This window comes from Catellatospora coxensis (assembly GCF_016862635.1).
Taxonomy (GTDB): domain Bacteria; phylum Actinomycetota; class Actinomycetes; order Mycobacteriales; family Micromonosporaceae; genus Catellatospora; species Catellatospora coxensis.
The window spans coordinates 1-53,780 of record NZ_BONI01000067.1 but is presented as its reverse complement, the minus strand read 5'-3'; the positions used below and the strand labels follow the sequence as shown (position 1 = coordinate 53,780).

Annotated in this window: 47 protein-coding genes; 19 read left to right on the top strand and 28 right to left on the bottom strand. The window is 72.4% G+C overall.

What is annotated here, in order from left to right; genetic code table 11:
* Nucleotides 1-187: 187 nt before the first annotated feature.
* From Cco03nite_RS31220 to Cco03nite_RS31210, 3 genes are all read right to left on the bottom strand, one after another.
* On the bottom strand, nt 188-1,093 hold the full coding sequence (locus tag Cco03nite_RS31220; RefSeq protein ID WP_203696745.1) for an ATP-grasp domain-containing protein: 906 nt from the start codon (nt 1,091-1,093) through the stop codon (nt 188-190).
* Nucleotides 1,094-1,175: 82 nt separating this feature from the next.
* On the bottom strand, nt 1,176-1,496 hold the full coding sequence (locus Cco03nite_RS31215; RefSeq protein ID WP_203696723.1) for a hypothetical protein: 321 nt from the start codon (nt 1,494-1,496) through the stop codon (nt 1,176-1,178).
* Between the two features lie 217 nt (nt 1,497-1,713).
* Entirely contained in the window at nt 1,714-2,637 is a 924-nt protein-coding gene (locus Cco03nite_RS31210) for a heme o synthase (RefSeq protein WP_203696743.1), read from the bottom strand.
* A gap of 296 nt (nt 2,638-2,933) precedes the next feature.
* On the opposite strand from Cco03nite_RS31210, the gene tkt reads away from it, so the two are divergent.
* Genes tkt through pgl form a run of 6 tightly spaced genes read left to right on the top strand, consistent with a single transcriptional unit; the run spans nt 2,934 to nt 11,170 of the window.
* The gene (tkt, locus tag Cco03nite_RS31205; RefSeq protein WP_203696721.1) at nt 2,934-5,012 is read left to right on the top strand and encodes a transketolase; all 2,079 of its coding nucleotides are present in this window, start codon (nt 2,934-2,936) and stop codon (nt 5,010-5,012) included.
* A 3-nt stretch (nt 5,013-5,015) separates the two neighbouring features.
* Nucleotides 5,016-6,131 carry a transaldolase gene (gene tal / locus Cco03nite_RS31200; RefSeq protein WP_203696719.1) on the top strand — a complete coding sequence of 372 codons (1,116 nt, stop codon included), beginning with the start codon at nt 5,016-5,018 and terminating at the stop codon, nt 6,129-6,131.
* Nucleotides 6,128-7,780 (top strand): phosphoglucose isomerase-related protein, encoded by a 1,653-nt coding sequence (locus tag Cco03nite_RS31195; protein WP_373314370.1) that lies wholly within the window; start codon nt 6,128-6,130, stop codon nt 7,778-7,780. The genes tal and Cco03nite_RS31195 overlap by 4 nt, the downstream gene beginning before the upstream one ends.
* Nucleotides 7,781-7,792: 12 nt before the next feature.
* Nucleotides 7,793-9,328, top strand: coding sequence for a glucose-6-phosphate dehydrogenase (gene zwf / locus Cco03nite_RS31190; RefSeq protein WP_203696733.1), 1,536 nt, complete (start codon nt 7,793-7,795; stop codon nt 9,326-9,328).
* Between the two features lie 34 nt (nt 9,329-9,362).
* On the top strand, nt 9,363-10,358 hold the full coding sequence (locus Cco03nite_RS31185; RefSeq protein WP_203696717.1) for a glucose-6-phosphate dehydrogenase assembly protein OpcA: 996 nt from the start codon (nt 9,363-9,365) through the stop codon (nt 10,356-10,358).
* Nucleotides 10,355-11,170: a 6-phosphogluconolactonase gene (pgl, locus tag Cco03nite_RS31180; RefSeq protein WP_373314368.1), complete on the top strand. Its 816-nt coding sequence runs from the start codon at nt 10,355-10,357 to the stop codon at nt 11,168-11,170. Before Cco03nite_RS31185 ends, pgl begins: the two co-directional genes overlap by 4 nt.
* A 68-nt stretch (nt 11,171-11,238) precedes the next feature.
* Here pgl and secG read toward each other — a convergent pair whose 3' ends face one another.
* From secG to Cco03nite_RS31120, 12 genes are all read right to left on the bottom strand, one after another.
* Entirely contained in the window at nt 11,239-11,505 is a 267-nt protein-coding gene (secG, locus tag Cco03nite_RS31175; protein WP_203696709.1) for a preprotein translocase subunit SecG, read from the bottom strand.
* 76 nt (nt 11,506-11,581) lie between these two features.
* Nucleotides 11,582-13,324 carry an ABC transporter substrate-binding protein gene (locus tag Cco03nite_RS31170; RefSeq protein ID WP_203696707.1) on the bottom strand — a complete coding sequence of 581 codons (1,743 nt, stop codon included), beginning with the start codon at nt 13,322-13,324 and terminating at the stop codon, nt 11,582-11,584.
* A gap of 274 nt (nt 13,325-13,598) precedes the next feature.
* On the bottom strand, nt 13,599-14,378 hold the full coding sequence (gene tpiA / locus Cco03nite_RS31165) for a triose-phosphate isomerase (protein ID WP_203696705.1): 780 nt from the start codon (nt 14,376-14,378) through the stop codon (nt 13,599-13,601).
* Between the two features lie 54 nt (nt 14,379-14,432).
* Nucleotides 14,433-15,632 carry a phosphoglycerate kinase gene (locus Cco03nite_RS31160; RefSeq protein WP_203696703.1) on the bottom strand — a complete coding sequence of 400 codons (1,200 nt, stop codon included), beginning with the start codon at nt 15,630-15,632 and terminating at the stop codon, nt 14,433-14,435.
* Nucleotides 15,632-16,636 (bottom strand): type I glyceraldehyde-3-phosphate dehydrogenase, encoded by a 1,005-nt coding sequence (gene gap, locus Cco03nite_RS31155; protein WP_120315988.1) that lies wholly within the window; start codon nt 16,634-16,636, stop codon nt 15,632-15,634. The genes Cco03nite_RS31160 and gap overlap by 1 nt, the downstream gene beginning before the upstream one ends.
* 390 nt (nt 16,637-17,026) lie before the next feature.
* Nucleotides 17,027-18,007 carry a DNA-binding protein WhiA gene (gene whiA, locus Cco03nite_RS31150; protein ID WP_120315989.1) on the bottom strand — a complete coding sequence of 327 codons (981 nt, stop codon included), beginning with the start codon at nt 18,005-18,007 and terminating at the stop codon, nt 17,027-17,029.
* Nucleotides 18,008-18,075: 68 nt separating this feature from the next.
* Nucleotides 18,076-19,044, bottom strand: a complete 969-nt coding sequence (locus Cco03nite_RS31145) for a gluconeogenesis factor YvcK family protein (protein ID WP_203696701.1) — start codon at nt 19,042-19,044, stop codon at nt 18,076-18,078.
* A complete protein-coding gene (gene rapZ, locus Cco03nite_RS31140; protein ID WP_203696728.1) occupies nt 19,041-19,928 on the bottom strand; it encodes an RNase adapter RapZ in 888 nt (295 codons plus the stop codon). Before rapZ ends, Cco03nite_RS31145 begins: the two co-directional genes overlap by 4 nt.
* Before the next feature lie 210 nt (nt 19,929-20,138).
* Complete coding sequence (uvrC, locus tag Cco03nite_RS31135; protein ID WP_203696693.1) at nt 20,139-22,199, bottom strand: excinuclease ABC subunit UvrC; 2,061 nt, start codon at nt 22,197-22,199, stop codon at nt 20,139-20,141.
* Between the two features lie 188 nt (nt 22,200-22,387).
* Nucleotides 22,388-22,852, bottom strand: a complete 465-nt coding sequence (locus tag Cco03nite_RS31130; protein WP_203696691.1) for a Rieske (2Fe-2S) protein — start codon at nt 22,850-22,852, stop codon at nt 22,388-22,390.
* Between the two features lie 301 nt (nt 22,853-23,153).
* On the bottom strand, nt 23,154-26,060 hold the full coding sequence (gene uvrA / locus Cco03nite_RS31125) for an excinuclease ABC subunit UvrA (RefSeq protein ID WP_203696689.1): 2,907 nt from the start codon (nt 26,058-26,060) through the stop codon (nt 23,154-23,156).
* A gap of 362 nt (nt 26,061-26,422) precedes the next feature.
* Nucleotides 26,423-27,007 (bottom strand): TetR/AcrR family transcriptional regulator, encoded by a 585-nt coding sequence (locus Cco03nite_RS31120; protein WP_203696682.1) that lies wholly within the window; start codon nt 27,005-27,007, stop codon nt 26,423-26,425.
* Nucleotides 27,008-27,125: 118 nt separating this feature from the next.
* On the opposite strand from Cco03nite_RS31120, the gene Cco03nite_RS31115 reads away from it, so the two are divergent.
* Nucleotides 27,126-27,869 carry a 3-oxoacyl-ACP reductase family protein gene (locus Cco03nite_RS31115; protein WP_203696680.1) on the top strand — a complete coding sequence of 248 codons (744 nt, stop codon included), beginning with the start codon at nt 27,126-27,128 and terminating at the stop codon, nt 27,867-27,869.
* 207 nt (nt 27,870-28,076) lie between these two features.
* A complete protein-coding gene (locus Cco03nite_RS31110) occupies nt 28,077-28,748 on the top strand; it encodes a hypothetical protein (protein WP_203696678.1) in 672 nt (223 codons plus the stop codon).
* Between the two features lie 88 nt (nt 28,749-28,836).
* Here the strand turns inward: Cco03nite_RS31110 and rsgA are convergent, their stop codons facing one another.
* Nucleotides 28,837-29,895: a ribosome small subunit-dependent GTPase A gene (gene rsgA / locus Cco03nite_RS31105; protein WP_203696675.1), complete on the bottom strand. Its 1,059-nt coding sequence runs from the start codon at nt 29,893-29,895 to the stop codon at nt 28,837-28,839.
* Between the two features lie 191 nt (nt 29,896-30,086).
* Nucleotides 30,087-30,308: a hypothetical protein gene (locus Cco03nite_RS31100; protein ID WP_203696668.1), complete on the bottom strand. Its 222-nt coding sequence runs from the start codon at nt 30,306-30,308 to the stop codon at nt 30,087-30,089.
* 164 nt (nt 30,309-30,472) lie between these two features.
* On the opposite strand from Cco03nite_RS31100, the gene Cco03nite_RS31095 reads away from it, so the two are divergent.
* The 3 genes from Cco03nite_RS31095 (at nt 30,473) to Cco03nite_RS31085 (ending at nt 32,301) form a co-directional block, all read left to right on the top strand.
* Nucleotides 30,473-31,336 (top strand): helix-turn-helix domain-containing protein, encoded by an 864-nt coding sequence (locus tag Cco03nite_RS31095; RefSeq protein ID WP_203696666.1) that lies wholly within the window; start codon nt 30,473-30,475, stop codon nt 31,334-31,336.
* Between the two features lie 11 nt (nt 31,337-31,347).
* Entirely contained in the window at nt 31,348-31,554 is a 207-nt protein-coding gene (locus tag Cco03nite_RS31090) for a DUF397 domain-containing protein (protein ID WP_203696664.1), read from the top strand.
* 72 nt (nt 31,555-31,626) lie between these two features.
* Nucleotides 31,627-32,301, top strand: a complete 675-nt coding sequence (locus tag Cco03nite_RS31085; protein WP_203696662.1) for a DUF6082 family protein — start codon at nt 31,627-31,629, stop codon at nt 32,299-32,301.
* 6 nt (nt 32,302-32,307) lie between these two features.
* Here the strand turns inward: Cco03nite_RS31085 and Cco03nite_RS31080 are convergent, their stop codons facing one another.
* The 5 genes from Cco03nite_RS31080 to Cco03nite_RS31060 form a co-directional block, all read right to left on the bottom strand.
* Entirely contained in the window at nt 32,308-32,700 is a 393-nt protein-coding gene (locus tag Cco03nite_RS31080) for a VOC family protein (RefSeq protein WP_203696660.1), read from the bottom strand.
* A gap of 215 nt (nt 32,701-32,915) precedes the next feature.
* A complete protein-coding gene (locus Cco03nite_RS31075; RefSeq protein WP_203696652.1) occupies nt 32,916-33,740 on the bottom strand; it encodes an ABC transporter ATP-binding protein in 825 nt (274 codons plus the stop codon).
* Entirely contained in the window at nt 33,737-36,667 is a 2,931-nt protein-coding gene (locus tag Cco03nite_RS31070) for an FtsX-like permease family protein (protein WP_203696645.1), read from the bottom strand. The genes Cco03nite_RS31075 and Cco03nite_RS31070 overlap by 4 nt, the downstream gene beginning before the upstream one ends.
* The gene (locus tag Cco03nite_RS31065; protein WP_203696643.1) at nt 36,664-39,636 is read right to left on the bottom strand and encodes a hypothetical protein; all 2,973 of its coding nucleotides are present in this window, start codon (nt 39,634-39,636) and stop codon (nt 36,664-36,666) included. Before Cco03nite_RS31065 ends, Cco03nite_RS31070 begins: the two co-directional genes overlap by 4 nt.
* Nucleotides 39,637-39,762: 126 nt before the next feature.
* Entirely contained in the window at nt 39,763-41,076 is a 1,314-nt protein-coding gene (locus Cco03nite_RS31060; RefSeq protein ID WP_203696641.1) for a glucosaminidase domain-containing protein, read from the bottom strand.
* 111 nt (nt 41,077-41,187) lie between these two features.
* On the opposite strand from Cco03nite_RS31060, the gene typA reads away from it, so the two are divergent.
* A complete protein-coding gene (gene typA, locus Cco03nite_RS31055) occupies nt 41,188-43,050 on the top strand; it encodes a translational GTPase TypA (protein WP_203696639.1) in 1,863 nt (620 codons plus the stop codon).
* Nucleotides 43,051-43,254: 204 nt separating this feature from the next.
* On the top strand, nt 43,255-43,911 hold the full coding sequence (locus tag Cco03nite_RS31050) for a lysoplasmalogenase (RefSeq protein WP_203696632.1): 657 nt from the start codon (nt 43,255-43,257) through the stop codon (nt 43,909-43,911).
* Between the two features lie 175 nt (nt 43,912-44,086).
* On the opposite strand, the gene Cco03nite_RS31045 is transcribed toward Cco03nite_RS31050, so the two are convergent.
* Complete coding sequence (locus tag Cco03nite_RS31045; protein ID WP_203696630.1) at nt 44,087-44,752, bottom strand: hypothetical protein; 666 nt, start codon at nt 44,750-44,752, stop codon at nt 44,087-44,089.
* Between the two features lie 67 nt (nt 44,753-44,819).
* Here Cco03nite_RS31045 and Cco03nite_RS31040 point away from each other — a divergent pair, with 67 nt between their 5' ends.
* From Cco03nite_RS31040 to Cco03nite_RS31030, 3 genes are all read left to right on the top strand, one after another.
* The gene (locus tag Cco03nite_RS31040; RefSeq protein ID WP_373314371.1) at nt 44,820-45,653 is read left to right on the top strand and encodes a serine hydrolase; all 834 of its coding nucleotides are present in this window, start codon (nt 44,820-44,822) and stop codon (nt 45,651-45,653) included.
* 66 nt (nt 45,654-45,719) lie between these two features.
* Nucleotides 45,720-46,808 carry a mandelate racemase/muconate lactonizing enzyme family protein gene (locus Cco03nite_RS31035; RefSeq protein ID WP_203696626.1) on the top strand — a complete coding sequence of 363 codons (1,089 nt, stop codon included), beginning with the start codon at nt 45,720-45,722 and terminating at the stop codon, nt 46,806-46,808.
* 14 nt (nt 46,809-46,822) lie between these two features.
* Nucleotides 46,823-47,539, top strand: a complete 717-nt coding sequence (locus Cco03nite_RS31030) for a C40 family peptidase (RefSeq protein WP_203696624.1) — start codon at nt 46,823-46,825, stop codon at nt 47,537-47,539.
* 154 nt (nt 47,540-47,693) lie between these two features.
* Here the strand turns inward: Cco03nite_RS31030 and Cco03nite_RS31025 are convergent, their stop codons facing one another.
* The 3 genes from Cco03nite_RS31025 to pnuC form a co-directional block, all read right to left on the bottom strand.
* Nucleotides 47,694-48,704, bottom strand: a complete 1,011-nt coding sequence (locus tag Cco03nite_RS31025; RefSeq protein ID WP_203696622.1) for a TerC family protein — start codon at nt 48,702-48,704, stop codon at nt 47,694-47,696.
* Between the two features lie 247 nt (nt 48,705-48,951).
* A complete protein-coding gene (locus Cco03nite_RS31020) occupies nt 48,952-50,031 on the bottom strand; it encodes an AAA family ATPase (protein WP_239167801.1) in 1,080 nt (359 codons plus the stop codon).
* Nucleotides 50,028-50,657 (bottom strand): nicotinamide riboside transporter PnuC, encoded by a 630-nt coding sequence (pnuC, locus tag Cco03nite_RS31015; protein ID WP_203696620.1) that lies wholly within the window; start codon nt 50,655-50,657, stop codon nt 50,028-50,030. The genes Cco03nite_RS31020 and pnuC overlap by 4 nt, the downstream gene beginning before the upstream one ends.
* Nucleotides 50,658-50,714: 57 nt before the next feature.
* Here pnuC and Cco03nite_RS31010 point away from each other — a divergent pair, with 57 nt between their 5' ends.
* From Cco03nite_RS31010 to Cco03nite_RS31000, 3 genes are read left to right on the top strand one after another with little or no spacing between them, the layout of a single operon-like run.
* Nucleotides 50,715-51,011, top strand: coding sequence for an antibiotic biosynthesis monooxygenase family protein (locus Cco03nite_RS31010; protein WP_203696618.1), 297 nt, complete (start codon nt 50,715-50,717; stop codon nt 51,009-51,011).
* Nucleotides 51,012-51,040: 29 nt separating this feature from the next.
* Nucleotides 51,041-51,793, top strand: a complete 753-nt coding sequence (locus tag Cco03nite_RS31005; RefSeq protein WP_239167800.1) for an alpha/beta hydrolase — start codon at nt 51,041-51,043, stop codon at nt 51,791-51,793.
* Nucleotides 51,794-51,850: 57 nt separating this feature from the next.
* Nucleotides 51,851-52,492: a hypothetical protein gene (locus Cco03nite_RS31000; protein ID WP_203696616.1), complete on the top strand. Its 642-nt coding sequence runs from the start codon at nt 51,851-51,853 to the stop codon at nt 52,490-52,492.
* Between the two features lie 121 nt (nt 52,493-52,613).
* Here the strand turns inward: Cco03nite_RS31000 and Cco03nite_RS30995 are convergent, their stop codons facing one another.
* Both Cco03nite_RS30995 and Cco03nite_RS30990 read right to left on the bottom strand, forming a co-directional pair.
* Complete coding sequence (locus tag Cco03nite_RS30995; protein ID WP_203696614.1) at nt 52,614-52,784, bottom strand: hypothetical protein; 171 nt, start codon at nt 52,782-52,784, stop codon at nt 52,614-52,616.
* 228 nt (nt 52,785-53,012) lie between these two features.
* Nucleotides 53,013-53,780: GNAT family N-acetyltransferase (locus Cco03nite_RS30990; protein WP_203696612.1), on the bottom strand; the 768-nt coding region annotated here is incomplete at its 5' end.

Below are 53,780 nucleotides of genomic sequence, written 5' to 3'. Positions count from 1 at the left end.
CGAATGCGGGGTCAAGATATGCGCAGGTGCCAGGCAAGTCGAACGATCTTGGGCGGAGTGCGGTGCGCCGGCGCGCCCGCGCAGCGGTTCGGGGGTCGCCACGGCGGCGGGCCGGGTGTCACCGCGGAGGCGGGTCGGGGCGTCGCCAGGGCGGCGGGTCTGGCGTCGCCAGGGCCGCGGGTCAAGGTCAAATGGCCCAGGTGATGGCGGCGGCCAGGCGGGCGGCCGCGCCCTCGTCGTGGAGCATGAAGACCGAGGGCTCGGTCAGTTCGAGTTCGACGAGGAGCGGGTTGCCGCGCTCGTCGGGGATGAGGTCGACGCGGGCGTAGACCAGGCCGGTGGGCAGGGTGGCCACGACGGCCTCGCCGACGGCGCGCTCGGCGGCGGTGGGCACCCGGGGCGTGATCTCCTCGGGCTTGTACAGGGTCTCCAGACCCTCGTCGGGGCCGGTGAGCATGGGGCCCTTGCGGATGGCGTGGCTGTACGCCAGCCGGCCCGTCTCCGGGTCGGCGAAGAAGAGCAGGGCGGTCTCGCCGTACGAGTCCACGGCGGGCAGGTACGGCTGGACCATGGTGATCCGGCCGGCCGCTTGGAGGCGCTGGACGTGAGCGATGGCCTGCGCGGCGTCGGACGGGCCGTAGCGGCCGGTGTCGCGGCTGCCCGCGCTGACCGCGGGCTTGATGACGTACTCGCCGGCCGGGGGCGTCCAGGAGTCGCCGGGGGCCAGGAAGGTGGTCGGGGTGACCGGCAGGCCGGCGGCCGCCAGCTCGGCGAGGTAGCGCTTGTCGGTGTTCCAGGCCACCGTCTCGACCGGGTTCACCAGGCTGGGCACGCCCGAGGCCCAGGCCAGGAACTCGTCGTGGCGCTGGGCGTAGTCCCACGGGGAGCGCAGCACCACCAGGTCGTACGCGGCCCAGTCAGCCGCGGGGTCGTCCCACACCACCGGCTCGGCGTCGACGCCCAGGTCCGCCAGCGCGGGCAGCACCAGCTGGTCGTCCGCCTCCAGCAGCGGGATCTCGGCGCAGGTCACGATCGCGACCCGGGGGCGGTCACCGGGGCGGGGCGAGGTGGCGGAACCTGCTTCAGAAACCAGGGCGACCCGGGCCTGGGCCCGGGTCGCGTGGTCAAGGGATGTGCTCACAAGATCCGAATATAACGCGGGATCTGAAAGAACCTCAGCGCGCCAGGACTCGCTTGGACATGGAACGCCAGAGGTCGTTCGTGGGGCGCATGAGCTCGATCAGCTCGCGCTCCCACTCGTTCTCCACGGTGATGCCGGCCTTCTCGCAGGCGGCCCGGGCGATGTCGGTGCTGGCGGCCATCCGGTCGCCCCATGCCCCGTCATTGCCCACCAGCACGATGCGCGCACCGCGCCGTCCGACGTACTCGACGACTCCCTTCGCTCCCCCGTGCTCGCTCGCGAAAGCGCGCAGGCCCGCCACGAGGGTGGCGGTGGGGTGCTCGATGGTCGTCGTCGTATCTGAACCTTCTGCCATGCCAAGCACGATAAGCAGAACGGGTGTCTTGTGGAGGGATGGTGAGGAGCTTTTGTGATTCCTGTTACGTGATCGCAACCCGATGTACAGAGATCGACTGTCCGGGTTCGCCCGGAAATAGCATCGTCAATGCGTCACAGAACGGACAGAAATCAGTCAGCTGGCCGACAGCCCTTACCGAAAAAGGGCGTGTCCGGCCGAAACAGGTAAGAACCGCTCAGATGAACACGTCGACCGCGGTGGCCACGAACACGATCGTGAGGTAGGCCGTGGACCAGTGGAACAGCCGCATGGGCTTGACGTCCTCGCCCTTCATCGTGCGGCTGTACAGGCCGTGGGCCTCCAGGATGAAGAAGCCGCCGCAGATCAGCGCGGGTACGCCGTACACCGACGACATGCCCAGCGGCCACACCGCCAGCGAGGTGGCCACCGTGAGCCAGGAGTAGACCACGGACTCGATCGCGACGCGACGCGGGGTCGCCACCACGGTCAGCATGGGGATGCCGGCCTTGGCGTAGTCGTCCTTGAACCGGATCGCCAGCGCGTAGAAGTGCGGCATCTGCCAGAAGAAGACGACGCCGAACAGCAGCCAGGCCGCCGGGGCCAGCGAGTTCGTGACCGCGGCCCAGCCGATGAGCACCGGCATCGCCCCGCACACGCCGCCCCAGAAGGTGTTGTGCGGCGTGGTCCGCTTGAGCCACGCGGTGTAGATCACGTCGTAGTAGACGATCGCGGCCACGGTCAGCGCGGTGGCCAGCCAGTTGGTGAACGCGGCCATCAGCAGCGTCGAGGCGACCGCGAGGGTGAGCCCGAACACGAGCGCGTTCTTGGGCGAGATCTTGTGCGTGACCAGCGGGCGGCGCGAGGTGCGGCCCATCAGCGGGTCGATGTCGCGGTCGATGTAGCAGTTGATCGCGTTGGCCGCGCCGGCCGCGAACGAGCCGCCGACCAGCACGACCAGCATCAGCCAGAGCGACGGCAGCCCCTCGGCGGCCAGCATCATCGCCGGGATCGTCGTGATGAGCAGCAGCTCGACGATCCGTGGCTTGGTGAGCGACACGTATGCCCCCACCACCGCCCATCGGGCCTTGCGCCGCTGCAGCTGGGCGGCACGGGCCACCGCGCCCGGCTGGACCGGGATCGTGGCGGTGCGGGGGGACGGGAGATCTACGGTGGCCGCCTCAGGCGACTCTGCGGCGAGCGTGCTCACCCGCAACAGGGTACGGCAACGCTGGTCAACCCCTGCGGGCGCGCCACCACGCGCGGAATGGACGGGTTCGCACATGCGTCGTGCGCGGTATGAGTAGGGTCAACACCGACGCCGGCGACACCGTGGCCGCCCGGACGACGATGCTTTGTACCTGCCGGAGCCCCTGGGCGTGGCGAACCTTCCACGGCCTGGCGTGACGGAAACGAGCCGCTAGGAGTAGCACAGCTGTGACCGAGCAGTTGATCTGGTCTGACATCGACCGCCGCGCGGTGGACACCGCCCGCGTCCTGGCCATGGACGCCGTCGAGAAGGCCGGCAACGGCCACCCGGGCACCGCGATGAGCCTCGCCCCCCTGGCTTATCTGTTGTTCCAGCGGGCCATGCGGCTCGACCCCAACGACCCCGACTGGACCGGCCGCGACCGCTTCGTGCTCTCCGCCGGCCACTCCTCCCTCACCCAGTACGTCCAGCTCTTCCTGGCCGGCTACGGCCTGGAGCTGTCGGACCTGCAGGCGCTGCGCCAGTGGGGCTCGCTGACCCCGGGCCACCCGGAGCACGGCCACACCCGCGGCGTCGAGACCACCACCGGCCCGCTGGGCCAGGGCCTGGGCAACGCGGTCGGCATGGCGATGGCGGCGCGCCGCGAGCGCGGCCTGTTCGACCCGGACGCCGCCCCCGGCACCAGCCCGTTCGACCACCACATCTACGTGATCTGCTCGGACGGCGACATCGAGGAGGGCGTGACCCACGAGGTCTCCTCGATCGCGGGCCACCAGAAGCTGGACAACCTCATCGTCTTCTACGACGACAACGAGATCTCGATCGAGGACAACACCCTGATCGCGAAGTCCGAGGACGTCTGCAAGCGCTACGAGGCGTACGGCTGGCACGTCGAGAAGGTGGACTGGACCGGTGGCAACACCGGTTACCACGAGGACATCCCGGCGCTGTGGGCGGCGATCCAGCGTGCCAAGGCGGTCACCGACCGGCCCAGCTTCATCGCGCTGCGCACCATCATCGGCTGGCCCGCGCCGACCAAGCAGAACACCGGCAAGATCCACGGCTCGGCGGTCGGCCCGAACGAGGCCGCCGCGGTCAAGGAGCTGCTCGGCTTCGACCCGGCCGTCGCGTTCCCGGTCGAGGACGAGGTCATCGCGCACACCCGCGCCGTGACCGAGCGCGGCCGCCTGCTGCACGAGCAGTGGGAGGAGGCCTTCCACGACTGGGCGAAGGCCAACCCGGAGCGGCTGGCGCTGTTCGACCGGATGAGCACCCGCACCCTGCCGGCGGGCTGGGAGAAGGCGCTGCCGTCCTTCCCGCACGACCCGAAGGGCCTGGCCACCCGCGCCGCGTCCGGCCAGGTGCTGAACGCGCTGGCGCCGGTGCTGCCGGAGCTGTGGGGCGGCTCGGCCGACCTGGCCGAGAGCAACAACACCACCATGAAGGGCGAGCCGTCGTTCGTCCCGGCCGAGTTCGCCACCAAGGAGTTCCCCGGCGACGAGTACGGCCGCACGCTGCACTTCGGCATCCGCGAGCACGGCATGGGCTCGATCATGAACGGCATCGCCCTGCACGGCGGCACCCGCGTGTACGGCGGCACGTTCCTGGTCTTCTCCGACTACATGCGCCCGCCGGTGCGCCTGGCCGCGCTGATGAAGCTGCCGGTGACGTACGTCTGGACGCACGACTCGATCGGCCTCGGCGAGGACGGCCCGACCCACCAGCCGGTGGAGCAGCTCACCGCGCTGCGCGCCATCCCGGGCCTGGACGTGGTGCGCCCGGCCGACGCCAACGAGACCGCGCACGCCTGGCGCATGGCGCTGGAGCACAGCGACCGGCCCACCGCGCTGGCGCTGACCCGGCAGAACGTGCCCACGCTCGACCCGGCGAAGATCACCGGTTTCGAGCGCGGCGGCTACATCCTGGAGGAGGCCTCCACCGGCGCCCCGCAGGTGATCCTCATCGGCACCGGCTCCGAGGTCTCGATCTGCCTCAAGGCACAGGAGCTGCTGGAGGACGAGGACGTGCCCACCCGGGTGGTGTCCATGCCGTGCCAGGAATGGTTCCGCGCCCAGGACGCGGGGTACCGGGAGTCCGTGCTCCCCGCGAACGTCAAGGCCCGGGTGAGCGTCGAGGCCGGTATCGCCATGTCGTGGCGTGACCTGGTCGGCGACGCCGGCGAGTCGGTGAGCCTGGAGCACTACGGCGCGTCGGCCCCGGCCGCCACCCTGTTCGAGAAGTTCGGTTTCACCCCGGAGGCGGTCGCGGCCGCGGCCCGCCGCTCCCTGAACAAGGCAGGCGAGTGACACATGACTGATCCACTGGGCGAGCTCTCCGCCGCGGGCGTCGCGGTATGGCTCGACGACATCTCCCGTGAGCGGCTGACCGAGGGCGGCTCGCACACCGCGCTGGCCAAGCTGCTCGACGAGTCGCACGTCGTCGGCGTGACCAGCAACCCGACCATCTTCGCGGGCGCGCTGGCGGGCAGCGACGACTACGACGCGCAGCTGCACGACCTGAAGGTGCGCGGCGTCACGGTCGACGAGGCCGTGCGCATGCTCACCACGTACGACATCCGCTGGGCCTGCGACGTGATGCGCCCGGCGTTCGACGCCTCCGGCGGGGTCGACGGGCGGGTGTCCATCGAGGTGGACCCGCGGCTGGCCGACCAGACCGAGCCGACCATCGCCGAGGCCAAGCAGCTGTGGTGGCTGGTCGACCGGCCCAACCTGTTCATCAAGATCCCGGCGACCCTGGCCGGGCTGCCCGCGATCACCGCGGCGCTGGCCGAGGGCATCAGCGTCAACGTGACGCTGATCTTCTCGCTGGAGCGCTACCGCGCGGTGATGGACGCCTGGCTGACCGGCCTGGAGCAGGCGCAGGCCAACGGGCACGACATCGCCAAGATCGAGTCTGTGGCGTCGTTCTTCGTGTCGCGCTTCGACACCGAGATCGACAAGCGGCTGGAGAAGATCGGCACTCCGGACGCGCTCGCCCTGCGCGGGCAGGCCGCGGTCGCCAACGCCCGGCTGGCGTACGGCGCGCACCTGGACGTCGTGAACGGCCAGCGCTGGGCCGCCCTCAAGGCCGCCGGGGCCAAGCCGCAGCGGCCGCTGTGGGCCTCCACCGGCACGAAGAACGAGGCCTACCCGGACACGCTCTACGTCGAGCAGCTGATCGCGCCGAACACGGTCAACACCATGCCGGAGAAGACCATGAAGGCCTTCGCCGACCACGGCAAGGTGCCCGGCGACACGGTCACCGGCAACCTGCAGTCGGCCGAGATGACCCTCGACGCGCTGCGCGAGGTCGGCGTCGACTACGACGACGTGGTGGAGTTCCTGGAGCGCGACGGCGTCGCCAAGTTCGACGCCAGCTGGAAGGAACTGCTCGCGGGCGTGCAGGCGAAGCTGGAGAAGGCGTGAGCGAGCAGCGCAACATCGAAGAGGCGGTGTTCGGCGGCGGGCTGACCGTGCGGGTTTCCCGGGAGGTCGCCGAGGCGGCCGAGCCGGTGCTGGCGCGGCTGCTGGCCGACGGGGTGCCCGCGAAGCTGGCGGCCAAGGACCCGACGCTGTGGGGTCCGGCCGCCGAGGCCGAGGCCGGGATCCGGCTCGGCTGGGTGGACACCTTCCAGCGCAGCCGGGCGCTGCTGCCGCAGCTCGCCGAGCTGCGGGAGGAGCTGGGCGACCTGGACCACGTGGTGCTGGCCGGCATGGGCGGCTCCTCGCTGGCCCCCGAGGTGATCTCCCTCACCCTGGGCAAGCAGCTCACCGTGCTGGACACCACCGACCCGGGCCAGGTCGCCGCCGCGCTGGGCGACCGGCTCGACCGCACCGTGGTGGTGGTGTCGAGCAAGTCCGGCGGCACCGTGGAGACCGACAGCCACCGCCGGGCCTACCTGCAGGCATTCCTCGACGCGGGCATGAGCCCGGCCGAGGCCGGCCGGCACTTCGTCGTCGTCACCGACCCGGGCTCGCCGCTGGAGGCGACCGCCCGCGAGATGGGCGCGACCGTGCTGCTGGCCGACTCGGACGTGGGCGGCCGCTACTCGGCGCTGACCGCGTTCGGCCTGGTGCCGACGGCGCTGGCCGGGATCGACGTGGCCGAGCTGCTGGACCAGGCGGAGGAGTTCGCCACCACGCTGACCGGCGACCTGGACAACCCGGCGTTCCTGCTCGGGGCGGCGATGGGCGCGGCCGCCCTGGCGGGCCGCGACAAGATCGCGCTGGTCGACGACGGCAGCGGCATCAGCGGCCTGGGCGACTGGGCCGAGCAGCTGATCGCCGAATCCACCGGCAAGGACGGCAAGGGCATCCTGCCGGTCGTGGTGGAGACCCCGACCAGCGCCGGGGCGACCGGGTCCGACGTGCTCACCGCCACGGTCGGCGGGTCGCTGGGCGTCGGCGCGGTGCCGGGCAGCGGCGTGGCGCCGCACGTCTCGGTCAACGGGCCGCTCGGCGCGCAGTTCCTGTGCTGGGAGGTCGCGACCGCGGTGGCCGGGCGGGTGCTCGGCATCGACCCGTTCGACCAGCCCAACGTCACCGAGTCCAAGCAGAACACCAACAAGATCCTCGAGGCGGGCCTGCCCGCGGCGGCGCCGTCGTTCACCGAGGGCGACATCGTCGGGTACGGCGACGCGAGCTCCCTGGAGGACGCGTTGCGCGCCCTGCTCGGGGCCGCGGGCGAGCACGGCTACGTCGCTGTGATGGCCTACCTGGACCGGTTCGCCGACGCGGACGCCGCGAAGGTGCGCGAGCTGCTGGCCGCCGCGAGCGGCCGCCCGGTGACGTTCGGCTGGGGCCCGCGCTTCCTGCACTCGACCGGCCAGTACCACAAGGGCGGTCCGCAGGTCGGGGCGTTCCTGCAGATCACCGGCGAGGCCGCCGAGGACCTGGCGGTGCCGGGCCGGCCGTACACCTTCGGCCGGCTGCAGGCGGCCCAGGCCGCGGGCGACCGGCAGGCGCTGGCCGGGCGCGACCGCCCGCTGCTGCACCTGCACCTGACCGACCGGGCCAAGGGCATCGCCCAGCTGCTGGAGGCCGCGGCCCGACTCCAGCCGTACAAGGAGAGGTGACGTCACGTGACCGTGTCGTCCGACCCGCAGCGGAGCAATCCGCTGCGGGACCCCCAGGACCGCCGTCTGCCGCGGATCCCGGAGCCCTGCGCGCTCGTCATCTTCGGGGTCACCGGCGACCTCGCCCGCAAGAAGCTCATCCCGGCCGTGTACGACCTGGCCAACCGGGGCCTGCTGCCGCCCGGCTTCGTGATCGCCGGCTTCGCCCGGCGTGACTGGGGCGACGGCGACTTCGAGAACGTGGCCCGCACCGCGGCCATGGAGCACGCGCGCACCCCGTGGCGCGAGGAGGTCTGGGCCCGGCTGGCGGGCAACTTCCGCTTCGTGGGCGGCGCGTTCGACGACGACGCCGCCTTCGACCGGCTGCACGACTGCCTGAACGAGCTGCGCGACTCGCACGGCATCATGGGCAACGCGGCGTTCTACCTGTCCATCCCCCCGGCTGCCTTCCCGACCGTGCTCAAGCAGCTGGAGCGCACCGGCATGGCCGACAACGCCAAGTCGGGCGGCTGGCGGCGGGTCGTGGTGGAGAAGCCGTTCGGCGAGGACCTGGAGTCGGCCAAGGCGCTCAACGACCTGGTCGACGACGTGGTCAGCGCGGAGGACGTCTTCCGCATCGACCACTACCTGGGCAAGGAGACGGTCCAGAACATCCTGGCGCTGCGCTTCGCGAACTCGCTGTTCGAGCCCCTGTGGAACTCGAAGTACGTCGACTCGGTGCAGATCACCATGGCCGAGGACGTCGGCATCGGCACCCGGGCCGGCTTCTACGACGCCACCGGCGCGGCCCGCGACGTCATGCAGAACCACCTGATGCAGCTGCTGGCGCTGGTCGCCATGGAGGAGCCGACCACGTTCGACGCCTCCGAGATCCGGGCCGAGAAGCTCAAGGTGCTGCGGGCCACCGTGCCGCCCAAGGACGTCACCACCGAGACCGTGCGCGGCCAGTACCTGACCGGCTGGGTCGCCGGGGCGCGGGTCCCGGGTTACCTGGAGGAGTCGGACGTCCCGCCGGACTCGAACACCGAGACGTACGCGGCGGTGCGGCTGACCATCCAGAACCGCCGATGGGCTGGCGTTCCGTTCTACATCCGCGCCGGCAAGCGCTTGCCGCGGCGGGTCACCGAGGTCGCCGTGCTCTTCAAGAAGGCGCCGCACCTGCCGTTCTACCCCGAGGACGTGGAGCTGCTGGGCAACAACCAGCTGGTCATCCGGGTCCAGCCGGACGAGGGCGTGATGCTGAAGTTCGGCTCCAAGGTGCCCGGCACCCAGATGGAGCTGCGCGACATCACCATGGACTTCGCCTACGGCGAGGCCTTCACCGAGTCCAGCCCGGAGGCGTACGAGCGGCTCATCCTCGACGTGCTGCTGGGCGACCGGACGCTGTTCCCGGACGCGGCGGAGGTCGAGGAGGGCTGGCGCATCATCGACCCGCTGGAGGACGCCTGGGCGGGCACCAAGCCCGCGACGTACCGGGCGGGCGAGTGGGGTCCGCGCGAGGCCGACGAGATGCTGGCCCGCGAGGGCCGCTCCTGGCGGCGGGCATGACCGAGCTGTTGATCAAGCTGGGAAGTGGGACGGAATGCTAGCCCTGTGGGACACCACCGGTAACGAGGTGGTGCGCAAGCTCGCCTCGGAGCGGCGCAACGCGGGCGGCGTCGCCAGCGGCCTCGCCCTCAACCTGGTCGTCATCGTGGACGAGGGCCGGGTGCGCCAGGTCGAGGACGCGGCCACCATCGCCGCCGCGTCGCACCCCTGCCGGCTGCTCGTGGTCAGCCGCGGCCCCGTCGCGGGCGTCGACGCGGCCACCGCCAACGCCAAGAACCGGCTCGACGCCGAGATCGTCGTCGGCGGGCGGCTCGGGCCGTGCGAGGCCGTGATCATGCGGATGCACGGCCGGCTCGCCCTGCACAGCGAGTCGGTGGTCATGCCGCTGCTGGCCCCGGACGTGCCGGTGGTCACCTGGTGGCACGGCTGCCCGCCCGAGCACATCGCGTACGACCCGCTGGGTGTCGTCGCGGAGCGCCGGGTCACCGACATCGCCCAGTGCCCCGACCCCGCCGCGGCGCTGCGGCAGCGGGCGCTGGACTACGCCCCCGGCGACACCGACCTGTCCTGGACCCGGCTGACCGGCTGGCGCGCGCTCATCGCGGGCGCCTTCGACACGGCGTCGGCGGGCGCGCTGTCGGCGACGGTGCACGCCGCCGCCGGTGACCCGCTGGGCGCGCTGCTGCGCGGCTGGATCATCGCGCGGATGGGCATCCCGGTGCAGCTCGCCGAGGTCTCCGGTGCGCTGCACGGGGTCGACTTCGCGCTGGCCGACGGCGGTTCGCTGAGCCTGCACAGCACCGGCGACGGCATGGCCCTGCTGCGCAAGTCCGGCTCGCTGGACCAGGTGCTGCCACTGGTGGAACGCCGCCTCGGCGAGGTGCTGGCCGAGGAGCTGCAGCGCCTCGACGCCGACCAGCCGTACGCGGCCGCGCTCGCGGCGGCGACGGGAGTCGCGAACCTCGGCGACCGGGCGTCCACCCGTACCCACATCTGGCAGGACCCGGCCTGGGAACCGGTGGCCGCATGAGCGAGCGTCAGCGAGCGATTCCGGGGCCTGGCGCACACGCCGCCGACGGGTCCGTGCCGGCGGCGGCCGTGGTCGTGCATGCCGACGCGGGCGTGCTCGCCCAGGCGGTGGCCGCGCGGCTCATCGTGCGGGTGCTGGACGCGCAGGCCGCGCGGGGCACGGCCGACGTCGTGCTGACCGGCGGCCGGGTCGCGGCGGCCGTGTACCGGGCGGTGCTGGCCAGCCCGGCTCGCGACGCGGTCGACTGGTCCCGGGTGAACCTGTGGTGGGGGGACGAGCGTTTCCTGCCCGCCGGGGACCCGGAGCGCAACGAGACCCAGGCGCGCGAGGCCCTGCTGGACTCGCTGCCGCTCGACTCGGCCCGGGTGCACCCCATGCCACCCCCGGACGGCCCCGACGGCGCTGACCCCGAGCTGGCGGCCGCCCGGTACGCCGCGGAGCTGGCCCGGCACGCGCCCGACGGAGGCGCGCTGCCGCACTTCGATCTGGTGCTGCTCGGCGTCGGCGAGGACGGCCACGTGGCGTCGGTGTTCCCGGGCCACCCGGTGTCCGCCGAGACCGGCCCGGTCTGCGCGGTCCGGGACAGCCCCAAGCCGCCGCCGCTGCGCACCACGCTCACCATTCCCGCCCTCGACACCGCGGACGAGGTCTGGCTGATCGCGGCCGGGCCGGACAAGGCCGAGGCGGTCGGCGCGGCGCTGTCCGGGCCGGCGCTGCTGCCCGCGGCCCGGGTGCACGGCGTCTCGCGCACCGTGTGGCTGCTCGACCGGGCGGCGGCGGCAGCCGCACCGGCGCACCTCGTCCCGAGCTGAACACCCGCGTACACGCCGAAAGGGCGGCCGACCCGAAGGTCAGCCGCCCTTTCGCGTGCTTGCGTTCGTCAGCCGACGGCGCCGGCGGCCATTTCGAGCTTCAGCCAGAGGCCGAGCCCCACGATGCAGGCGAACCAGACGATGCCCACCAGCACGGTGTAGCGGTCGAGGTTCTTCTCCGCCACCGACGACCCGGCCAGGCTCGACGACACGCCGCCGCCGAACATGCTGGACAGGCCGCCGCCCTTGCCCCGGTGCAGCAGGACCAGCATCGTCAGCAGGGCGCTGGTGATGATCAGCAACACGATCAACGTGTAGGCGAAGCCGATCGGCATGAGCAGGTGTCCTTAGGCTCGGTGGCCGCTCGCGCGGCCTTGGGTGTCGGTCAACAATAGCGGTCCATCGTACCGGCTAGGAGGCCGAGGAGGTCACATCCACCGGGATCGAGGGGTCCTTCAGGCCCAGCGACGCCAGGTCGGGCGCGCCGAACTGGGCGTGGATGAAAGCCCCCGCGACGTTCGAACCGTACATGCGGATCGCGTTCGGGTACAGCACGGGGATGGTCACGGCCAGCTCCGACAGCTTGCTGTCGATCTCGCCCCACAGCTTGTACTGCCGGTTCAGGTCCTGCTCGGCCAGCGCGTCGGAGATCGCCTTGTTGATGTCCGAGTCGTTGAGGAACGAGTAGTTCGAGCCGCTCTGCTCACCGGTGGGCTTGACGAGCTTGCCGTCGAACAGCGGCGGGATGACCGCCGAGCCGTTCGCCCAGTCCGGGATCCAGCCGGCGTAGACCAGGTGGTTGCCGTGGCCGATGTCGGCGATGCTGCCCCAGTACGTGTCGGCGGGCAGCCGCTTCAAGTCGACCTTGATACCGACGCGCACGTAGGCGTCGACCATGGTCTTGACGTAGCGGGCGATGGTGTCGTTGTCGGGCAGCACCACCGAGATCTTCTCGGGGCAGGGCTTGCCGTCCTTCCTCGCCTTGTCGATGAGCGCGAGCGCCTTGTCCTCGTCGCCGTCGCTGTCGGTGAGGGTGCCGTAGTGGTCGAACTTGGCATGCGCCAGCAGGTTCGGCGGGATCATCGAGGTGGCCAGGTCGCCGATCACGGAGCCGCCCATGGCCTGGCGGTACTTGCGCTTGTTGAACGCGTACGCCAGCGCCTTGCGGCAGTCCAGGTTCGGCATCTTGACGGTGTTGATGGCGAAGTAGCGCACCGAGCCGCTGGGGCCCGTCGCCACCCGCTGCGACAGTTTGGGGTCGTTGATGACCTGCTGCAGGAAGTTCGGCGCCACGTTGCTCTGCAGCATGACCGTGTTGCGGTCGGCGCCCTGGTCCTGGATCAGCGCGTTGGTGACGGCCGGGTCGTTGGAGTCGATCACGAAGACGATCTTGTCGGGGTGACCCTTGCGGACCGAGTCGAGGCTCGCCGACCAGTGCTCGTTGCGGACCAGCGTGAAGGTGGTGTCGCTGGACCGTGGCTCCATGCGGTAGGGGCCGTTGGACAGCGGACGCTTGTCGTAGGCGTCCTTGTCGCCGTCCGCGCCCTGCTTGGCGGGCGAGAAGATCGGCAGCGCCACCGTGTAGTTGAAGTCGCCGGCCGGCTGCTTGAGCTTGAACTTGATGGTCCGGGTGTCCTCGCAGACCACCGAGTCCAGGCCCTTGCCGCTGTACGGGCCCTCGTACGGGGTGGCGTTGTCGGCCAGCATCAGCTCCGCGTAGGGCAGACCCGAGTCGAACAGCGCCGCGAAGTTGCGCTCCACGCCGTACTTGACCTGCGAGCAGTTGACGGGCGAGCCGTCCTCCCACTTCACCCCCTCACGCAGCTTGAACTCCCAGACCGTGTTCTTCTCACTCGGCCGGCCGAGGTCGGTGGCCAGGTCGGGCACCAGCTCGCCGCTGGCCGCGCCGGGCTCGGCCCGGTAGGTGGTCAGGGTGCGCGACATCAGGCGGCTGATGTTGTTGTCCATCGCCGCCGCGATGCGCTGCGGGTCCAGGTGCTCCGGGAGCTGCGGCAACACGACGCGGAGGGTGCCGCCCGTGGAGACCGTGTCGTTGGCGTCGGCCGCCGAGTCGCAGGCGGAGGCGGCGCCGAGCGCCATGACCGCGACGGCGGCGGCGGTGATCCGCCGCATGCGGTGCTTGAGGTATGGCATCGTCGTCCTCCCAGCGGGCGTGGGGGTGGCCCGCCAAGGATCTCAGGGGTGGTCGGGGGGTGAACCGCTCGAAGCCGCACGACGTCTCGGTCGCCCGGCCACGCGCACACTCTAGGCACTATGGTGACCGGCGCGGCAGCCGGGAGTCAGATCGCAACAAAGCAGGACTGCGGGCGTTCGAAAGATCACTTAGCGTGCATGGACGGCCCGGCCCGGAACGAAGTCCGCCCCCGCGGCCGGAGCCGCGGGGGCGGAGCAGGATCGTGCCGCCGGCTCAGAGGCCGAGGCGGACGAGCCTGGTGAACTCGTCGGCGTCGAGGCTCGCCCCGCCGACCAGCGCACCGTCGATGTCGGGCTGCGCCATGATCGCGGCGACGTTGCCCGCCTTCACGGAGCCGCCGTAGAGCACGCGCACCGCCTGCGCGGTGGACTCGCCCTGGGTCTTGGCCAGCTGGGCACGGATCGCCCCGATGACCTCCTGGGCGTCCTCGGGCGTGGCGGTCTTGCCGGTGCCGATCGCCCAGACCGGCTCGTACGCCACCACGACCTTCTCCACCTCGGCCGGGGTGAGCCCGGCCAGGCCGCCGTCGAGCTGCGCGAGCGTGTACTCGACGTGCTCGCCCTTCTCGCGGATGTCCAGGCCCTCGCCCACGCACAGGATCGGCGTGATCTCGTTGGCCAGCGCCGCCTTGACCTTGGCGTTGACCAGCGCGTCGGACTCGTTGTGGTACTGCCGGCGCTCCGAGTGGCCCACCGTCACGAACGAGCAGCCCAGCTTCGCCAGCATCGCGCCGGAGATCTCCCCGGTGTACGCGCCGGACGGGTGCGCCGAGAGGTCCTGCGCCCCGTACTTGATGAGCAGCCGGTCGCCGTCCACCAGCGTCTGCACGCTGCGGATGTCGGTGAACGGCGGCAGCACCGCGGCCTCGACCTCTTCGAGCTGCTTCTCGGTGAGGCTGAAGGCCAGCTTCTGCACGAGCGCGATGGCTTCGAGGTGGTTGAGGTTCATCTTCCAGTTGCCGGCCATCAGCGGCCGGCGCTTCACGTCAGCCATGGCTGAGCCTCCAGAAGTTCGCGACTGCGAGGCTCGCAAGCTCGCTCCTCGCGCTCACGCTGCCTCCAGGGCTTCGAGACCGGGCAGCGACTTGCCCTCCAGGTACTCCAGGGAGGCGCCGCCGCCCGTGGAGATGTGGCCGAACGCGGCCTCGTCGATGCCGAGCGCGCGCACGGCCGCGGCCGAGTCGCCGCCGCCGACCACGGTGAAGCCGTCGACCTTGGTGATGGCCTCGGCCACACCCCGGGTGCCGTTGGCGAACGGAGCCAGCTCGAACACGCCCATCGGGCCGTTCCAGAAGACCGTCTTCGCGCCCGACAGCGCCTCGGTGAACAGCGCCACCGACGCCGGGCCGATGTCCAGGCCGAGCCAGCCGGCCGGGATCTCCGTCGCGGCGACCGTGTCGGTCTGCGCGTCGCCGGCGAACTTGTCGGCCACCACCACGTCGGTGGGCAGCACGATCCGGTCGCCGGCGCGGGCCAGCAGGTCGCGGCAGGTGTCGAGCATCTCCTCCTGCAGCAGCGACGCGCCGACCTCGTGGCCCTGGGCCTTGAGGAAGGTGAAGCACATGCCGCCACCGATGAGCAGCTTGTCGGCCTTGCCCAGCAGCGCCTCGATCACGGCGAGCTTGTCGGAGACCTTCGAGCCGCCCAGGATCACCACGTACGGCGTGGCCGGGTCCTCGGTGAGCCGCTTGAGCACCTCGACCTCGCGCAGCACCAGGCCGCCCGCGTAGTGCGGGAGCCGGGACGCGACGTCGTAGACGCTGGCGTGCTTGCGGTGCACCGCGCCGAAGGCGTCGTCGACGTACACGTCGCCGAACGCCGCCAGCTGGTCGGCGAACGCGCCGCGCACGGCGTCGTCCTTGCTGGTCTCCCCCACGTTGAAGCGCAGGTTCTCCAGCAGCACCACGCCGCCGGGGGTCAGCGCCGCCACCGCGTCCTGCGCCGACGGGCCGACCGTGTCACCGGCGAACGTCACCGGCGAGCCGAGCAGCTCCGCGAAGCGCGTCGCGACGGGCGCGAGCGTGTACTTCGGGTCGGGCTCGCCCTTGGGGCGGCCCAGGTGCGACATGACGATCACCGAGGCGCCCGCGTCGCGCAGCGCCGTGATGGTCGGCAGCACCGCCCGGATCCGGCCGTCGTCGGCGATCGTCCCGGGGCTGTCCTTGACGAAGGGCACGTTCAGGTCGGCGCGCACGAGCACGCGCCGACCCGAGACACCCTCGGCGAGCAATTCGTCGAGGCCGCGCATTACAGCGAGGCGCCCACGAGCTTGGTGAGGTCCACCAGGCGGTTCGAGTAGCCCCACTCGTTGTCGTACCAGCCGACGACCTTCACCTGGTTGCCGATGACCTTGGTCAGGCCGGCGTCGAAGATGCAGGAGGCGGGGTCGGTCACGATGTCCGACGACACGATCTCGTCCTCGGTGTAGACCAGGATGCCCTTGAGCGGGCCCTCGGCCGCGGCCTTGATCGCGGCGTTGACCTCCTCGACCGACGTCTCGCGGGCGGCGGTGAAGGTCAGGTCGGTGGCCGAGCCGGTCGGGATCGGCACGCGCAGCGCGAAGCCGTCCAGCTTGCCCTTCAGCTCCGGCAGCACCAGGCCGATCGCCTTGGCGGCGCCGGTCGAGGTCGGCACGATGTTCAGGGCCGCGGCGCGGGCGCGACGCAGGTCCTTGTGCGGGCCGTCCTGCAGGTTCTGGTCCTGGGTGTACGCGTGGATCGTGGTCATCAGACCCTTCTCGATCCCGATCGTGTCGTTCAGGACCTTCGCCATGGGGGCGAGGCAGTTTGTGGTGCAGGAGGCGTTCGAGATGATCGTGTGCTTGGCGGCGTCGTACTTGTCGCCGTTCACGCCCAGCACGATCGTGATGTCCTCGCCCTTGGCCGGGGCCGAGATGATGACCTTCTTCGCGCCGTTGTCGGCGTGCACCTTCGCCTTGGCGGCGTCGGTGAACAGGCCGGTCGACTCGATGACGACGTCCGCGCCCAGGTCACCCCAGGGGAGCTTGCCCGGGTCGCGCTCGGCGAACGCCTTGAACGACTTGCCGTTGACCGTCAGCTCGGTCTCGGTCGCCTTCACCTCGTAGGGCAGGCGGCCCAGGATCGAGTCGTACTTGAGCAGGTGCGCCAGCGTCGCGTTGTCGGTCAGGTCGTTCACGGCCACCAGCTCGATGTCCGCGCCGGACGCGAGCAGCGCCCGGTAGAAGTTACGCCCGATCCGGCCGAAGCCGTTGATGCCAACCCGGATGGTCACAGGTCCCATCTCCTCGCCATGTGCGCCGACTGGCGGCTGTTCGCCCAGTGCGGCGGCCGATAGGTCACTCGCCCGGTCACGCCGCCAACACACCTGGCGGACGGCGTCGCGGCCGAGCTGCCGGCAGCGTCGCCGTACGGTTCCGACCCTAGCTGAGCTGTGACAGACATCCCCGCCGGGGTCTTTGTTTCACCCCCGTGTCCCCAGTCACACAACCCCACAACGATCCCGCACCCATGATCGCGACGATCTTGCGCGAACTGTTGACACTTTGCCCACTTCGGGTGAGTCGTACCCACATCCCGCGCAAGATCGTCGCGATCTTGGGCGGGGACGCGAGAACGCCGCGGTCCCCGGGGTGGGGTGCGGCGTTCTCGGGGGCGGGCGGGGTTAGACGGTGAGCATTTCGGCGGTGACGGCTGCTTCGGTGTCGGGGATGCCCAGGTCGCGGGCGCGCTTGTCGGCGAGGGCGAGCAGACGCCTTATGCGGCCGGCGATCGCGTCCTTGGTGAGCGGCGGGTCGGCGAGGGCGCCCAGCTCCTCCAGGGAGGCCTGGCGGTGTTCCAGGCGCAGCCTGCCGGCGCTGGTCAGGTGGCCGGGGGCGTCGTCGGCGAGGATCTCCAGGGCGCGGGTGACGCGGGCCGCGGCGGCTACCGCGGCGCGGGCCGAGCGGCGCAGGTTGGCGTCGTCGAAGTTGGCCAGGCGGTTGGCGGTCGCGCGGACCTCGCGGCGTACCCGGCGCTCCTCCCAGGCCAGCACGCTGGAGTGCGCGCCGATGCGGGTGAGCAGGGCGGCGATGGCGTCGCCGTCCTTGACCACGACGCGGTCGACGCCGCGCACCTCGCGGGCCTTGGCGGTGATGCCGAGGCGGCGGGCCGCGCCGACCAGCGCCAGCGCCGACTCCGGACCCGGGCAGGTGATCTCCAGGGCGCAGGAGCGGCCGGGCTCGGTCAGCGAGCCGTGCGCCAGGAACGCCCCGCGCCAGGCCGCGACGGCGCAGCAGACGCTCGCCGAGACCACGTTCGGCGGCAGGCCCCGCACCGGCCGCCCGCGCACGTCCAGCAGGCCGGTCTGGCGCGCCAGCGCCTCGCCGTCCTTGACGATGCGCACGATGTAGTGGCTGCCCTTGCGCAGCCCGCCCGACGCGAGGATGTGCACCTCGCTCGGGTAGCCGAACAGGTCGGCGATGGTGGTGCGCAGCCGCCGGGCCACCGCTCCGGTGTCCAGCTCCGCCTCCACCACGACGCGGCCCGAGACGATGTGCAGCCCGCCCGCGAAGCGCAGCAGTGCCGCCATCTCCGCGCGCCGGCAGCACGGCTTGGGCACGTCGACCCGGCTGAGCTCGTCTTTGACCGCAGCGGTCATCGCCATCGTGTCGTCACCTCGTGGCCGGTCGCGGCTGTGATGCCTGATTGTGTCGTGCGGTTTGTCGTACGTGCTTAACGAGCGGTGGCCAAGAGTGGCACCAGTGCGCGGCCCAATCGGACCGGATCGTGTCGCGCGGTGCCGTCCTGGACGGCCACCGGAGCGATCGCGATGCGAGCACCGAGTGATTCTGCCGCATTCGCGACCGGTTCGGGGTCTCCCACGGCATTCCTGTCGACCAGAACAATATCGACCTTGAGGTCCGGGAGGTACCGACCCAGTGCGTCCAGGTGATCGGGCAGGGACAGGCCCACCGTCTCGGAGTCCGCCGCCAGGTTCAGGGTCACCAGCCGGCGTGCCGCGCTCGCCGTGACCGCGGCTGCCAGCTGCGGCACCAGCAGGTGCGGGATGACACTGGTGTACCAGCTCCCGGGCCCGAACACCAACCAGTCCGCGTCGGCGATCGCCGCCAGGGCCTGCGGGCACGCGTCGGGCTCCGGCGGCTCCAGCCGCACCTCCAGCACCCGCCCCTGGGCGACCGCGACCTGGTGCTGGCCGCGCACGGTGACCTGCCTGCCGCCGACGAACAGGTCGGCCTCGATGCCCAGCGGCTTGTTCGACATCGGCAGCACCCGGCCCACCGCACGCAGCATCGCCCCGGCCAGGTCGAGCGCCGCGACCGGGTCGCCGAGCTGCTCCATCAGGCCGCACAGCACCACGTTGCCGACCGGGTGCCCGGCCAGCTCGTCGGCGCCGGCGAAGCGGTACTGCATCAGCCGGGCGGTGCGGTCGCTGAGATCGTCGTCGCCGGCGAGGGCGGCCAGCGCCTGTCGCAGATCACCCGGAGGGAGTACGTCGCGGCCCGCGCGGATCCGGCCGCTGGAGCCCCCGTCGTCGGCCACGGTGACCACGGCGGTGATCTCCAGAGGCAGGCCGGTCGCGCGCAGCGCGCGCAGGCTCGCGCTCAGCCCGTGCCCGCCGCCGAACGCCACCACCCGGATCCGGTCACCGCCCGCCTGCGGCCTGAAACCGACCTCGCTCATTCGCGTCCCAGGTCGCGGTGCTGGGCGTGGGCGACGACGCGCAGCTCGCGCAGGCGTTTGGCCAGCTCCTCGGCGATGGCGACGCTGCGGTGCTTGCCGCCGGTGCAGCCGACGGCCACCGTCAGGTAGCGCTTGCCCTCCCGCTCGAAGCCGGGCGCGGTCGCGGTCACCAGCCGGGCGTACGTCTCCACGAACGTGTTCGCCCCGCGCTGGCCCAGCACGTACCGGCTGACGCCCTCCTCGCGGCCGGTGTGCTCGCGCAGCTCGGGCACCCAGTACGGGTTGGGCAGGAAGCGGGCGTCGAGCACGAAATCGGCGTCCGGGGGCAGGCCGTACTTGAAGCCGAAGGACAGCACGGTGACCCGCAGCCGCAGCGCCTCGGGGCTGGCGAACAGCTCCTCGACCCGGGCCCGGAGCTGGTTCACGTTCAGGTGCGAGGTGTCGATCAGCACGTCGGCCTGCTCGCGGGCCTCGGCCAGCAGCGAGCGCTCGGCGGCGATGCCGTCGGACAGCCGGCCGTCGCCCTGCAGCGGGTGCGAGCGGCGTACGCTCTCGAACCGCCGGATCAGCACCTCGTCGTCGGCGTCGACGAAGACCACGCGCGGCGAGAAGCCCTTCTCGCGCAGGTCGCGGATCGCGCCGGCGAGGTCGGTGGAGAAGACGCGGCTGCGCACGTCGAGCACCATCGCGGTGTGCCGGGCCGCGCCGCCGGCCTTCGCGGCCAGCTCGGCGAGCTGCACCAGCAGTGCCTGCGGCAGGTTGTCGACCACGTAGTAGCCGACGTTCTCCAGGGCACGGGCCACGGTGCTGCGCCCGCCGCCGGAGACGCCGGTCACCACCACCAGGTTCGTGGCCGGGCCCTCCCCCGACTCGTCCCCGGTCACCCTGGGCTCGGCCTGCTGCTCACCACGCTCGCCCGGCGTGCTGCGCCGGGCCGGTGTATCCACGCTCACGTGTGCCCCCACTGCTGTCGTCGCCGCCTGCCGGGGCGGCCGCCCGTGACGGCCACCGGGTCCAGCGAACCTCAGGCGGCGGACGGGCACGTTGCCACCGGATGTCGGCAACGAGAGAACATCCTAGCCAGGCGGGCCGGGCTACTCCGCCGTGGCCGCCGTCGCACCCGGCGCGGATGTCGCCTGCGGGCCGGCCGCGTCAGGCCCGGCGGACCCGGCCGGCGGCGTGGGCGCGACCTGCCCCGCCTGCTCGGAAGGCCCGGCCTGCTCGGTCAGCGCGGCCTGCCCGGTCGGCGCGGGGCCGCCCGACGGGGCAGCCTGCGGCGGCACGCCGAGGGCGGTGAGCACGGCGACGGCCGTGCGCGGGCCGATGCCGGGAACCTCGGCGATCTCGTCGACGCTCGCCGCCGCGAGGCGCTTGAGCGAGCCGAAATGGCGCAGCAGGGCCTTGCGGCGGATCTCCCCCAGGCCGGGCACGCTGTCGAGGTCGGAGGCGGTCATCCGGGCCGAGCGCCGCTCGCGGTGGAAGCGGATGGCGAAGCGGTGCGCCTCGTCGCGGACCCGCTGCAGCAGGTAGAGCCCCTCGGCGGTGCGGGGCAGGATGATCGGCATCGAGTCGTCGGGCAGCCAGACCTCCTCCAGCCGCTTGGCCAGCCCGCAGATGGCCACGTCGGTGACGCCCAGCTCGGTGAGCACCGCGGCCGCGGCGTTGACCTGCGGAGCGCCGCCGTCGACCACGACCAGCTGGGGCGGGTACGCGAAGCGCTTCGGCCGCCCCGCGGCGGCCTCCTCGGTCGGGTCCACCGGCCCCTCGGCCAGGTAGCGGGCGAAGCGCCGCCGCATCACCTCGCTGATCGCCGACACGTCGTCGGTCGCGCCCTTGATGATGAACCGCCGGTAGTCGGACTTCTTGGGCACGCCGTCCTCGAACACCACCATGCTCGACACCACGTCGGTGCCCTGGATCTGCGAGATGTCGTAGCACTCGATCCGCAGCGGCGCGGCGGCCAGCCCGAGCGCGTCCTCGATCTCCTCCAGTGCCTTGCTGCGGGCGGTGAGGTCGCCGGCCCGGCGCAGCTTGTGCTGGGCCAGCGCCTGCAGGGCGTTGCGCGCGACGGTCTCCATCAGCGTCTTCTTGTCGCCGCGCTGCGGCACCCGCATGGTCACCCGGGAGCCCCGGTGCTGCGACAGCCAGTCGGTCAGCGCGTCGGCGTCGGCGGGCAGCTCCGGCACGAGCAGCTCGCGGGGCACGTCTGCCTCGCCGGTCTCGCCGCCGTAGATCTGGGTGCAGAAGTGGTGCACGAGGTCGCCGATGCTCAGCTCCTCGGTCTTGTCCACGATCCAGCCGCGCTGGCCGCGCACCCGCCCGTCGCGCACGTGGAAGACCTGCACCGCGGCTTCGAGGGGGTCGTCGGCGAAGGCGACCACGTCGGCGTCGGTGCCGTCGGACAGCACGATCGACTGCTTCTCCATGGCCCGGCGCAGCGCGATCAGGTCGTCGCGCAGGCGCGCGGCGCGCTCGTACTCCATCGCCGCCGACGCCTCGTGCATCTGCTTCTCCAGGCGGCGCTGCATGGTGTCGGTGCGCCCGGCCATGAAGTCGCAGAAGTCCTCGACGATGCCGCGGTGCTCGGCCGCGCTGACCCGGCCCACGCACGGCGCGGAGCACTTGCCGATGTCGCCGAGCAGGCACGGCCGGCCGATCTGCCCCGCCCGCTTGAACACGCCCGCCGAGCAGGTGCGCGCCGGGAAGATGCGCAGCAGCAGGTCGAGCGTCTCCCGGATGGCCCAGGCGTGCGAGTACGGCCCGAAGTAGCGCACGCCCTTGCGCTTGGCCCCGCGCATCACCAGCAGCCGCGGATACTCCTCGTCGAGGGTGACCGCGAGGTACGGGTACGACTTGTCGTCGCGGTACTTCACGTTGAAGCGGGGGTCGTACTCCTTGATCCAGGAGTACTCCAGCTGCAGCGCCTCGACCTCGGTGCCGACCACGACCCAGTCCACGCCGGCCGCGGTGGTGACCATCTGCTGGGTGCGCTGGTGCAGCGTCCAGACGTCGGCGAAGTAGGAGTTCAGCCGGCTGCGCAGGCTCTTGGCCTTGCCGACGTAGATGATCCGGCCCTGCTCGTCGCGGAACCGGTACACCCCGGGCGCGTCGGGAATCGTGCCCGGCGCGGGCCGGTACTGGGACGGATCAGCCACGCCGCCAAGCCTAGACGATCAGTCCGACAGCCCCTCCGAGCGCGATCCGAAGCCGGGCAGCTCAGGTCCACATGGGACCCCGGGCCCGCCCAAGCCCGACCCGTCGCGCCCAAGATCGCTGCAGTTTCGGGGAGACTGCGTGAACGGTGGGCACCATTCGTGCAGTCTCCCCCAAACTGCGGCGCGAGTCAGGCGAGCTTGATCTCGCCGTTCTCGACCTTGATCTCCTTCTTGTCCAGCGCGCGGGGGGCGGGGGGCTGGAGCACCGAGCCGTCGGTGATGGAGAACTCGCTGAAGTGGCACTGGCACTTGATCTTCCCGGCCTCCACCTGGCTCACCGGGCAGGCCTGGTGGGTGCAGATCGCGCTGAAGCCGACGTACTGGCCCGCGGTGGGCTGCGTGACGACGACGCCCTGCTCCTTGAAGATCACCCCACCGCCGACCGGGATGTCCGCCGCCTTGCCGAGCACGGTGCCCGCGCCGACGGCCGTGCCGCTCTGACCGGCCGCGCCGGGGTTCGTCGCTCCGTCGCTCGGCTCGGTCGCGGGAGCCTCTGAGCCGCACGCGGCGAGCAGGGCGCCGGCGCCGACGGCGCCCGCGGAGGCCAGCAGGACCCGGCGCGAGGTCGCGCCGGACGTCGTCACGTCACTCATGAGGGCCTTCCAGGTGTAGGTGAGAGTTTCTCTGGATCAACCTAGCGGCCCGTTCTGAAATTTAGCTGCGAGTTCAACTATTTTCTTCGCCCACCGCCACAAGATCGCCCGACTTGCCCGGCACCTGGGCGTATCTTGAGCTCGCTTACGCCCACCTGCCTGGCAAGTCGAGTGATCATGGATGCGGCGAGCGCGAGGCGCGTGAAATCCGGCCGCGGGCGGCGGATGGCGCAGCGCCGGCGCGCACGGAAAGTCCCGGCGACCGCGGAGGTGGTCGCCGGGACGGGGTCGGGTCGGCCGGTCAGGCCACGGCGGCCTTGGTGCGGGCCTTGCGGGCGCGGGGCGGGGTGACCGGGGCCGCGGGGTGCGCGGCGAGCATCGGCTTGAGGAACTGGCCGGTGTAGCTCTCCGGGACCGCCGCGAGCTGCTCGGGCGTGCCGGTGGCGAGCACGCTGCCGCCGCGGTGGCCGCCCTCGGGGCCCATGTCGATCAGGTGGTCCGCCGACTTGATCACGTCGAGGTTGTGCTCGATCACGATCACCGTGTTGCCCTTGTCGACCAGCCCCTGCAGCACCAGCAGCAGTTTGCGGATGTCCTCGAAGTGCAGGCCGGTGGTCGGCTCGTCGAGCACGTACACGGTGCGCCCGGTGGAGCGCTTCTGCAGCTCGGAGGCGAGCTTCACGCGCTGCGCCTCACCGCCGGACAGGGTCGGCGCGCTCTGGCCGAGGCGCACGTACCCCAGGCCGACGTCGACCAGCGTCTTGAGGTGCCGGTGGATCGCGGGGATGGCCTGGAAGAACTCGGCACCCTCCTCGATCGGCATCTCCAGCACCTCGGCGATGGTCTTGCCCTTGTAGTGCACCTCCAGGGTCTCCCGGTTGTACCGGGCGCCCTTGCACACCTCGCACGGCACGTACACGTCGGGCAGGAAGTTCATCTCGATCTTGATCGTGCCGTCGCCGGCGCAGTTCTCGCAGCGCCCGCCCTTGACGTTGAACGAGAAGCGCCCCGGCCCGTAGCCGCGCACCTTCGCCTCGGTCGTCTCCGCGAACAGCTTGCGGATGTTGTCGAACACGCCGGTGTACGTCGCCGGGTTCGAGCGCGGGGTGCGCCCGATCGGCGACTGGTCCACGCCGACGACCTTGTCCACGTGCTCCAGGCCGGTGACCCGGGTGTGCCGGCCCGGCACCATGCGCGCCCCGTTGATCTGGTTCGCCAGCACCGTGTACAGGATGTCGTTGACCAGGGTCGACTTGCCCGAGCCGGACACGCCGGTGACCGCGATGAACTGCCCCAGCGGGAAGGCCACCGACACGTTGCGCAGGTTGTGCTCGCGCGCGCCGACCACGGTCAGCTCGCGGCCCGGGGTGGCCGGGCGGCGGTGCGCCGGGGTCGCGATCTCCCGGCGCCCCGACAGGTACGCCCCCGTCACCGATTCCTCGTTGACCAGCAGCTTCTCGTACGGACCGCTGTGCACGATGCGCCCGCCGTGCTCGCCCGCGCCCGGACCGATGTCGACGACCCAGTCGGCCGTGCGGATGGTGTCCTCGTCGTGCTCCACCACGATCAGGGTGTTGCCCAGGTCGCGCAGCCGCACCAGGGTCTCGATCAGGCGGTGGTTGTCCCGCTGGTGCAGGCCGATCGACGGCTCGTCCAGCACGTACAGCACGCCGACCAGGCCGGAGCCGATCTGCGTGGCCAGCCGGATGCGCTGCGCCTCACCACCGGACAGCGAGCCCGACGGCCGGTTCAGCGACAGGTAGTCCAGGCCGACGTCGACCAGGAAGCGCAGCCGCGCGTTGATCTCCTTGAGCACCCGCTCGGCGATGAAGCGCTGCCGGTCGTCCAGCTCCAGCCCGGCCAGCACCACCGCGGCCTCGCCGACCGACAGCGCGCACAGCTCGGCGATGTTGCGCCCGTCCAGGGTCACCGCCAGCACCTCGGGCTTGAGCCGGGTGCCCGCGCAGACCGAGCACGGCACCTCCCGCATGTAGCCCTCGTACTTGTCCCGGGACCACTCGCTCTCGGTGTCGGCGTGCCGGCGCTCCAGCCAAGGGATCACGCCCTCGAAACCGGAGTAGTACGAGCGCTCGCGGCCGTACTTGTTGCGGTAGCGCACGTGCACCTGGTTCTCCGCGCCGTGCAGGATCAGCTTCTGGCCCCGCGCGGTGATGGCCCGCCACGGGGTGTCCATGTCGAAGCCGTTCTCCTCGCCGAGCGCCTCCAGCAGCCGGGAGAAGTACTCCTGGGTCTGCCCGCCCGCCCACGGGGAGATCGCGCCCTCGCTCAGGCTCTTCTCCGGGTCGGGGACGACCAGCTCCGCGTCGACCTCCTTCTTCGTGCCCAGGCCGGTGCATTCGGGGCACGCGCCGTAGGGCGAGTTGAAGGAGAAGACCCGCGGCTCCAGGTCCTCGATGCCGAGCTGGTGCTCGTTGGGGCAGGCCAGGTTCTCGGAGAACTTGCGCTCGCGGTGCTCGTCGTCCTCGGGCAGGTCGACGAAGTCCATGATCACGATGCCGCCGGCCAGGCCCAGCGCGGTCTCCACCGAGTCGGTGAGCCGCTGCTTGGAGCTCTCCTTGACGGCGAGGCGGTCGACGACCACCTCGATGTCGTGCTTCTTCTGCTTGGCCAGCTTCGGCACCTCGCCCAGCGGGTGCACCACGCCGTCGACCCGGACCCGGGCGAAGCCCTTGCTCTGCAGGTCGGAGAAGAGGTCGAGGTATTCGCCCTTGCGGCCGCGGATCACCGGCGCGAGCACCTGGAAGCGGGTGCCCTCGGCCATGGCGAGCACCCGGTCGACGATCTGCTGCGGGCTCTGCCGGCTGATCAGGTGACCGCACACGGGGCAGTGCGGCTGGCCGACGCGGGCGAAGAGCAGACGCAGGTAGTCGTACACCTCGGTGATGGTGCCCACGGTCGAGCGCGGGTTACGCGAGGTCGACTTCTGGTCGATGGAGACCGCGGGGCTCAGGCCCTCGATGAAGTCGACGTCGGGCTTGTCCATCTGGCCGAGGAACTGCCGCGCGTACGACGACAGCGACTCGACGTAGCGCCGCTGCCCCTCCGCGAAGATCGTGTCGAAGGCGAGGCTCGACTTCCCGGAGCCGCTCAGCCCGGTGAACACGATCATCGCTTCGCGCGGCAGGTCCAGGCTGACGTCGCGCAGGTTGTGCTCGCGCGCCCCACGGATGATCAGTCGGTCGCTCACAGCAGGCTCTCCCCACACGGTCTTTCGGCGATGTCTACGGGCGGTCCGCCACGGCGACGGCCCAGCTCAGGGCATGGGTCGGGGGCAGCACGACACGCTCAGCACGCAGTGCAGTCGCGTGCCTGGGCAACTCTAGCCCCGGCCCCCGACATTCTCGTTTCGCGCCACGAACACACGTGCTAACCCGGCGATTCGCGACGGCCCCGCGAACCACCGCATGCGGCCTGAACCACTCGTCCGGCGCGCGGAAGCCGCCTGAGCGGGTCACCCAGGAGGATGAACAGGGAGACGCCCGTCGCCGATTCCCGAGCGCTGGCGGTGGCGCCGGTCACCCGCCCGCCCGGCCCCGGCACGCTCGCGGGTCACTCCCAGGGCAGCCGGTGCAGGGTCAGCTCGACGGTGCGCAGCAGCCGCTCGCGGTCCGCGCCGCCCGCGGCCTCGACCGCGAGCCCCGAGGACAGGGCGAAGATGTAGCCCGCCGCCGCCCGTGGATCGACCGAGGCCGGCAGGTCGCCCTCCGCGCGGGCCCGTTCCAGCCGCGCCACCAGGAACCGCTCGCCGCTGTCGCGCCGGCGGGCCAGCTCGGCCCGGATCGACGCCGCGCCGTCCCCGGCGGCCAGCGCACCGTGCACCAGCAGGCAGCCCGGCGGGGTGTCCGGGCCGGTGGTGGCCCGCGCCACGCCCTCCAGCCAGTGCCGGATCACCCCGCGCACGGTCGGCTCACCGATCGCGTCGCGGGCATACCGGAAGACCGACTCCTCGTAGCGGTCGAGCACCTGGGAGAACATGCCGGCCTTGGAGCCGAAGGCGGCGTACACGCTGCCGGGCTTCAGCCCGGTGGCCGCGGTCAGGTCGGCCATCGTGGTGCCCTCGTAGCCCTTGGCCCAGAAGACGTCGAGCGCGGCACCGAGCACCCGGTCGAGGTCGAACTCCCGCGGCCTGCCCATCGCCATCCCGCACCTCCGGCGAATTTCTTGAGTGAATGTTCAATATATCACGTGACAGCGCCGGCCCTCCGCTGCCATATTGAATGAGCACTCAAGAATTCGAGCGAGGGAGCGAGTGATGAAGCAGCAGCTGAACGGCAAGGTGGCCCTGGTGACCGGCGGGTCGCGCGGCATCGGCGCGGGGATCGCCCGCCGCCTGGCCCGCGAGGGAGCCACCGTGGCGGTGACCTACCAGTCCTCGGCCGACGCGGCCGCGACGGTGGTCAAGGAGATCGAGGCCGAGGGCGGCACGGCGTACGCGGTGCGGGCCGACTCGGCCGACCGGGACGCGGTGCGCGGGGTGGTGGACGAGGTCGCGCGGCGCTCCGGGCGGCTCGACATCCTGGTCAACAACGCGGGCGTGGTCGGCTTCGGGCCGATCGGCGAGCTGACCGACGAGGTGTACGACCAGACCGTCGGCGTCAACCTGCACGCGGTGTTCCACGCCAGCCAGGCGGCGCTGCGCCACCTGGGCGAGGGCGGCCGGATCATCACCATCGGCAGCGTCAACGCCGACCGCATGCCCTTCGCGGGCGGCAGCCTGTACGCGCTGACCAAGGCGGGCGTCGCCGGCTTCACCCGGGGCCTGGCCCGCGAGGTCGGGCCGCGCGGCATCACCGTCAACACGGTCCAGCCCGGCCCGGTCGACACGGACATGAACCCGGCCGACGGCCCGATGTCGGGCGCGCTGCTGCCCGCGCTCGCGGTCGGCCGCTACGGCACCGCCGACGAGGTCGCGGCCGCGGTCGCCTACCTGGCCGGCCCCGAGGCGGCCTACGTCACCGGCGCGACTCTCGACATCGACGGCGGCTTCCTCGCCTGACCCGCCCGCCCCGGCGCGGCAACCCGCCGGGCTCCGGCGAAGATCGCTGTTTCGGGTCATGAGCTGCGGGCGTACCGCGGAAAACGACCCGAAACAGCGATCGCCGCGCGAGCCGGGCACAGAACGCACCACCGCGCCGGTCTCGGGAAGCCGGCGCCCGGGATTCGGGTGTGCACGGGCCGCCCTGGCCGCATACCATTCGCGCTCGTGACGGATCTGATCGACTCGCAGCTCGCCGGCCGGGGCCGGACCGAGCCGGTTCCGCTCGACTGCGTGGTCTGCGGCCACGTCCCGGCCGCCGACGTGACCTTCTGGCGGCACATCGGCCTGGTGCTCTACGTGCGCTTCCACCGGATCCAGGGTCCGTTCTGCCGCGACTGCGGCCTGGCGAAGATGCGCGACGCCACCGCCGAGACGATCACGAGCGGGCTGTGGAGCCCGGTCTCGTTCGTGCTCGCGCCGCTGGCGCTGGTCCGCAACCTGATCGGCCGGCGCACCGTGCTCGCCCTGGCCAAGCCGGTCCCCCGCCCGGGTCAGCCCGAATCCAACCTGGCACCGCTGCTGCCGACCCGCCCCGTCTTCCGCCGGTTCAAGTCCTGGTTCGCCCCTGCCGTCCTGGCCGGCGTGATCGCGTTCGTGGCGCTGGCCGATCTCCCGTCGGCGGAGAAGCTCGACGTGGTGGGCGGCTGCGTCAAGTTCGACCGCGTCCTGCACGTCGACAGCGCGGACTTCGTGCGCTGCGAGGACGACCACGACGCGGTGATCACCAGCATCGAGACCACCTGGCAGAACTGCCCCGGCCCCTACACCGAAAAGCTCTACCGCTACTACTGCCTGGCCCCCGCCCCAGGCGCCGGCCCCCTCACCAACGTCCCCTGACCCGGTCTCGGGAAGCAGTTTCGGGGAAACTGCACGAAGCGAGGCTTCGTAAGCTGCAGTTTCCCCGAAAGTGCGGGCCGCGAGGCGGTCAGCGGGAGCGGAAGTTCCAGTGGGCGGGGCGGGTGGCGGGGCCGCCGCGGCCGGTGCGGCGCGCGCGGGCGCGGCGGGACTCGAACGCGAGCTCGCGTTGCAGCTTGCGCCAGCTCTCCCAGCGGCGGGCGGACAGCCCGCCGTTCGCCAGCTCCTCGCGTACGGCGCAGCCGGGCTCCGTCTCGTGGGCGCAGTCCTGGAAGCGGCACTGCTCGATCAGCGCGACGATGTCGGCGAAGGTGCGGTCGAGGCCCTGTTCGCCGTCGAGCAGGCCGACCGCGCGGATGCCGGGGGTGTCCAGCACCGCCCCGCCGCCGGGCACCGGCACCAGCGCCCGGTACGTGGTGGTGTGCCGGCCCTTGCCGTCGACCTTGCGGATCGCCTGGGTCTGCATCACGGTCGCCCCGATCAAGGCGTTGACCAGCGTCGACTTGCCCGCGCCGGACGCGCCGACCAGGCCGAGGGTGCGGCCGTGGGCGACCAGCGGGCGCAGCGCGTCCAGGCCGGTGCCGTGCTCGGCGCTGACCGCGATCGCCTCGACGCCCGGCGCCAGCTCGGCGAGCTGATCGGCCAGCGCCGCCGGGTCGGCGACCAGGTCGGCCTTGGTGATGATCAGCAGCGGCCGCGCGCCCGACTCCCAGACGAGCGCGAGCAGGCGCTCGATCGTCGACGGTTCGGGCAGCGGGTCGGGTGAGGCGATCACCGCGGCGGTGTCGATGTTGGCGGCCAGCACCTGGCCGGTGGCGTCCTTGTCGGCGGTACGGCGCACGATGGCGCTGCGTCGGGGCAGCACCGCCTCGATGGTGGTGCGGTTGTCGGGCCAGTGCCGCAGCGCCACCCAGTCACCGGCGCACGGCAGCGCGACCGGATCGGCCGCGGCCGCGATCATGGCCGGCCCGCCGAGGCCGGCGCGGGCGGTGCCTGCGGCGGTCAGCACCGTGCAGACGCCGCGGTCGGCGCGCACCACCCGGCCCGGCACGTGGTCCGGCCGGTCGAACAGGGGGTACGCGGAAGCGAAGTGGTCGTCCCAGCCCAGGGACGACAGCGAGACTGTCATCGGATTCCTTGTCATGGATGCGCGAGTGAAACGGGGGTCACGCGATCCGGGAGGATGGCGTGCTGGATACCTCGACAGACATGTCGCCACCTCCCTCGAAGTCATCGTGGCGAGCTGTCCTCACCTTCGCTGCCACGGTACGCGTGCCGCCCGGGCCGGGCCACGTGATTTCGGGCGTCACCCGGCCGGGGTCACTCGCCCGGTGGCGCGTCCACCGCCGTGGACCTCCCGGCCACGAGCAGGGTGCGGTAAGCGTAGTGGTAGTCGGCGCAGCCGGGGCGGTGGCACAGCCGGCAGGCCGCCCCGGGCGCCGCGGGATCGGGCAGGTGGTCGCGCAGCATCCGCCGGTATCCGACCGCCTGCGCGTCAGTGATGCGTCCAGTGTGCACGTCGCCTCCCGGCACGACCGTCACCAGGGCTCCTGACTTCCACAGTGCACGCGCGAGATGCAACTTGCAACCCGGAGCGCGAATTCTTCTCCGGACCGCCCCTCGTGGTGTCCCCTTGCCTGAGCCGACGGGGCGGCAGCAGACTGTTCCTCGCACTGTCGGCAATGGATGATCGTCGAAGGAGTGTCATGGCCACCTCGGGCACCTCGCTGCGCCGCCGGCGCCTCGGCGTGGCCCTGCGGGAGCTGCGCGAACGCGCCGGGATGACGCACCAGCAGGTCGGCCCCGCCCTCGACTGCTCCCCCTCGAAACTGAGCCGCATCGAGAACGGCGAGGTCGGCGTACGCCGCAGCGACCTGCTGGTGCTGCTGGACCTGTACGGCCTCGACGACGCCGGCCAGCGCGACGAGCTGATCGAGCTGGCCCGCGAGTCCAAGCGCCGCGGTGGCTGGTGGCTGCAGTACGGGGAACTCTCCCACCCATATTTGAAATTGATTCAGCTCGAGTCGGAAGCAGCATCGATTCGGGGCAACGAACTCACGCTCATACCCGGACTTCTGCAAACAGCGGATTACGCACGCGCCCTGATCCGGACAGCCGCTCCGGACGACGACGAAGAGGTGGAGCGCCGGGTCGGCATCCGGCTGACCAGACAGGAGATCCTGCACCGGCCGAACCCACCGGAGTTCTGGGTGGTGCTCGACGAGGCGGCGTTGCACCGCCGTATCGGCGGCTCGGCAATCATGAAAGATCAACTGATTGCCCTGGCGACGGCGTGCGAGCGACCGAACATCACCATCCAGGTGTTGCCGTTCGAGCACGGCGAGTACGAAGCCATGACCGGCACCTTCAGGGTCATGCGCTTCCCCGACCACCGAGATCCGGACACCGTCTACCTCGAAGGGTTCGGCGGAACCGTCTACCTTGACGACGCGCACGAAATCGTACGATATAGCCTAGTTTTCGACCATCTCTGCGCGGCGGCACTCAGTCCACAACTGTCACGTCAACGGATACTTGCCGTTGCGCAGAGTCTCGCTGAGCATGTTTGAGGAGACGACCTATGCGCGATGTCGACCTGTCAGGCGCTGGGTGGCGTAAAAGCACCCGCAGCGGTGCAGCCCAGGGTGACTGTGTGGAAGTCGCACAGGTCCAGTCGGCGGTGGCAGTGCGCGACTCGAAGCACCCGGTCGGACCTGTCCTACTCTTCTCCCTGAGTGACTGGCAATCCTTCCTGGCAGGCACGAAGGCGGGCGAGTTCGACCGCTGACCATCCATCGGCCACTAGACATCGATCGATACCCTCTCGGGCAAGCGTTCACCGCGAGTCAGAGGAGTCGATGTGCAACCGGGTCTTCGTGGCACTTTCAGATCACCCTATGGCCGGGTTGCCGCCGCCGTTCTGCTGTCGACGGCAACCATGGCCGTACTTCTCGCGACACCGTTCGTTCTCGGGTATCTCGGCGACATGCCGAACACCGACTGGGCCAGGCTGAGCGACGTCGCCGAGACCTTCGGGGCGATAGCAACCCTGATCGGAACCCTGACGCTCGGCGGCGTAGCCATCTCGCTGATGATGCAGGCTCGCGACAACAAGCTGAACCGCGAACAGACGCGACGGAGTTTCCATCTCAATCTGTACGCGATGGCTTTCGACGACCCGGCGCTGCTGGAGTGCTGGGGCGAGGTGGTGCCCTCGTCCTACAACCACGACGAGCATCGCCAGCACGTTTACGTCAACCAGATCGTGTCGTTCTGGTCGATGCTCCACAAGGTGGATGAACTACCCGAGGACGAGTTGCGGCAACTTGCCTCCGCCTTGTTCAAGCGGGCCCCTGGTCAACGCTATTGGCAGGTGGCCGGGCCGTACCGCAGGGCACTTCGCGGGACGAGGCGTACCCGCGAATTCGTGGCAATCGTAGACGACGAATACCGCAAAGCGACCGCGGACACAGAGAGCGCGCCTGGACCCGACCCGGCCGGACAGTCGCTCGCGGTCGGCAGACCCGAAAGCTGACCTACCTCACCAGCCCTCGGGCCGGTAGGACCCGAACGTCCACTGGTTGCCGTCGGGGTCGGCGGCGGTGTAACTGCTGCCGCCGTACTCCTCCGTCTTCGGCGGCGATACGATCTCCGCGCCGTTGGCCACAGCCTTGTCATGGTGGGCCTGGACGTCCTCGACGATCACGTACAGCCAGGCGGGACCGGCTTCGAACGGCATCCGGCCGTCCCCGCCGTCGGTGGTGGAGCCGACCATGACCATGCCGGTGCCGTGGGTCAGCTCGGCGTGCGCGACCGTGCCGTCCGCGCCCGGCACCACCAGCTTCTCCCGGAACCCGAAGGCGTCCCGCAGGAACCGGATCGCGGCCACCGCGTCGCGGTAGCGCAGCGTGGGAATCACCGTTGCACCCGACATCTCGACCTCCCACCAGCGACGCTACCGCCCCCGGCCCACCCCTGCCCCGGAACGCCAGCCCCCGCTCAAGGTCATCCGACTTGCCCGGCACCTGTGCGTATCTTGGGCCTGCTTACCCACAGGTGCCAGGCAAGTCGAGCGATCTCGGTGCGGCACGCGCCCGCGCCACGCGCCGCGGGCCGCCCGGCGCGGTGGACGGGGGCGCGGGCCCGCGATCACTCGATGAGCAGGCTCAGGCGGCCGTCGGCCTGCTCGACGACCAGCAGGGTGCCGGGGGGCACGTTCTCCAGGACCTCGGGCGGGAGCTGCACGGTGCCGTCGGAGGCGACCACCGCGAACTCGCGGCCCTCGCGGCCCTCCGCGCCGACCCGGCCGTCGCGGATGGTCACCGCGCGGCCCAGGCGTGCGCCGACGTCCGGGTCGTGGGTGACCGCCACGATGGTGGTGCCGCGTTCCCGGTTGATGGTGTCGAGCGCGTCGAGCACCTCGTCGCGGGCCTCCCGGTCGAGCCGGCTGGTGGGTTCGTCGATGAGCAGCAGGCCGGGCGAGGCGGCCACGCCGACCGCGATGGCGACCCGCTGCGCGGCGCCCGGCGGCAGGTCGCGCACCCGGCGGTGGCCCATGCCGACGAGCCCGAGCAGGGACAGGATGCGCTCCGGGCGCTCCACGTCGGCCGGGCGCACCTGCGCCGCCCGGCGCTGGGCCAGCCAGATGTTGGACAGCACGGAGGCGTACGGCAGCAGGTTGCGCCGGGCCCCCTGCAGCACCACGCCCAGGTCGGTGCCCCGCATGCGGGCCAGCTCGGCGTCGCTGACCCGGCCGATGTCGACCGGCCCGATCCGCACCTGCCCGGCGCTGGGCCGCATCAGGCCGGACAGCAGCGCGATCAGCGTCGACTTGCCCGAACCCGACGGCCCGACCAGGGCGAGCTTCTCCCCCGCCGCGATGTCGAGGTCCACGCCGGACAGCGCGACCACGTCGCCGCCGTCGGCCCGGTAGATGTGCAGCACCCGGCGGCACCGCACGGCCAGTCCCGTCACTGCTCCTCCTCCCTGCGCCGGCGCACCACGTGCGCCGCCGCCCAGCAGCCTGCCAGCAGCGCCGCGCACGCGGCGGCCACCGGTCCCGCGACCGCGCCGGGCTCCGGCAGCACGGGCGGGGTGAACGTGGTGTCGCCGTCGGAGAAGACCGGCAGCACGGTACGCGCCAGCGCCCAGGCCAGCGCCGCCGAGCCGAGCCCCGCCGCGGCCGCCGCCAGCGCCAGCGCGCTCCGGCTGCCGGCCGAGACCAGCAGCAGGGTACGGGTCCGGATGCCCTGCTCGCCGAGCACCGACAGCCCGCTGTCGCCGCCGGGCCGCTCGAACATCGCCAGCGCGGGCAGCCCGATCGCCGCCAGCAGCACCGCGAACGCGGCCACCGCCAGCGCGAACCACAGCCCGAGCCGGGGCGCGGCGCTGATCTGGGCCCGCCGCTGCGCCACGGTGTACTCCTCGGACACCGTCAGCCCGGCCCGGCGCAGCCGGTCCACGGCGTCGGCGGGCGCGTCGGCGGACAGCCACACCTCCGGCTGGGTCAGCGCGGTCCCGCGGCCGAGCACGTACTCCGCGACGTCGAAGTCGAGCAGCGCGCCCTGCGGCCCGAAGCGGGGCACCGCGCCGAGCGTGGCGACCGCGCTCACCGGCAGCTCCATGCCGCCGGTGGCGGTGAGCAGCGGCGAGCGCAGCGGGCCGGTGACCGCCATCGGCAGCGGGCCGGGCAGCGCGGCCGAGGACAGCCGCATGTCCGCGACGACCGCGGAGTCGACCGAGATCCGCAGGCCCTCCGGGGTGCTCCGCAGCGCGGGGACCGGGCGGGCGGCGCTGGCGGGCGGCTGCGCCCAGCGCCGCACGTCGCCCAGCCCCGCGGCGTCCAGCACCACCCGGCCGGTCTCGTCGCGGATCGCGTGGATCGTGGCGTCGAAGCGGGGCTGGTCGGCCCGCATGTTCTGGAGCTGGATCTCGTCCAGGCGGCACGGCTCCGGGTCGCAGAGCGTGGCGTCGGCCTCCAGCCGCTGCAGGCCGGGCCTGAGGCCGGGCATGCGCAGGTCGTGCCGCAGCCCGCGGTCGGAGATCACCAGCAGCCGCAGCTGCAGCGAGAGCTCCGGGTCGGGACTGTCCACGGTCACCTCGACGATGAGCTTGCGCGCGCGGAACATGACCGCCGTCGGCTCGGCGGGCCGCAGCAGGCCGGCCACCGCCCCGGGGTCCAGGCCGGCGGCGTCGGGCCAGTTCGCCACCCGTGCCAGGCGGGTGGTGTCCACCGCGACGATGTTCTGCAGCTGGTTGCTCTTGTACCGGGAGACCGCCATCGCGAAGCGCCCGTCCGGGTCGGCCGCCGCCACGGCGGAGCGCAGCTGCACCGCGGACGCGTTCTGCACCACGGCCACCCGGGCCGCGCCGGTCTGCACCCGGGCCCGCTCGTCCCAGGCCCGCCCGGCCGTGTCGTACGCGGTGACCGCGAAGCCGAGCAGCCCGAACACGACCGTCACCAGCACCACCAGTCGCCCCGTGCCCGGCACCCGGGCCAGCGCGAACCCGGCGAGCCCGGTGCGCCAGCGCCCTCGGCGCAGCGCGCTCCGCGCCACCCGTGCCGCGACCAGCGGCAGCAGGCGCGCCCCCAGCAGGCCGCAGGCCAGCCCGAGGCAGACCGGCGCGAGCAGGCCGATGCCGCCCGCGTCGCCCGCCGCGGCGGCCTGGTAGCCGGCGACCGCGGCGAGGCTGCCCACGGCCACCTCCAGCGCGGTCGCGAACCGGCCCCGGCGCGGCGAGCCGCTGCGCCGCAGCAGCCCGAGCACCGGCGTACGCAGCGCGCCGACCTGGGCGAAAGCGCCCGCGAGCAGGGCCCCGAGCACCGCGAACGCGGCGAAGCGCAGCGAGGCCCCGTCCCACTGCACCGTGCTGCCCGGCAGCACCACCCGGACCAGGGCCGCCGTGGCCGCGTACCCGGCGAGCAGGCCCGGCACCGCCGCGGCCAGCACCGGCACGGCCACCTCGGCGAACGGCAGCGCCCAGCGCAGCCGGCCGGGCGTGCCGCGCAGCGCGGCCAGGCCCAGCTCCTCACGCCGCTGGTCGACACCGGCGGCGACGGCCAGGAACAGCACGAACCAGCAGATCAGGATCAGCGGCACAGCGGCCACGGTGACCGTGTCGGCGAGCATCCGGTCGCCCTGCTCGATGCGCTTGCCGAGGTCGGGCATCAGCGTGCTTCCGGCGTATCCCCCGGCCCTGAGCTGCTTGAACACTTCCTCGATCCGCCCGGCCAGCCCCGCCGTGTCGGTGAACGCCGCCGGCTCGGCCACCAGGTCGACGGTCCTCGTCGCCTGGCCGCCGAAGCCTTCCAGCGAGCGGTCCGTCACGAACAGCACCGGCTGCTCGACGCCGAGCAGCGAGACCCGGTCGGCCCAGTACGGGTCGGCGGCGTCCGGACGGCGGTACGTGCCGACGACGGTGAACCGCACCGGATCGATCCCGGGCGCGGTGAAGGAGACCACCCCGCCGAGGCGTACGCCCAGCAGTTCCGGCGCGCCGTCGGGCAGCACCGCCTCCCGGTCGGCGACCGCGCACCGCCCTGCGGTGACGACCAATTCCCGGCACACGCCGCTGCGCGCCGCCAGCAGGGTGTCGGTTCCCTGCGCGCCACCGGCCGCGCCCTGCAGCTGGAGCCCGTACACGGTGCGCATGTGCGCGACGTAGGGCAGGGCGGTCGGGCGGGTCTCGACGGACTCGTCGGAGCTGGTCAGCTGCGACGCCGTCAGCACCCGCTCGGTCACCGGGGCCTGCGCGATCTGGTCCAGCCGCAGCGACTGCGCCGCCGCGGCGTGGTACACCGGGCCACCGGCGGCGGCCGCGGCCGCGGCGAGGGTGAGCAGGAACGTGATCAGGGCGGCGGCGCGGCGCTCGCGGATCATCTCCCACAGCAGCGTCGTCATCGGCCGTCCTCCAGGTCCAGTCCGGTGACCCGGGACAGCCGGGTGCCCACGACGTACGCCGTGGCGGTCAGCAGCAGGCCCGCTCCCACCAGGACGGCGACCGGCAGCACCGAGGAGGCGGGCGGGTCGTCCGCGGCCGCCGCGCCGAGCAGCCCGCCACCGGCGGCGGCCGCGGCGACGATCAGCAGGTAGCCGCTGCGGGTGGCCCGGCGTACCGCCCGCTGCGGCACGCCCTGGGTACGCAGCGCGGCCAGCTCGGCCCCGCGGCGCGGCCCGTCGACGGCCACCACCAGGGACACCGCCACCATCACCAGCAGCACCGCCAGCAAGGCCGCCCCGAACCGGAACCGGGACCCGGGCCCCTGCCCGACGGCGAGCAGGTGCTCGGTGCGCTGCCCGGCCGTCTCCGCCGACACGGGCACCAGGCCGGTCGCGCGCAGCCGGTCCAGCGCGTCGGCGGGGGCGTCCGGCGCGAGCCATACCTGCAGGTCGGCGATGTTGTCCATGCTGTCGTTCGCCCGGTCGGCGTACTCCAGATCGACCAGCAGCCCCTGCGTGCCGGCCCCGGGCAGGGCGGGCGCCGCCGCGACCACGTCGACGGGGCGGCGCAGCGGGCTGAGCATCTCCCCGCGCACCACGGTGCGGTCGTGCGCCAGCCGGGCCTCCCCCGCCAGCGCGGCGGGCACCGGCAGCGGCACGTCGGCGACCTGCACGCGTACCTCCGGATCCGGGTAGCGCGGGTCGACCGGCTCGTAGTCGACGGCCAGCCCGCCGGGCAGCGGCGACAGGGTGACCCCCGCGGCGCCGATGGTGGTCCGCCAGCGGGCCGGGTCGGTCATCGCGACCGCGTCGGCGACCACCGCGTCCGGGGCGGCCTGGGCGATGCCGTGCAGCACCACGCCGCCGGGGTCGAAGCGGAAGCTCAGCCAGGCCAGCCGGCAGCCGCTCCCTTCCGCGCACGCGGGCACGTCCAGGCGCAGCTGGTGCCGCCCGGAACCCGGAACGGCGGCCGCGGTGGCGATGACCGGCTCGCCGCGCGGCCCGTCCAGCACCGCGGTCAGCGGCAGGTCGATGTGCAGCGTCTCCGGCATGGTGAGGTCGAGCAGCAGCGCCGCCCCGGTGATCCGGAGCGAGGGATTGGCCGTCGGGCGCAGCTGCCGGGCCACCCGGTCGGCCGGGACACCCGCGCCGGCCGGCCAGTACGCGACGCGGGCCAGGCGGGCGGTGTCGACGGCGACGGTCGTGCCGGTCGACGACTCCTGGCGGGCGACCGCCATGGCCCAGTCACCGGCCGGGTCGGCCTGGCGCACCAGGTGCAGCAGCGCGGCGCGCGACGGCGCGCGGACCCGGACCACCTCGGCCGCGCCCAGCGCCAGCCGGGCCTGCTCCTGCTCCGCGCCCTGCAACCCCTGCCAGCCGTACGCGGCCTGGGCGAGCAGCGCCATCACGATGACCACGAGGGCGACCAGCCGGTCCATGCCGGGGCGGCGCGAGGCGTACAGGGCGCCGAGCGCCGTGCCCACCCGTCCCGTCCGCAGCCCCGCCCGGCCGAGCAGCCCGGCCAGCGGGCGCACCGTCCGGGCGGCGACCAGCCCAGCCGCGACCAGCATCAGCACCGGCGCGGCCGCGGGCAGCACCGTCTCCGCGAGACCCAGCACCTGCGCGTCGCCGGTGCGCAGCTGCCACGCCGCCGCGACGGCGAGGACCACCACGACGACGACCGCGATGCCGCCGGCCGCGCCCCGCCGGGCGGGCACCTGCCGCAGCGCGTCGAGCACGCCGCCGCGGTGCACCCGGACCTGCGCGAACACCACGCTGACCAGCACGGCCAGGGTCAGCCCGCCCGCCACCGCCAGCGCGGTCGCCGACAGCGGCACCGGGCCGGGCGCGGCCATGGTGGCCCACGCCAGCAGCTGTGCCAGCGACCGGCCGAGGACCAGCCCGACCGGCAGGGCGACCAGCACGGTCAGCACTCCCGGTCCGGCCGTCAGCGCGGCCCGGTGCCGGGCCGGCGCGCCGCGCAACGCCCCGAGCACGGCCTGGGTACGCCGTTCGGCCGCCGCGTGTCCGGCCCCGAGCAGCAGCACCCACCAGGCGACGCCGAGCAGCAGCACGGCGCCGACCACCACCGGCACCGCCACCGTGTCCCGGTCGGCGACGATCTGCGGGAGCAGCCGGGACAGCCCGCCCGTGACGGCGATGCCGCGCCCCGGCTCCTCGGCCGAGCGCAGGGTCCGGGCCAGGGCTTCGACGTCGTCGGGGCTCATCGCGGTCAGGTCGGCGACGTGGTCGAGGGTCGCCTGGAAGGTGTCGGCGCCGAGCGTCTGCAGCGTGTCGGGCACCGTGAAGACCGGGTTCTCCACGCGCAGCGGCACCGGGGTCAGCTCCCGCCGGCCCGCCCAGTAGGAGTCGGTGAGCCCGCCGCCCGCGCCGTCCACGTCGTACACCGCGGTCACCCGCAGCGTGGCCGGCGGAGCCGTGGGCTGGACCTGGAACGCGAACGTGTCGCCCGCGACGAGCCCGAGCCGGCGCGCGGTCGTGGCGGCCAGCGCCACCTCGCCGGGCCGCGCCGGGCAGGCTCCGGTCAGCGCCAGGTGCGCGCAGACGTCGTCGCGGGCGGCGAGCAGGACCTCGATCGGGGCGGCGGACTCGCGGGGCGTGACCGAGCCGCGGCGGTAGCCGCCCCGGATCTCGCGTACCCCCGGGCCCGCCGGGACCACCGCGATCGAGCCACGCAGTTCGGCGAGCGCGGCCGCGATCCCGTTGCGGGCGGTCATCTCGACGGTGACGGTGAGGCTCTGCTCGCCCGGGGTGGCCGCCGCGGCGGACGCGGCCAGGACGTTGCGCGCGGCGGCGTCGGCGTACAGCGGACCCGCCACACCCACCGCCACGACCAGTGCGGCCAGCACGCCCAGCAGCGCCGTCTCGCCCAGCCGCTCCCGGATAGCGCTCAATACCAGCCGAACCATCGCCAACCTCTGCCCGAACCCGTGGTGACCGCCATGCCATAAGCGATCAAGGCTCGCCGCGCGGTTGACCCCGCCTGCCGTTTGTGGCCGATCGGCCGGTGGCGGGTCGCCCGGACGGGGGAACGGCTAACGCACGGCGTCCAGCCGGTAGAGGTCGTACCGGCGCATCAGGTCGATGATCCGGTCGGCGTAGCGGGCCCCGCCCGGGTACCCGGCGGCCTGCAGCTCCCGCACGAAACGCTCCGGGTCACCGGCGTGGCCCAGCGCCCGGACGTGCTCCGGCACGCGGGCCAGCAGCGCGGCGTGATCGGCGAACGAGCCCGCCTGATCGCGGTACGCCCGCAGCGAGGTCCCGCCGTAGGCGCGGCAGCCCAGCGCGACGGCCGTCTTCTGCACGTCGGCCCGCGGGTTCGCAGCCGCCTGCGGAGTCCCGCTCGGCTGCGGGCTCGCCGCGGTCTGCGGTCCACCGGTCTGCGGGCTCGCGGCACCCCGCGGACCCGCGACCGGTGACGTCCCGGAGGCCGGAGAGTTCGCGGCCGGCTGCGGTTTCACCACGGTTGGCGGGTTCGCGGCCGGCGGGGTGCAGGCCGTGTCGAAGTAGTTGTGATCGCGGCGGGCGGGTGCGGACCGGCCCCAGTCCGAGGCGTCGACCGCCTGCGCCACCAGCACCGAGGCGGGGACGCCGCTGGTACGGGCCGCGGCCCGCGCCGGAGCGGACGCCTGCTCCACGAAGTCACCCGCCGACGCGGGCGGCACCCGCACCGGCTCCTGCCCGCACCAGGGCAGCCAGGGGCGCTGCGGTGACCAGCGGACGAACGACTCGGCGACGTACCGGCCGCCGGGCAGCCGCAGCCAGCCGGCCGACCCGGCGGCCTGCTCGCCGGTGGCCTGGCACAGCACGGCCAGCACCTGCCCGTCGTCCACGGTGCCGAGCCGGGCCGCCCGGGTGCCCGGCTCGCGGCGCACGTTGAGCACCGAGCCGCCGGTGGCGACCCGCGCGGTGACCGCGCCGGTGCCGCCGGACCCGCACCACGCCACCTCGGGCCGGGTCGCCGGCCAGGCCAGGAACGCGTCCGGCAGGTAGCGGTCCGCGCCGACGCGTACCCAGTACGCCGAGCGGCGTTCGGTGCCGGTGATCTGCTCGCCCCACACCTTGCAGTGCACCGCGACCCGGGTGTCGTCGCCGAGGGAGGCCATGGCGCGCTTGTCCGTGGCGGGGCCGGACCGCACGCTCACCACGCCCCCGTCGGTGTTGATCCGGGCGCTCGGCGCTGTCGGATCGGCGATCGCGGCCGGCAGTCCACCGGTCGCGGCCGGGACCGCCCCGGCGGGCACGGCGCGGGGCGCCGCGGCCACGGCCAGCGGGGCCGGAATCGCGGCGAGCAGCAGGAAGGGCGCGAGCAGAGCGGTGCGCAGGACGGTACGCGGCGTGGCCGACATACCACCAATAACGGAACTTACGCGCGAAAGACACCCATTCATCCGGGTGATACCCGCCACGCGAACGACCCCGACCGCTGTTTTCGATCACGCCTGCCGGAGAATGGAGACATGCTTACCCGCCCCGATCTCCGTAACGTCGCGATCGTCGCCCACGTCGACCACGGCAAGACCACGCTCGTCGATGCCATGCTCAAGCAGGCCGGCGCCTTCCACGCGCGCGCCGCGGTCGCCGACCGGGTCATGGACTCCGGCGACCTGGAGCGGGAGAAGGGCATCACGATCCTCGCCAAGAACACCGCCGTCAAGTACGTCGGCGAGAGCGGCGAGCAGGTCACCATCAACATCATCGACACGCCCGGCCACGCCGACTTCGGCGGTGAGGTCGAGCGCGGCCTGACCATGGTCGACGGCGTCATCCTCCTGGTGGACGCCTCCGAGGGCCCGCTGCCGCAGACCCGCTTCGTGCTGCGCAAGGCGCTCAAGGCCCGCATGCCGATCATCCTGGTCATCAACAAGGTGGACCGGCCCGACGCGCGGATCAAGGAGGTCGTGGACGACACCTACGAGCTGTTCCTCGACCTCGACGCCGACGAGTCGCAGATCGAGTTCCCGATCGTGTACGCCTGCGCCCGCGACGGCATCGCCTCGCTGACCCAGCCCGAGGACGGCAAGGTCCCGACCGACAGCGACTCGCTGCAGCCGCTGTTCCAGGCGCTGCTGGACACCATCCCGGCGCCGACCTACACCGAGGGCGCGCCGCTGCAGGCGCACGTCACCAACCTCGACGCGTCGCCGTTCCTGGGCCGCCTCGCGCTGTGCCGGGTCCGGGAGGGCCGCATCCGCAAGGGCCAGACCGTCACCTGGTGCAAGACCGACGGCACCCAGCAGAACGTACGCATCTCCGAGCTGCTGATGACCGAGGCGCTGGAGCGCAAGCCGGCCGAGGAGGCGGGCCCCGGCGACATCATCGCCGTCGCCGGCATCGCCGACATCATGATCGGTGAGACCCTGGCCGACCCGGAGAACCCGATCCCGCTGCCGCTGATCACCGTCGACGAGCCCGCCATCTCGATGACCATCGGCACCAACACCTCGCCGCTGGTCGGCCGGGTCAAGGGCGCCAAGGTCACCGCACGCATGGTCAAGGACCGGCTCGACAAGGAGCTCATCGGCAACGTGTCGCTGCGCATCCTGCCGACCGAGCGCCCCGACGCGTGGGAGGTGCAGGGCCGCGGCGAGCTGGCGCTGGCCATCCTCGTCGAGCAGATGCGCCGCGAGTCGTACGAGCTGACCGTCGGCAAGCCGCAGGTGGTCACCAAGGACATCGACGGCAAGCTGCACGAGCCGGTCGAGCGCCTGACCATCGACTCCCCCGAGGAGCACCTCGGTGTGATCACCCAGCTGCTGGCCACCCGCAAGGGCCGCATGGAGCAGATGGTCAACCACGGCACCGGCTGGATCCGGATGGAGTGGCTGGTCCCGGCCCGCGGCCTGATCGGCTTCCGGACCGAGTTCCTGACCGACACCCGCGGCACCGGCATCCTGCACCACGTGTTCGAGAAGTACGAGCCGTGGTTCGGCGAGCTGCGCACCCGCAACAACGGCTCGCTGGTCGCCGACCGCTCCGGCGTGGTGACCGCGTTCGCGATGACCAACCTCCAGGAGCGCGGCACGCTGTTCGTCGAGCCGACCGTCGAGGTGTACGAGGGCATGATCGTCGGCGAGAACTCGCGCTCCGACGACATGGACGTCAACATCACCAAGGAGAAGAAGCTCACCAACATGCGGGCCTCGACCTCCGACGAGACCGAGAAGCTGATCCCGCCGCGCAAGCTGTCCCTGGAGCAGGCGCTGGAGTTCTGCCGCGAGGACGAGTGCGTCGAGGTCACCCCGGTGGCGGTACGCATCCGCAAGGTCATCCTCGACCAGACCCAGCGCGGCCGCCTCGCCGCCCGCCGCAAGCACGCCTGACCCGCACCGCCAGGCCCCTGGGCCCCCGCCGCGCCACCGCGCGCCGGGGGCCTTCTCGCTGCGTCGATCATGAAGTTGTGGCCGCGAATCGCCGCCGAGCCGTGCCATAAGTTCATGATCAACGCGGTGGTGCGGGCGGGGGTGTTGCGGGGTGGCTACCGGTGGGTATGCTGCGCGGACCCCTTACCCCTCGGGAGATCCACTATGCGTGCGGACCGGCTTGTGCTGGGCCTTTTCGGTGTGGCCTCGGCCCTCAACATCCTCGCGGCCGGGCTGCAGAGCAAGCCGCTGGACTGGGCGACCAAGCCGCTGCTGCTGCCCCTGCTGGCGCTGTGGTACTACCTGAACCAGCGGGCCAAGGGCGTGCGGCCGACCACCGGCATCCTCGCCGCGCTGCTGTTCTCCTGGGCCGGTGACGTGGCACTGCAGTTCGAGGGCAGCACCGCGTTCATCATCGGCATGGCGCTGTTCGGCACCGCGCACGTCTGCTACGTGACGACCTTCGTCCGCCACGGCGCGCTCGCCCGGGTGCGCCGGCTGCCGATGCTGCTGGTCCCGATCGGATACGCGATCTTCCTGGTCGGCGCGCTGACCTGGCTGTGGCCGGCGCTGTCCGAGGCGGGGCTGGCCGTGCCGATGGCCGTGTACGGCACGCTGCTGTCGTCGACCGCCGCGCTGGCCTCGGCCTTCGGCTGGCGCACCGCGCTCGGCGGCGGCCTGTTCCTGATCTCCGACCTGCTGATCGCGGTACGCGTCGCCGACGCGTTCACCATCCCCGGCCCGCCGGTCTGGGTGATGGTCACCTACATCGCCGCGCAGTTCCTGCTGGCCACCGGCTGGGCCGAACGCCGTACAGCCTGACCCGCCCGGCCCGAACCGCCCGAACCGCCCGACCCGGCCGCCCTGCCCTGCCCGGCCGGCGACCGTCCCGCCACCGGACCCACCTTCATAGACGCTGGCCTATGACATCGACAATCCGCGCCCCGGAGTCGACGACACAGGCCAGCGTCCATGACAGACGCGGCGCACAAAGCCGTCAGGACAGGTCCGGGCCGATGCAGTAGAAGTACGTGTCGGTGACGCGACCGCGCTGGTAGGTGTACCCCTCGACGATGTCGATCGTGCCGGACGGGCACAGATCCGTGCGGTCGACCACCCGGGTCACCATGCCTTCGTTCGGCTCGGCGCAGTCGACGAACTCGGTCTCGTCCCGGCCGGCGGAGACGACGCACCGGCCGACCTTGCTCGCCGCCGTGCCGCTGCTGACGATGCCGTACCCGAACGCGCCCACGACGGTCAGCGGGACGAGCAGGCCCGCGATCGTGGCGCGCCGGTGGAGCGGCTTGCCCGGGTCCCACGGCGCACCCAACATGCCGCCGGGGGCGGGCACCGGTTCGGTGAGCTTGTTCAGCTTGGCCCGGTCGAACAGGTTGTAGAGCAGGATGGCCGGGGTGATGACGAACGACCACCAGCCCCACCAGCCCTGCACCAGGGTGCGGCTGGTCATGGTGCGGAAGACGGCCAGGCCGCAGGTGCGGCAGAAGATGCCGCTCTCCTTGAAGAACCTCATCACGAGGATCAGGCCGCGGTGGGCGCGGAAGCTCACCGGCGCCGCCGGGCTGCGGCCGCAGTTCTGGCAGCGGTAGACGCGGTCCGGACGCGGGACCGGCGAGGAGAGGTGCGGGGGGATCAATTCCGTCACGGCGCGGGACTCTAACGGAGCCCGGGGCATGCCGCCGCCCCGGAAGTCGGTACGCTGCCAAACCGTGATCACGCTGCAGAGCCTCACGCCCGAACTCGACGCCTTCCCCGGCACCGCCTCGGTGTGGTGCGGCCCGCTCGACGGGTCCGCGGTGTTCGCGCGCGCCGAGCACCACCTGCACTACGCGGCCAGCACCATGAAGGTCGGGGTGATGGCCGCCGCCTTCCGGGCCGCCGAGGCGGGCCGGCTCGACCTGGACGCCGAGATCCCCGTGCACAACGAGCACGTATCGGCCGCGCCGGGCGCCCCGGTCTACACCAACGACCCGGCGTACGACAGCGACCAGCAGGTCTGGGACCGCGTCGGCGGCAGCGCGCCGCTGCGCTGGCTGATCGAGCGGATGATCGTGCGCTCGTCCAACCTCGCCACGAACCTGGTGCTGGGCGCGCTGGGCCCCAACGAGCAGGCGTTCGCACAGGTCAACGAGGTGTGGAAGCTCGCCGGGGCGACCCGGGCGCACACCGACCGCGGCATCGAGGACTACCCGGCCCGGGAGAGCGGGATCAGCAACGAGGTCACCGCCGCCGACCTGGCCGCGCTGTTCGGCGCGCTGGCCGCCGACCGGCTGACGCCGGCCGCCGGGTCCGCCGCGATGATCGACGTGCTGACCGCCCAGGAGTGCAAGGACGACCTGCACCTGGGACTGCCCGAGGGCACCCGGGTGGCGCTGAAGAACGGCTGGGTCACCGGCGAGCGGCACAGCAGCGCGCTGATCTTCCCGCCCGACGCCGCGCCGTACCTGCTGGCGGCCTGCACCACCGGTGACGTGTCCGACGCCGACGCCTGCCGCCTGCTGGGCCGGATCGCGGCGGCGAGCTGGGCGGAGCTGGCAGCGCGCTGACCCCGGCGGTCAGTCGTTACCGATCGGTGCTTCTGCAGCATCCGCTTCAGAAGTAGGGTCGAAAGCGTGTCGATCACCGCAGTTCGCACGCGCCGGATCTCCGCGCCGCTGCACACGCCCTTCGTGACCGCGCTGCGCCGGGCCACCGCCGTGGAGACGCTGCTGGTGGAGGTCGTCGACGCCGACGGGCGGTCCGGCTTCGGCGAGGCCCCGCAGGTCTGGGCGGTGACCGGGGCCAGCCTGGCCGGCTCGCAGGCCTGCGTCGAGGAGATGATGGCCCCGCTGCTGCTGGGCCGCGACCCCGACGACCTGGCCGCCCGTTGCCGGGACGTGGCCCGCGCCGTCGTCGGCAACGAGGCCGCCAAGATGGCCGTCGAGATCGCCCTGCACGACCTGGCCGCGCGACGCCTGGACATTCCGCTGGTACGGCTGCTCGGCGGCACGAACCTGACGGTGCCCACCGACGTGACGCTGTCCGCGGGCGAGGCGGGCGCGCTGGCCGTGGCCGCCAAGCAGCGCCTGGCCGAGGGCTTCACGGTGCTGAAGCTGAAGGTCGGCACCGACGCCGCCGGCGACCTGGCCCGGATCCGAGCCGTGTGCGACGCTCTGGAGCCCGGCCTGCGGCTGCGCCTGGACGCCAACCAGGGCTGGACCCCGCGCGAGGCGGTGACCATCGTCAACCGCATCGCCGCGCTGGAGCTGCCGGTCGAGCTGGTCGAGCAGCCCGTGGCCCGGCACGACCTGGACGGCCTGGCCTGGGTCAGCGCCCGCGCCGACCTGCCGATCATGGCGGACGAGTCGGTGTTCGGCCTGCGCGACCTGGTCGAGGTGATCCGCCGCCGGGCGGCCGACCTGGTCAACGTGAAGCTCGCCAAGAGCGGCGGGCTCACCGTGGCCCGTACGCTGCTGGAGCTGGCCGCCGCGCACGGCCTGGGCACCTGCGTCGGTTCCATGATGGAGGGACCGGTCGGCATCGGCGCGGCGGCGAGCCTGGTCGCGGCCCACCCGACCACGGTCGTCAGCGACCTCGACGCGGCCTGGTGGCTGTCCGACTCGCCGGTCTCCGGCGGCATCCGCTACGAGGGCGCCACGGTGGTCCTGCCCGACGCCCCCGGCCTGGGCGTGTCGCTGCCTCCATCCGGCTCGGCCGAGTGAATCGAGATGTCGGCATGAAGATCGCCACGGTGACCGCCCCGGTGGCGACCCTCTGGTCCCGCCCCGACGCGCCCCGTCCCGGCGTCGACGCCGCCGCCCTGGGCCCGCGCTGCGACCTCCGTTCCTGGGCGGCCGGCCTCGACGACACCGGCCGCATGTACGACGGCGTGCTCACCCAGTTGCTGCACGGCGAGCCCGTGCTGATCGAGGAGATCCGCGACGGCTGGGCCCGCGTGGTCGCCACCGCGCAGCCCGCCGCCAGGCTGGACCCGCGGGGATACCCCGGCTGGCTCCCACTCGACCAGCTCAGCGTGCGCGAGTCCACCGACAACGGCACGGCCGTGGCGGTCGGCGTCGCCGCGCTGGAGGTGGCCCGCGCCTGGCGCGGCGTCCCCTACGTCTGGGGCGGCCTGACCCCGTACGGCATCGACTGCTCGGGCCTGGTCCACCTGGCCTTCCGCCAACTCGGCGTGACCATCCCCCGCGACGCCTACGACCAGCAGCCCGCCACCACGGACGTCCCGCTCGGCACGGAGCGCCCCGGCGACCTCTACTTCTTCGCCCGCCCCGACGGCCGCGTCCAGCACGTCGGCTTCGTCACCGAACCCCCGACCCCCGACGGCCGCCGCCACATGCTCCACGCCTGCGGCGACGCCTTCCTCGTCGTCGAAGAACAACTCCGCCCCACCCGCGTCGCCACCCTCACCGCCGCCGGCCGCATCACCCCCTGACCCCGCCACCGCGGCGATCTTGCGTGAGCTGTGGGTATGACACTCCCAAAACGCCCATAAGAGCAACAGTTCGCGCAAGATCGTCGGGATCATGTGGCGAGAGCCCCGTCCGGCGGGGCCGGGCGGGGCTCTCGGGGTGGAGATGAGGTGAGGGTCAGCCCACGGGGGTGGGGGACTTCTCCTCGTGGTTGTTCCTGGCCTCCCGGGAGGACTTGATGAGGCTGGCGACCGTGGCGATGGCCAGGATGCCGATGATCACGCTCAGCGAGACGCCGATGCTGATGTGCGGGACCGCGGTGATGGGCTCGCCGCCGTTGATGAACGGGACGTTGTTGCCGGCGAGGGCTTCCATGATGAGCTTCACGCCGATGAAGCCGAGCACGGCGGCCAGGCCCAGCGACAGGTAGACCAGGCGGTCCAGCAGGCCGCCGAGCAGGAAGTACAGCTGGCGCAGGCCCATCAGGGCGAACACGTTCGCGGTGAAGACCAGGAACGGCTCCTTGGTCAGGCCGAAGATCGCGGGGATGGAGTCGAGCGCGAAGATCAGGTCGGTGGTGCCGATGGCGATCATCACGATGAGCATCGGGGTGAAGAAGCGCTTGCCGTTCTGCACCACGGTCATCTTCGCTTCGTTGTACTCCTTGCTGATCGGCAGCACCCGGCGGCTCCACCGGATCAGCGCGTTCTCCTTGAAGTCCGCCTCGTCGCTCTCCCCGTGCTTGGTGAGCGTGTACGCGGTGTAGATCAGGAAGACGCCGAAGATGTAGAACACCCACACGAACCGCGACACCAGCGCGGCGCCGGCCGCGATGAACGCACCGCGCATGATCAGCGCCAGCACGATACCGATGAGCAGGACCTTCTGCTGGTATATGCGCGGCACGGCGAACCGGCTCATGATGATCACAAAGACGAACAGGTTGTCCACGGACAGGCTGTACTCGGTCACCCAGCCGGCGAAGAACTCCTGGCCGTACTGCGAGCCGTGGCTGTAGAAGATCCAGGCGCCGAACGCGCAGGCCAGAGCGACGTAGAAGACGACCCAACCGGTCGCCTCCTTCATCGAGGGCTCATGCGGGCGCCGCCCGATGATCATCAAGTCGAAGGTCAGCAGCGCCAGCAACCCGATCAGGGTGGCGGCCCATTCCCAAGTGGACACGTTCATATGAACAGACCTCCGGTCGGCATCATTTTTGCCCCGGAGGTCTCTCCTGCCACCGGCCTGCAGCCGGTGACCGACGATGCCGGGATCACACCAGGCCTATGGTGGCCGGGGGGAGCCGTGCTGACGACACCGTCGTGAGGGATACTCCCCTCCCGCGTCTCTCTATTGTTTACCACGCGAACCTGTAAACCCAGACGGGGTCGCCCGCACGGACGAGGCATCGGGTCATAAGGGACGTCTGGCCAGGTCAGCCAAGTGGTGCAGCCAGCCTCCAGCCCGCGCTCAGCACCTGCTCGCACGCCGCCACCGCCGTCCTCAACCGCACCTCGTGTGATCCGGACAACTCGACGACCGGCGCCGCCGAATCCGCGAGCACCTCGCGGAACCGGCCGGTCATCCAGCCGCGCAGGTGTTCCCCGTCCCGCAGCCCGTCGTCGTCGAAGGCGACCCCGACAGGCGAGGTCAACAGGTACAGATCGGGACGCCGGGCCAGCGCGCGCACCTGCGGTGACGAACTGCCCAGGTAACGCTCCTCCCAAACCTGCGTCGCCAGGGCGTCGGTGTCGCAGATCAACAGGGGCGAGCCCGACCGGGCGGCCGCGTCCTCGGCCGCCGACTGCACCCGGGCCACCTCGACGAAGTCGGCGCGGTCCCAGGTCACGTCGAACACCGTGGCGGCCGGGTCGGCTGCCTGGAGCAGGTCCAGTTTGCGCTGGGTCAGCTCACGGCCGTACTCGGGCACCCAGCGGGTGGACGCCCAGACCCCGCCGCGCGCGGCATAGTGCTCCGCGAGCGCGGCGGCCATCGTCGTGGTGCCCGTCGACTCCGCCCCGAGCACCACCACGCGGCGGGTGAACCAGGCCCGCACCGGCGCGGACAGCATCGCCCAGTGCGCCACCGGATCGGCGCGCACCGCGGTGCCCGACACCGGGCAGGCCACGCGGGGCGTGTCGACCTCCACGTGCACCGCCCCGAACCGGCGGGCCAGCTCGTCGCCGTACTTCTCCGAGCTGAACACCGCGTCCACGGGCCGGTCGCCGAGCGCCTCGCGGAACACGGCGCAGTGCGCGTCCCATACCGCCGGATCGTCGTAGTCGACGCGCAGGTCGTCGTAGCGGCCCGCGAAGCGCACCCACGGGGTGTCCGCGTGCTCCTCGCGCAGCCAGTCCAGCCTGGTGTCCAGCGGGATCGACTCCTGCCGCGACGGCGCGACCACCACGGTGACCTCGGCACACGCCGCGGCCGCCGCCCGGATCAGCAGGTGGTGGCCGGCGTGCGGCGGGTAGAACTTGCCCACCACCATGCCGTGGGCGTACGCCCGGCTCATGCGGCGACCGGTTCGGCGGCCCGAGCCCGCAGCGCGTTCTGCCAGGCCAGCAGGCCCGCCACGCACAGGCCCAGGAACACCACGTACAGCGTGCCGGTCAGCCACAGGTCCTTGTACAGGTAGAGCGGGATGTAGATCAGGTCAGCGATGATCCAGATCCACCAGCTCTCCAGCTTCTTGCGGGTCTGCAGGTACGTCGCGACGAGCGAGAGCACCGTGGTCAGCGCGTCGGGCAGCGGCACCGTGGAGTCGGTGACCCGGTCCAGCAGCAGCCACAGCCCCGCGGTCGCCGCCACGCCGACCGCCGCGAGCACCGTCCACTCGGTCCGGGTCGTGCGGGACACCTCCAGCCGGCCGCCGCGCTCGCCGCCCCGCAGCCACTGCCACCAGCCGAGCAGGCCCAGCACCACGTAGACCACCTGCAGGCTCGCGTCGGCGTACAGGCCGTAGGTGACGAACACCACGCCCAGCAGGAGCACGTTGAGGATGCCGACGGCCCAGTTGGCGACGTTCTGGCGCACCAGCAGCCACACGTTGAGCACCCCGGTCGCGAAGCCGAGCACCTCGGCCCAGGTCATCGGTGTGCCGTACACGGTGAAAGCGGTGCTGAGCAGCCAGTCGAGCATGGGCGACACCCTAGGGCACCCGCGCCAGGGCCGGACAGCCGTGCGAGGATCATCGCCATGGTGCTCGAGATCGCTCAGATCGACGTCCTGCCCGGCCAGGAGGAGGGCTTCGCCGCCGCGTACGCCCAGGCCCGGCCCATTCTCGCCGAGACCGAGGGCTGCATCACCACGCGGATGACCCGCGGCATCGAATCGCCGTCGCGCTTCGTGCTGCTGGTCGAGTGGGAGTCGGTGGAGGCGCACGTGGAGAACTTCCGCAACACCGACCGCTTCACCCAGTGGCGCACCATCCTCAGCCCGTTCTTCGCCAAGCCGCCGTTCGTCGAGCACTACGCCGACGTGGCCGGTGAGTGACGCGCCCGGCGCACGCCGGGCCTGACCGCATGCGCACCGCCGACATGACCGACCGCACTCTCCTCACCTCCGACGGCGTACGCGTCGACGCCCACCACGACCCGGGAGACCCCGGGCTGGCGATCGTCGTCGCGCACGGCTTCACCGGCTCCTGGCGGCGCGAGGCCGTCCGCCGCGCCGCCGGGGTCTTCGGCCGCTCCGCCGGGGTGATCAGCTTCGACTTCCGCGGGCACGGCCGCTCCGGCGGCCTGTCCACGGTCGGCGACCTGGAGATCCACGACGTCGAGGCGGCCGTGGCATGGGCCCGCGCGCTGGGTTACCGCCGCATCGTCACGGTCGGCTTCTCCATGGGCGCGTCCGTGGTGGTCCGCCACGCGGCGCTGCACCGCGGCGTCGACGCCGTGGTGGCCGTCAGCGGGCCGGCCCGCTGGTACTACCGGGGCACCCCGCCGATGCGGCGTGTGCACTGGGTGCTGGAACGGCGGCTGGGACGGCTCGTCGGCCGGCTCGCGCTGCGCACCCGGATCGCGTCCGGCGGCTGGGACCCGGTGCCCGAGCCGCCGTACGCCGTGGCCGGGCTGATCGCCCCGATCCCGCTGCTGGTCGTGCACGGCGACGCCGACGCGTACTTCCCCGTCGAGCACGCCGAGCAGCTCTACGGCAACGCCGCCGAGCCCAAGGAGCTGTGGCTGGAGCCCGGCTTCGGCCACGCCGAGAACGCCGCCCCCGACGAGCTGCTGGAACGCATCGGCGCGTGGGCGCTCGCGCACGCCGAGGGCTGATCCGGGCAGCTCGGTCGGGGCTGCGCCCGCGCCGTCCGTCCAACTAGGTTGGTGGACATGAACGGGGACGAACGACTGACCCGCGCGAGCGAGTCGTACGAGAACGCCGTCTTCGGCGGCGACACCACCGCGACCGAGCCCGCCCACCGCGACCTGGACAGCCTCGAAGCCGACCTGTCCCTGGCCCGCGGCCGGCTGCTGCACGCCGACTTCCTGCACCGGCGCGAGGAGGACCCGGGCGAGCTGCCCGCGTTCGAACGTGCCGCGGAACTCTACGCGCGGCTCGGCGACGCGCGCGGCGAGAGCGAGGCGCTGTTCTGGCTCGGCTGCTTCCACCAGGTGGTGCGCGACGACGCGGACACCGCCCGGCCGCTGCTGCAGCGCTCCTACGACCTGGCCCAGGACAGCGGGGACGAGCTGACCCGGTCGTACGCGGTGCGGCACCTCGGCTTCGCCGACCTGGAGGCGGGCGACCGCGCCGGGGGCCGGGAGAAGCTGGAGGAGTCCGCCCGGATCCGCCAGGAGCTGGGCTTCCTGCCGGGCCTCGCGGCGGCGAAGCTGGCGCTGGGCCAGCTCGCCTACGAGGAGGGCCGGGACGAGGAGGCGGCGGCGCTGCTCGACCAGGCCCGCACCGCGGCCGCCCGCAGCCGCGCCCATGGCGTGCTCGCCTGGATCGACGCGGCCCGCGTCCGGATCTGACCGGCGCCCCGACCCGTCCGCCGGTTGCCGGACGTCGCCGAAACACCGTCGCGGGAGCCGACGGATCGGCTCCCGCAACGGACGTGACCACGTGCGGGCCGCTCAGCCCGCCGCGGACGGGTCATCTGGTCGCCGCCATGACGGCGACCAGGTGATTGCGGACGGCCTGCAGGGCATCCCCGGACGTGGTCCAGCCCGTCTCGGCGGTGATCCGCCGCTGCTCGGCCATCAGCGATCGCGCGACTGCCGCCTCGTCCGGCGACTGCGCGCGGCCGTGCCTGGCTTCGGTCATCGAAACCTCCTCGGTGTCTGCCGAGGGCGCCGACACCGGCAGCGAAGCAGCCCGGAGTACGCGGTTCACGAACCGCCCCACTGCATGTGGGCGTCGCGCCGACCCCGCGAGGGCAACGGCGATCCCCATCGATCGCCTGTCGCGGAATCAGCCCGCCCTTGCCACTCCTATTGCCGCATCGTCGATGCCGAAACCTTCACTCGCCTCATTCGCCGCCGCCCGGCGGGATCAGGCCGGGCGGGCGAAGCGGGCGCGGCGACCCAGGGTGGTGAAGCCGAGGCGGTGGTAGAGCGCGGCCGCGCCGGGGTTGTTCACGTTCACGTCGAGCAGCATCTCGGACGCGCCGTCGGCGGCGGCCGCGCGCAGGGCGGCGACCGTCAGGGCCGCGCCGACGCCCTGGCCCCGCGCCGCCGGTGTGGTGCCGACCTGCACCAGCCAGCCGTCGCCGCACACCACGAAGCCGAGGTCGCCGCCGTCCGGGCCGACCGCGAGCAGCGACCACGGCGGCCGGAAGTCGTCGTCGACCAGCCAGCCGGTCCACTGGTCCAGGTCCCAGTCCGGGAAGCCGGGCCGCTCCGCGAACGCCGCCCGGTAGGCCGCGTGGAAGCGGCGCACCGTGTCCGGCGCCCAGCCGACGAGGCGTACGCCGTCGGGCGGGGCGATGTCGGGGATCGCCTTGAGGTCGTGGCGCATCACGTCCTCGGCGAACGTCTGGGTCAGCCCGCGGTCGGCGAACAGGGCTGCCGCGGCCTCGGTCAGCGACTCGGTCTCGATGACCTCCGCCCCGGCCAGGCACCAGTCCAGCGCGGCGGCGCCCAGGCCGCGCCCGCGCGCCGCCGGGTCGACCAGCGCGGTGCCGGTGGCGCTGCTGCCGGTGGGCCGGATCGCGGCGGCGGCGACGAGCGTGCCGTCCGGGTCGTACGCGCCGATGGCGAGCCCGCCCTCGGCGGCGTACCGGCGGCCGGTGAAGCCCTCGCCCGCGGCCAGCGGCAGGCC

What these genes read in the sequence shown, in the direction of transcription:
- Cco03nite_RS31215 (WP_203696723.1), bottom strand. Translation starts at nt 1,496, where the DNA reads ATGGCAGAAGGTTCAGATACGACGACGACCATCGAGCACCCCACCGCC.
- tal (WP_203696719.1), top strand. Translation starts at nt 5,016, where the DNA reads ATGACTGATCCACTGGGCGAGCTCTCCGCCGCGGGCGTCGCGGTATGG.
- Cco03nite_RS31185 (WP_203696717.1), top strand. Translation starts at nt 9,363, where the DNA reads ATGCTAGCCCTGTGGGACACCACCGGTAACGAGGTGGTGCGCAAGCTC.
- pgl (WP_373314368.1), top strand. Translation starts at nt 10,355, where the DNA reads ATGAGCGAGCGTCAGCGAGCGATTCCGGGGCCTGGCGCACACGCCGCC.
- secG (WP_203696709.1), bottom strand. Translation starts at nt 11,505, where the DNA reads ATGCCGATCGGCTTCGCCTACACGTTGATCGTGTTGCTGATCATCACC.
- Cco03nite_RS31170 (WP_203696707.1), bottom strand. Translation starts at nt 13,324, where the DNA reads ATGCCATACCTCAAGCACCGCATGCGGCGGATCACCGCCGCCGCCGTC.
- tpiA (WP_203696705.1), bottom strand. Translation starts at nt 14,378, where the DNA reads ATGGCTGACGTGAAGCGCCGGCCGCTGATGGCCGGCAACTGGAAGATG.
- Cco03nite_RS31160 (WP_203696703.1), bottom strand. Translation starts at nt 15,632, where the DNA reads ATGCGCGGCCTCGACGAATTGCTCGCCGAGGGTGTCTCGGGTCGGCGC.
- whiA (WP_120315989.1), bottom strand. Translation starts at nt 18,007, where the DNA reads ATGGCGATGACCGCTGCGGTCAAAGACGAGCTCAGCCGGGTCGACGTG.
- Cco03nite_RS31145 (WP_203696701.1), bottom strand. Translation starts at nt 19,044, where the DNA reads ATGAGCGAGGTCGGTTTCAGGCCGCAGGCGGGCGGTGACCGGATCCGG.
- Cco03nite_RS31130 (WP_203696691.1), bottom strand. Translation starts at nt 22,852, where the DNA reads ATGAGTGACGTGACGACGTCCGGCGCGACCTCGCGCCGGGTCCTGCTG.
- Cco03nite_RS31120 (WP_203696682.1), bottom strand. Translation starts at nt 27,007, where the DNA reads ATGGGCAGGCCGCGGGAGTTCGACCTCGACCGGGTGCTCGGTGCCGCG.
- Cco03nite_RS31115 (WP_203696680.1), top strand. Translation starts at nt 27,126, where the DNA reads ATGAAGCAGCAGCTGAACGGCAAGGTGGCCCTGGTGACCGGCGGGTCG.
- rsgA (WP_203696675.1), bottom strand. Translation starts at nt 29,895, where the DNA reads ATGACAGTCTCGCTGTCGTCCCTGGGCTGGGACGACCACTTCGCTTCC.
- Cco03nite_RS31095 (WP_203696666.1), top strand. Translation starts at nt 30,473, where the DNA reads ATGGCCACCTCGGGCACCTCGCTGCGCCGCCGGCGCCTCGGCGTGGCC.
- Cco03nite_RS31090 (WP_203696664.1), top strand. Translation starts at nt 31,348, where the DNA reads ATGCGCGATGTCGACCTGTCAGGCGCTGGGTGGCGTAAAAGCACCCGC.
- Cco03nite_RS31080 (WP_203696660.1), bottom strand. Translation starts at nt 32,700, where the DNA reads ATGTCGGGTGCAACGGTGATTCCCACGCTGCGCTACCGCGACGCGGTG.
- Cco03nite_RS31070 (WP_203696645.1), bottom strand. Translation starts at nt 36,667, where the DNA reads ATGACGACGCTGCTGTGGGAGATGATCCGCGAGCGCCGCGCCGCCGCC.
- Cco03nite_RS31065 (WP_203696643.1), bottom strand. Translation starts at nt 39,636, where the DNA reads ATGGTTCGGCTGGTATTGAGCGCTATCCGGGAGCGGCTGGGCGAGACG.
- Cco03nite_RS31060 (WP_203696641.1), bottom strand. Translation starts at nt 41,076, where the DNA reads ATGTCGGCCACGCCGCGTACCGTCCTGCGCACCGCTCTGCTCGCGCCC.
- typA (WP_203696639.1), top strand. Translation starts at nt 41,188, where the DNA reads ATGCTTACCCGCCCCGATCTCCGTAACGTCGCGATCGTCGCCCACGTC.
- Cco03nite_RS31050 (WP_203696632.1), top strand. Translation starts at nt 43,255, where the DNA reads ATGCGTGCGGACCGGCTTGTGCTGGGCCTTTTCGGTGTGGCCTCGGCC.
- Cco03nite_RS31030 (WP_203696624.1), top strand. Translation starts at nt 46,823, where the DNA reads ATGAAGATCGCCACGGTGACCGCCCCGGTGGCGACCCTCTGGTCCCGC.
- Cco03nite_RS31025 (WP_203696622.1), bottom strand. Translation starts at nt 48,704, where the DNA reads ATGAACGTGTCCACTTGGGAATGGGCCGCCACCCTGATCGGGTTGCTG.
- Cco03nite_RS31020 (WP_239167801.1), bottom strand. Translation starts at nt 50,031, where the DNA reads ATGAGCCGGGCGTACGCCCACGGCATGGTGGTGGGCAAGTTCTACCCG.
- pnuC (WP_203696620.1), bottom strand. Translation starts at nt 50,657, where the DNA reads ATGCTCGACTGGCTGCTCAGCACCGCTTTCACCGTGTACGGCACACCG.
- Cco03nite_RS31010 (WP_203696618.1), top strand. Translation starts at nt 50,715, where the DNA reads ATGGTGCTCGAGATCGCTCAGATCGACGTCCTGCCCGGCCAGGAGGAG.
- Cco03nite_RS31005 (WP_239167800.1), top strand. Translation starts at nt 51,041, where the DNA reads ATGCGCACCGCCGACATGACCGACCGCACTCTCCTCACCTCCGACGGC.
- Cco03nite_RS31000 (WP_203696616.1), top strand. Translation starts at nt 51,851, where the DNA reads ATGAACGGGGACGAACGACTGACCCGCGCGAGCGAGTCGTACGAGAAC.
- Cco03nite_RS30995 (WP_203696614.1), bottom strand. Translation starts at nt 52,784, where the DNA reads ATGACCGAAGCCAGGCACGGCCGCGCGCAGTCGCCGGACGAGGCGGCA.